The organism is Nocardia sp. FDAARGOS_372 (assembly GCF_002554515.1).
Taxonomy (GTDB): Bacteria; Actinomycetota; Actinomycetes; order Mycobacteriales; family Mycobacteriaceae; genus Nocardia; species Nocardia farcinica.
In genome coordinates, this window is the sequence record NZ_PDDW01000001.1 from 999,019 (window position 1) to 1,053,726 (window position 54,708).

A 54,708-nucleotide genomic window follows, 5' to 3' on the forward strand; every position below is an offset into this window, starting at 1 on the left:
CGCTCTCGCCGTCGGAGGACGGCAGGTCGATGATGACCACCTTGCCGCCGTTGCGGTGCAGTTCCTTCACCGTGGCCAGGCCGAGGCCCGAGGCACCGCCGGTGACCACCGCGACGGAGTTGCCGATCTGCATCTCGAATTCCCTTCTGCGTCGCCGGTCGCGTGGACCGGATCCGTCCCATGCCGCGCGCGACACCGGCGCGGTCGGCGTCCGTAGGATAGCCAGGCCGTCACCAGGAAGTAAACCGGCGTTCTCCCTCTTGTACGGAAGTGTGCTGTTCAAAGGGGGTGAACCGTCGGTTCACCCCTGCGCTGCGACGTGCGATTTCGGCCTGTGCCGACAGCAGGTGTTCCGGTGCCGAGACTCGATGTTGGTGGTTGTTCGCTGTTCTCCCCGCGCTTTCACAGCGGTGCGGTCGCCCACCAGTGGTCGTAGAGGTCCTGGCCGGTGTGGTGGTCCCAGGAGACGTCGAGGACGATCCAGGCGCGGGCGGGATCGTCGAAGGTGACCGTGAGCAGGCCAGTGTCACCGCCGGCGTAGTGCGTCCAGCGGACCCGGCCGGTCCCCGAATCGCGCTGCCACACTTCCTCGCGGGTGGTGTCGTCGGCGACGGCCGTGCGGAAGGTCTCGTCGCGGCGTGGGTCGCCCGGGCGGAAGGACCACGCGTAGAAGTGGATGCCGTTGTCCTGCACGCATTCCAGCGCGGGGGCGCGGCCGTTGTCGAGCACGTCCAACGGCGTGCAGCGGGCGCCCTGGTAGCCGGTGGCGGCCGGGGTGTCGGGGATCAGGCCGGGGAGGAGGGCGGCGAGTTCGCCGGTGCGGCCCCAGGCGGGGTTCGTCGCGACGGTGGTGGTGGCGGTGCCGGAGGTGACCGGCGGTGGGCTCGTCGTGGGCCCGGCGACGGCGCTGCCCGGGACCGTGGTGGCGGTGCGGCCGAACGCGAGCACCAGGGCGACCGCCAGGACACCGGCGACCGCGACCCCCGCACCCCACCACACGGCGGCGGGGCGACCGGGAGGATGTGCGGTCCGGTGGTTGTCGGGCGCGGCAGCGGAGCTGCCGTCCGGGAGCGGTCGGACCGTCGCGCGCGCGGCAGCCGGGGCGTGCGGCGCCGGACCCGCCCGGTGCGGACTGGGCTGGTGCGGACGGTCTGCTCGGCCGGAGTTCTGTTCCGGCCCCGCGGCTTCCGGCCCCGCGGCTTCCGGACCGGGCGGGTGGTCGGCGAGCGCGGCCGCGGCGGCGGCCGCCAGGGCGTGGCAGTCGGGATAACGCTCGGCGGGATCCTTGGCCAGGGCGGTGGCGAGGACGTCGTCGAGGGCGCGCGGAAGGTCCGGGGCGCGCCGGGTCACCGGGGGTGGTGGTTCCAGCAGGTGGGCGCGGAGGAGTTCGGCGGGGGTGGTGCCGGTGAACGGCAAAGCGCCGGTGAGCATCTGGTAGAGGGTGACACCGAGGGAGTAGAGGTCGCTGCGGTGATCGGGCTCGCGCCCGTCGATCTGCTCGGGGGCCACATAGCCGAGGGTGGCGGGCAGCGCGCCCGCGCCGGTGAGGCGGACGGCGTCGTCGCGGCTGCGGGCGATGCCGAAGTCGGCGACGAAGACGTGGTCGCCGCCGTCGTCGTCGGCGGCCACCAGCAGATTGGCGGGCTTCACGTCGCGGTGCAGCAGGCCGCGGCGGTGGGCGGCGTCCAATCCGGCGGCGGCCTGGGCGACAAGGTCGACCGCGCGCCGCGCGGGTAGGCGCCCGTGCTCCCGGATCAGCCGCGCCGCGTCCGGGCCCGCGACGTACCGCATGGAGATCCAGAGCCGCTCGTCCTCGGCGCCGCGGTCGTAGATCTCCACGACGTGCGGGTGGTCCAGCCGCACCGCGATATCGGCCTCGCGGGCGAACCGGGCGCGGAACTCGGGGTCGGCGCCCGCCGCCGCGTCCAGCACCTTCAGCGCCACCGAGCGCGGCAGCCGGGGATGCCGGGCGAGATACACCGTGCCCATCCCGCCCGAGCCGAGGGTGCGCTCGATGCGGAAACCGGCGAACACGGTCCCCGGCGGCATCGCCATGTCCGGCTCTCCTTCTCAGAGCGGCGCCGAGCGCCACCATCGGTCGTACACATCCTGCCCGCCGCTGCCGCCGCTGGCCGAGACCAGGCAGAAGTGGCGATCGGGGTCGTCGAACGCCACATCGAGCAGTCCGAACCCGGCGGTGTCGTCGGTCGCCCACCGGATCGTGCCGCTCCCGGAGGGCCGCGTCCAGGATTCCTCGTGGATGTCGGTGAGGCCGAGCGTGTCCGAGCGGTAGGTCACCGGCGCCCGCGACGGGTCGCATCGGATGTTGACGTTGATGCCGTCGTCGGTGGTGGCCGGGCAGTGCAGCCACGAACCCTCGTCGTCGTTGCGGGCGCAGCGCATGCCCTGGTAGCCGGTGCCCGTCGGCTCGGACGGCAGCAGATCGGGGAACGCGGCCACGATGTAGGCGGCGGGACCCCACGCGGAGGTGGTGGTCGGTGGCGGCGTGGTGGTCGCCGGTGGCGTCGTGGTGGTCGCCGGTGACGGGGTCGCGACCGGCGTGCCTGCGGTGCTGTTCCCGCGGACCAGGAGGGCCGCCACCGCCGCGGCCACGACGAGCGCCGCCACCGTGGTGGCGATCAGCAGCAGCCGAGCGGAACGGGGTGGTCCGGCCGGCCCGGCAATGCCCGGTTCCGACGGTGTTCGAGGTTGCGCCGAGGCGGTGGGGTGCGGGGCGGGGGAGAGGTCCGCCGGGGTGACACCGGGACCGCCGGCCGGTCCGGTCGTCCCCGACGGCGGGGGAGGCGCCATCCGGTGGGGTGCCGAACGGTGCGGGGTGCTCGCCGCCAGCGCCGCCGTCGCCGCCCGCGCGAGCTCGCCACAACTCCCGTACCGGTGCGCCGGTACCTTCGCCAGCGCCCGGGCGATCACCGGGTCGAACGCGGCGAGCGCCGGATGCGTGGCCGACGGGCGTGGCGGCGGCTCGTACAGGTGGGCCTGCATGGCGGCGGCGGGCGAGCGCCGCGCGAACGGCACAGCGCCGGTGAGCATTTCGTAGAGCGTACAACCGAGCGCGTAGACGTCGGTGCGGGCGTCCAGCGGGCCACCGGCGAACGTCTCCGGCGCCGCGTAGGCGAAGCTGGCCAGTACCGAGCCGGAGGTGGTCGCCGCGGCGTCGAGCGATCGGGCGATGCCGAAATCGGTGAGGCGCACGACGTCCGCGCCGTCGTCGTCGGTGGAGACGAGGATGTTCGCGGGTTTGACGTCACGGTGCAGCAACCCGCGCCGGTGCGCGGCGTCGAGCCCGCGTGCCGCCGCGGCGACGATCCCGACGGCCCGCTCGGCGGGCAACCCGGCCGGTTCGGCGGCGACCAGCTCGCCCGCATCCACCCCGTCGACATAACGCATGGCGATCCACAGGAACTCGCCCTCGCGCCCCCGGTCGTAGACGGCGACCACGTTGGGGTGCTCCAGCCGCGCCGCCAGCTCGGCCTCCCGCTCGAACCTCGCGCGATACCCGGGATCGGCCGCCAACTCCGGATCCAGCACCTTCACCGCGTCCCGCCGCGGCAGCCGAGGATGCTCGGCCAGATACACCGTCCCCATCCCGCCCGCCCCGAGCCGACGCACGATCCGATACCCGGCGAAGACATCCCCAGCACCCGGCAACCGCACGACGACCTCCTCCCACCCGCACAATACCGCCGACGCCACCGTCCGTCCGACGAGAATCACGCCGCCGTCCCGGCGCACCCCGGCCGGTGTAGTCGCGGGCTCGTCGGTGGACGGCGGGGCCGCGGCGGTGCGGTCACTACCGCTCGAGACGACCGGGGCGCCGCTGTGCCAACCGTGCCAGCAACTCTGTGAGCAGGGCCGTTTGGCGGGGCATGGTGTGCACCTGCACGTGTTCGTCGCGGGCGTGGGGGTAGCCGCCGATCGCGCCGAGGCCGTCGAGGGTGGGGACGCCGGCGGCGGCGCTGATGTTGCCGTCGGAGACGCCGCCCGCGGTGGCGGTGGCGAGCGGGCCGAGCCCGAGTTCGTCGGCGGCCGCCTCGGCGTGGGCGAGGAGGCCCGCGGCCGCGCGTTCCTCGAACGGGAGCCGGTCGATGCCGCCGGTGACGACGACCTCGGCGCCGGGCAGGTGGGGGCGCAGGCCGGTGAGGGCGCGGTCGACGTCTGCCATGGCGGCGGTCGTCCAGGACCGCACGTCGACGTGGCAGTGCGCGCGTTCGGGTACGGTGTTGCCGGTGGTGCCCGCCGACAGCACGGTGGGGGTCACGGTGGTGTCCCGGTCCGACAGTGCCGTGAGCGCCAGGATCTGGTGTGCCAGTTCGACTCCGGCGTTGATGCCGCGTTCGGGTTCCAGGCCCGCGTGGGCGGCGCGGCCGCGGATCTCGATGTCGTAGTTGGCGATTCCCTTGCGGCCGACCTTCACGGCCCCACCGTCGGCGGCGGGTTCGCAGACCAGGACCGCCCCGGCGCGCCGGGACTGCTCCTCGATGAGCGTCCACGCGCTGCGGGAGCCGATCTCCTCGTCGCCGGTGAGCAGCACGCTCACCCGGCCGGGGTCGCCGTGCAGGGCGAGTGCGGTGACCAGCTGGACGATGCCCGCCTTCATGTCGAAAACGCCCGGCCCGCTCGCGATTCCGTCGCGCACCGTGAACGGCCAGTCGGTGAGGGTGCCCAGCGGCCACACGGTGTCGAAATGGCCGAGCAGCAGCACGGTCGGGTGCGCGGCGGCGGCGAGGACGTGCGGCAGGCCGTCGCGTTCGAGCACCTCGACGCGGTGCGGGAGCAACGGCGCGAGCCAGGACACCAGGAGGTCGGCGCACCGGCGCAGGTCGGCGGGGGAGTCCGAGGGGGATTCGCAGCCCACGAGGTCGGCCAGGCGCGCCACCATGTCCGGCAGGGCTTCGCCCGCCCGCACGAGGGTGTCGTGCTCGCCGTCCACCCTCCGGATCATCCCACGTCCGGGGGAGTTCCACCGGGAGGTGTCCGAAAGGTCCGTATCCCTTCTACACTGGCGCAGTGCGTCCTCGCCGGCTGATCGCCCTGTCCCTGTTCGCCCTGCTCGTCCCGCTCGGTGCCGCCTGCACCGCCGAGGGACCGGGCTCCACCGCCGACTGCAATGTCGGCGGCTGCACCATCACCTTCACCCGCGGGGTCGACGCCCAGGTGAGTGTCCTGGGCGTCGACGCGCAACTGGTGGCCGTCGACGGCAACCTGGTCACGTTGCAGATCGCCGGTCAGCAGGTGACCGTGCCGATGGGCGAGACCCGCCCCGCCGAAGGTCTCGACGTCGCGGTGCAGGAGGTGACCGCCGACCAGGTCGTCGTGAAGGTCAACACCGGCCTGACCGGAGGCTGACACCGCCGACGAGTTCGGCGGCGGTGCGCCGTTCCGGGGACCACCCGCCCGCCCGGGCCGGCGTGTCGACGGCATCCTGTCGACACCATCCTCTGGCTGTCCGCGGCCTCGGACCAGCAGCACCGGAGCTGCCGCCGCCGTCGCCGCCGCGGTGCCTGCGCCGGCAAGGACCAATGCCCCACCCGCACCGACGCCGGCGACCGCCGGCGCGCCGAGCAGCGTGCCGAACATCGTCGCCGCGTTGTTGACCGAGCCCATCGCGGCGAACGCGCGGCCTTTCACCGCGGGCGGCACGTGCGTCGCGATGAGCACCGTGATGGCCGAGACCTGGAGCGAGTTCGCCACGCCCGCGGCGGCGAACCCGATCGCCGCGCCGAGGAGCGATCCGGACAGGCCGGCGCCGGCCAGGCCCGCGCCCATGACCAGTCCGGCCGCGACCAGAGTGCGGCGTTGGTGCTGCGGCGCGATCTTCGGCGCAGGCCACACCGACGTCAGCAGCCGTCCGGCGACGAACGCGGTCGTCACCAGCCCGTATTCCAGCGGTGTCGCGGACAGGGTTGCGCGCACGTAGAAGACTTCCGCCACGGTGAAGACGGCGGTGAACACGATCGCCGCGGCCAGGGCGCCCATCGCCGCCCGAACGACCCGATTCGCGGCCAGCAGGGCGGGCGCCTCCACGACTTGCCGCCACCAACCGGGTCGACCCGTGGCCGGATGCTCGGGCGGAAAAGGCAACACAAGCGCTACTCGCGAGACGGCGCTCCCGGCAGCCGAAACCGCCACGGCCACCGCCCACATGAGCGACCGGATCATGTTCTCGATTCCCCCGAACTGGCCTGCTCGGCCAACCTACCGTGCGCCGCCCCTGCGACCAGGGCCGACAACGGTACACCCGACAATCGGGCATCGGTGCGGGTGGTGATCCGCTACAGCGGTCACCCCGGCGTCCGGGGGTGCGCGGCACGGTCGGGCAGACTGGGAACCTGCACGCGGATCGCCCGGTGGACCGCCGGGCGATCGGAGAGGTTCGGCGGAACGGCGAGGAGCAGGCATGGTCGAGGGCGTCCGCACGCTCGACCGTGCCGCGCCCGCCGCGGCTGCCCCCACGCCGCGCCGCCGGTCCCTGCGCCGGGCGGTGCTGCTGACGGCGCTGGCGTTGATCCTGGCGCAACTGGCGCTGCGCGGCTGGATCGCCGCGCGCGGCTACTTCTACTGGGACGACCTGATCCTGGTCGGCCGCGCGGGCCGCTACGACCTGTTCTCGGCGGACCTGCTGCTGCACGACCACGACGGTCACTTCATGCCGCTGGCGTTCGCCACCGCCTGGGTGCTCACCCGTGCCGCGCCGCTGGTCTGGGCGGGCCCGGTGCTGACGATGGTGGTGCTGCAACTGGCGGCTTCGCTGGCCGTGCTGCGCATGCTGCTGGTGTTGCTCGGCCGACGGCCGGTGGTGTTGATCCCGTTGGCGTTCTACCTGTTCTGCCCGCTCACGCTGCCCGCGTTCGTGTGGTGGGCGGCCGCGCTCAACGCGTTGCCGCTGCAGATCGCGCTGGCCTGGCTGATCGCCGACGCGGTCCGGCTGGTGCGCACCGGGCGGATCCGCTTCGCCTGGTCGGGGATCGCGGTGCTCGTCGTGGCCCTGTCGTTCTTCGAGAAGTCGGTGGTGGTGCCGTTCACCGCGTTCGCGGCGGCGGCGCTGGCGCTGCACGTGCGGGGGATCCCGCGGCCGGTGCGCACGGTGGCGCGCCGTGGTCGGGTGCTGTGGCTGGGGTCGGCGGTGGTGCTGGCCGGCTGGGCGGCGGTGTATCTGAGCGTCGTCGACCTGACGAGCGAACCCCACGACCGGCACGACGTCGGCGAATTGGTGCGCAGCGCCACCGGTCGCGGCGTGGTGCCCGCGCTGTTCGGCGGGCCGTGGCGGTGGGAGCGCTGGGTGCCCGCGACCCCGTGGGCGGCGCCGCCCGGCTGGGTGGTCGCGGCCTGCTGGGTGCTCACCGGTCTCGCGGTGGCGCTCGTGCTCGCCCGGCGCAGGCACGTGCTGCCGGTGCTGGCGGCGGCGATCGGTTACGTGGTGCTGGCACAGTTGCCGCTGGCCCTGCTGCGCAGCGGCCCGCACACCGCCACCGAGATCATGCAGTCGCTGCGCTACCTCGCCGATGTCGCCGTGGTGCTCACCGTCGCCGCGGCCCTGGTGTGCCGTGCCCCCGCCCGTCGTGGCGGCCCGGTCCCGTTCCGCCGTCCGGCCTTCGCGCTGACCGCGGCATTCGTGGCCGGCAGCCTGGTCTCGACGCTGACCTACGCGGACTCGTGGTGGACCAACCGCACCCGGACCTACCTGCCGACCGTGGCCGCCGAACTACCGCGGCAGGACGCGCCGCTGCTCGAGCAGGAGGTGCCCTGGGAGGTGCTGGCGCCGGTCGCCTATCCGCAGAATCTCACCGGTCAGGTCTTCGCGCCGATCGCAGGCGAGGACGCCTTCGCCGACTCGACACCGCGGCTGCGCATGATCACCGACGACGGGCACATCGTCGACGCGGTGGTCTGGTGGAACCGGCACATCCTGCCCGGCCCCGAACCGGGCTGCGATCACCGCGTGACCGGGCCGACCCCGGTGGATCTGCCGCTGGACGGTCCGATGATCGAGAACAAGTGGACCGCCCAGCTCAACTACCTCGCCGACCGCGACGGCCGCATCACCGTCGCCCTCGGCGACGGCGAGCCGGTCGTGGTCCCGGTGCGCGCCGGGGTGCACACCGTCTACGTGCGGGTGATCGGCGGCGGCACCGCGTTGCGGGTCGGCGCCTTCACGCCGGGGCTCGGCCTGTGCATCGGGGTCGGTCCGGTCGGGGTCGCCTCGTTCGATCGCTGAGCGCCCGGTGCCGATCGCCCGGTCATACGCCGATGCCGCGGGCCAGCTCCGCCAGCACCGTGTCGAACAGCGCTTCGGGGTCGCGTACCGGCAGCGGGTAGTTGCCGAACACCTCGAGGGTGACGTGCCCGTACAGCCGCGCCCATAGCGTGATCATCAGGTAGGTCACGCCCAGATCCAGCTTCTCGGCCGGGAACTTCTGGCCGGCTTCGGCGAGCATGGCCAGCAGGTCGTTCTGGTAGCCGATCAGGTCCGCGCGCAACGCGGGCGGAATGGTGTCGGTGGGCGGCAGCGCCAGCTCGTAGGTGGTCAGCAGGCGTCCCGCCGCGGCGAGGAACACCCGGCCGAACGGTTCCTCGAACCGGCGCAGGCCCGCGGTGTGCACCCGGTTCGGCGAGGCGAACACCAGGGTGAACTCGTGCGCGTGCGCCAGTGCCCAGCGCCGGAAACCGCGGCAGATCGCGATCAGTTGCAGCAGGCCGTCCTCGGTCGCCGCCGCCGCCTCGACGGCCAGCTCGTCGGCGAGGTCGAGGCAGATGTCTGCGCGCAGCGCGTCGGCGAGCTCCTCGTGCGAGGCGTAGTGCCGGTAGAGGGCGGGGGCGGTGACGCCGAGGTCGCGGGCGATCGCCCGCAGCGTCATCGCCTCCGGCCCCTGCGCCACCAGCAGCGCCCTGGCCGCGCGCCGGATGTCGGCGGCGGCCACCGCGGGCACCCGGCCGCGCCGCCCGGTCACGATCGGCTCACTGGTAGGCGACCTGCCAGCTCTTGATGCCGTTGAGCCACCCCGAGCGCAGCCGCACCGGTTCGCTCACCTGGCGCAGGTTCGGCATCACGTCGGCGATCGCGTTGAAGATCAGGTCCAGCTGCAACCGGGCCAGATTCGCGCCGACGCAGTAGTGCGTGCCGGTGCCGCCGAAACCGACGTGCGGGTTCGGGTTGCGGGTGATGTCGAAGGTGTACGGGTCGGTGAAGTGGTCTTCGTCGAAGTTGGCCGACGCGTAGAACAAGCCGACCCGCTGGCCCTTCTTGATCGCCTGTCCGCCGAGTTCGGTGTCCTGCAGGGCGGTGCGCTGGAAGGCGACGACCGGCGTGGCCCAGCGCACGATCTCGTCGGGCGCGGTGCGCGGGCGCTCGGCCTTGTACAGCTCCCACTGCTCGGGGAAGTCGACGAAGGCCTTCATGCCGTGCGTGGTGGCGTTGCGGGTGGTCTCGTTGCCCGCCACGGCCAGCAGGATGACGAACCAGGCGAACTCGTCCGACCCCAGCGACTCGCCCTCGATGTCGGCGGTGACCAGCTGGCTGACGATGTCGTCGGCCGGGCACTTGCGCCGCTCCTCGGCCAGGTTCCAGGAGTACCCCATGATCTCGGCGGTGGCGACCTTGTGGTTGCCGTCGAAATCGGGATCGTCGTAGCCCATCATCTGGTTCGACCAGTCGAAGAGCTTGCCGCGGTCGGCCTGCGGCACGCCGAGCAGTTCGGCGATCGCCTGCAACGGCAGCTCACAGGCCACCTGCTGCACGAAGTCACCGCCGCCGGTCTTCTTGGCCTCGTGCACGATCCGCTCGGCTCGCTCGTGCAGGGCGTCGCGCAGCGACTGCACCGCGCGCGGGGTGAAGCCGCGGGAGATGATGCGGCGCAGCTTGTCGTGCGCGGGCGGATCGGTGTTCACCAGCATGGCGCGCTGGATGTCGATCTCTTCGCGGGTGATGTCGGCGTTGAAGCGGATGACCGCGGTGTTCTCGTGGTTCGACCAGATCTCGGGTGTCTTGGAGATCTCCTTGATGTCGGAGAGCTTGCTCACCACCCAGTACCCGCCGTCGTCGAACCCGCTGGTGCCGTCGGGCTGGTCGACCCACCACACCGGAGCGGTGCGGCGCAGCTCGGCCCATTCCGCCACGGGCAACCGGGTGGCGAGCAGGTCGGGGTCGGTGAAGTCGAAGTCGTGCGAAAGGGACGGCGCGGACACGGCTACCTCCTCGTAGGGCTGGTTCACGGGAGAGTGAACCACACCACACACCAATTTGTGAACACTATTTAGTAAATGATGTTCATCCGATGCGTCGAGGGGTCTGGACGGCGCGCGCGTCCGCGCCTGTTTCGGTTTCGACACGAAGCGGCCCCGGCGGCTCCGAATCGGTGTGCCGGGCCCGCCGCGCGTGATAGGACGGTGATCGGCGGGCCGTCTTCAGTCGGTAGGACGACCCGCTCGGCCCGAGTGCCCGGAGCACTCGCATCGGATCGGGAGCGCCATGGATTCCGCACTCGAATCTCGTCTCGCCCAGGCCGCACACCGGCTCCCCGCCCCCGAGGGTGCCACCACCGCGAATCGCAGGCTGTTCAGCAGGCTGCGCCGCCGCGGACCGGCTCTGGTGCTGTCCCCGCGCGGGGCCGCCGACGCCTACACCCTCGACCTGTGGCGGTGCGCCGTGCGCGAGGCGGTCGACACGGCGGCCGCGTCGGCCTGCGCGCTGATCGTCGACACGAGCAGGATCGACTTCCTGTCCTGTCGAGCGCTGGTGGTGCTCGCCGAAGAGGCCGGACGCGCCGCCGAGCGCGGCGTGCCGGTGAGCCTGGTGACGCCGAACCGGACCATCGCCCGCATCGCCGCGGTGGATCCGGCCACCGTCGCCCTGCCCATCCACTCGACGGTCGTCAGCGCCCTGACCGCCCTGCGGTTGCGGGATTCGCAGGACACCTCCGGTCGCTCCGGCACACCGCTCGCCCTGGGCAACTGACCGATACACATACGCGAACTTGAAAGTTAGGGCGTCCGAAAATTACAATCCGGACGTATGAAGCTCGTTGCGTCTCGTGCGTTCTCCGTGCCGTGGCGGTCGGTGACGGCCGCGCTGGCGGCCTGTCTGATGGTCTCGGTCGTGGCGGCGTGCGGCGGTGCGCGCGGTGACGACGACCGGCCGACCGTGCTGACCACCTTCACCGTGCTCGCCGACATCGCGGGCACGGTGGCGGGCGAGCACCTGCGCGTCGAATCGATCACCAAGGCGGGCGCGGAGATCCACGGGTACGAGCCGACCCCTGGGGACATCAGGAAGGCGGCCACCGCCGACCTGATCCTGGACAACGGGCTGAACCTGGAGGCGTGGTTCGAGCAGTTCGTCGCCGAGGTCGACGTGCCGCACGCCGTCGTCAGCGAGGGCGTCGAACCGATCGACATCGCCGGCGACGCCTACCGGGGCAAGCCCAACCCGCACGCCTGGATGTCGCCGCTGAACGTACGGATCTACGTCGACAACATGGTGCGCGCCTTCGCCGAACTCGACCCCGACCACGCCGCCGACTTCCGCGCCAACGGCGAGCGCTACAAGGCCGAACTGGACGCGGTGCACGCGGAGCTGACCGGTGCGCTGAGCGCGCTGCCCGAATCGCAGCGGGCGCTGGTGACCTGTGAGGGCGCGTTCTCCTACCTGGCCAGGGACGCCGGGCTCACCGAGAAGTACATCTGGCCGGTCAACGCCGAGCAGCAGGCCACCCCGCAGCAGATCACCTCCGCGATCGATTTCGTCCGCGAGCGCGCCGTGCCCGCGGTGTTCTGCGAATCCACCGTCTCCGACGCGCCCATGCGGCGCGTGGTGGAGGCGACCGGCGCCGCCTTCGGCGGCGTGCTGTACGTGGACTCGCTGTCCGAACCGGACGGGCCGGTGCCCACCTACCTGGCACTGATCCGGCACGACGCGCGCACCATCGCCGATGCGCTGACAGGACGGGCGTGATGGGTGAACTCGCGGTGGACGTCGCCGACGTCACGGTCCGCTACGGCGAGGTGCTCGCCCTCGACGGTGTCTCGCTGACGCTGGCCCCCGGCCGGATCTGCGGCCTGGTCGGCATGAACGGCTCGGGCAAGTCGACACTGTTCAAGACCATTGTGGGACTGGTCAAGCCGACCTCGGGCACGGTCACCCTCTACGGGGACACCCCGCGCGCGGCGCGGCGCGCCGGTCTGCTCGGCTATGTGCCGCAGAGCGAGGACGTGGACTGGAGCTTCCCGCTCACGGTCCGCGACGTGGTGCTCACCGGCCGCCACGGCCGAATGGGCTTCCCGCGCCGTCCGCGCCGCGCCGACCGGGAGGCCGTGGACCGCGCGCTCGCGCGGGTCGAGCTGACCGAGCTGGCCGACCGGCAGATCGGCAGGCTCTCCGGCGGCCAGCGCAAGCGCGCGTTCGTGGCCCGGGCGCTGGCCCAGGAGGCGACCCTGCTGCTGCTGGACGAGCCGTTCGCCGGGGTGGACAAGCGCTCGGAAGCGGCGATCACCACGCTGCTGCGCGAGCTGGCCGCCGAGGGCGCGGCGATCGTGGTGTCCACCCACGACCTGCACGCCCTGCCCGAGCTGGCCGACGAGGCCGTGCTGTTGATGCGCAGCGTGCTGGCGCGCGGCACGCCGGAGGAGGTGCTGCGGCCGGAGAACCTGGCCGCCGCCTTCGGCCTTGACGTGCTCGGCCGGTCCTGACCGGCCCCTTCGACGACGGGAAGCGATGATGAATCCGATCGAGTTCTTCCTCGAGCCGCTGCGCTACGAGTTCATGGTGCGCGCGCTGACCACCACGGTCGCCGCGGCGCTGGTCTGTGCCGTGCTGTCGTGCTGGCTGGTGCTGATCGGCTGGTCGCTGATGGGGGATGCGGTCTCGCACGCGGTGCTGCCCGGCGTGGTGCTCGCCTATATCGCGGGGCTGCCGTTCGCGGTGGGCGCGGTGGTGTTCGGTTTCGCGGCGGTCGGCCTGATCGGGCTGGTGCGTGAGACCAGCCGGGTCAAGGAGGACGCCGCCATCGGCATCGTGTTCACCACGTTCTTCGCCGCGGGCCTGGTGCTGGTCTCGGTGACGCCGAGCCAGACCGACCTCAATCACATCGTGTTCGGCAACCTGCTCGGTGTCGGCCGCGGCGAACTGGTCCAGGTGGTCGTGCTCGCCGCGATCACCCTGCTGGCGCTGGTGCTGCTGCGCCGCGATTTCACCCTGTTCGCCTTCGACCCCACCCACGCCCACGCCATCGGCCTGAATCCGCGCGTGCTCGGCAGCTGCCTGCTCGGGCTGCTCGCGCTGACGGCCGTGGTGGCACTACAGGCGGTGGGCGTGGTGCTGGTGGTGGCGATGTTGATCATCCCCGGCGCGACGGCCTATCTGCTCACCGACCGCTTCCAGCGGATGCTGCTCATCGCGCCCGCGGTCTCCGTCGCCGCCGCGGTCACCGGCCTGTATCTGAGCTACCACCTGGACACCGCGTCGGGCGCGATGATCGTGGTGGTGCAGGGCGCGGTGTTCGTGCTGGTCTACCTGTTCGCCCCGCGCCACGGCATCCTCGGGCGCAGGCTGGCCGCGCGCGCCCTGGCCCGCCGTGATCAGGTCACGGCGTCCAGGTGATGCGGCCGCCCTCGAAGTCCTGCGCCTTGCCGTTCTCGTAGTCGTACTCGTCGCTGGTCGGGTAGCCGTACTGGCCGTTCTCCGCGCCCGCGGCGATCCAGCGATCGCGGATCACGCCCCACACCGCGTGCGCGCCGGTGCGCGGCGAGTAGTAGATCGCGCCGCCGTTGAACAGGTTGTAGCGGCCGTTGTCGGCGCTGGTGGACTCGTCGGTGACCGGGAAGCCGAGCGGTCCGGACTCCCAGCCGAGCCGGCCCCATTTGTCGCGGATCGCGCCGCCGACCTGGTGGGCGGCGGTGCCGATCGACCAGTAGATGCTGCCGCCCTGGAAGTGGTTGAAGCGGCCGGTGTCGCCGGGGGTGGCGGTCTCGCGGGTGACGGGGTAGCCGAGTGCGCCGCGCTCGTAGCCGAGCTGGCCCCATTTGTCGCGGATCGGGCCGCCGACCTGGTGGGCGCCGACATCGCCTCGCCAGTAGATGGCGGCGTTGTTGGCGAAGGTCTGGAATCGTCCCCCCGACGCCGCGTCGAGTTCGGGGCCGGTGGGGTCGCCGAGCACGGCCGGGCCGCCCGCCTGGTCGTACTCGACCTCGATCGCGCCGCCGACGTCGAACGCGCCGACCGGTCGCGCGCCTGCGACGCCGAGTGCGGAGGTGAACAGCACCGCCAACGAGGCGGTGGCGGCGGCGGTGCGGCGTGCCGCGCGCGATCCTGGACGCTGTGCCATGAAGAACTCCCTGCTCAGGTCGATGCTGCCTCGGTACCAACGTGACGACATGGTGCTACGACATCGCCTTCATCGGCCCGGCCCCGAGCAGCGTTAGCGCGACGGTGGCGCGGCTCACGCCACGGAATACCGCGACGGCGCAGATGTGGCTGCCGCCCACCGCGTCACCGCGCCGACCCCGGCCGAGATCCTGGTGTGGGAGGCGTGCACCACCGGCTCACCGGGCGAACACGCTGCCACCGATCGTGAGGTAGGCGAGCAGCAGGAAGAACAGGAACCACCCGGTGCCCTGCCAGATCGGCCACACCCGGCCCTGCCGCCAGCGCAGGTAGGTGATGACGAACGCGCCGATCCAGCCGGCCGCCAGTACCACCGCCGGGCCGACCACCATGGCGACCCGGGACGCGGTGTCGCACAGCATCGGTCCGGTCTCGCAGGCGTCGCGGCTCGCCGCCCAGATCCCGATGATCACCGCCACGAGCGCGGCCAGCGCGACCACGCCCAGCCCGAAGCGGACGGCCTTGCGAAAGCCCTCCGGATCCGACCACCGCTTCTCGACATCGTCGACCACCGTTGCCTCACCTCCGTCTCGTCACCGGAGTTGCCTGAGGCGCGCGCGCCAAACCCGCCGAGCGATCGCCAACCGTTCAGCGCATGGCCGGCAGGTCCGGCGGCTCGGTGTGGTTGTGGCGCATTTCGAACCAGTAGGTCGCGACGACGGTGCCGTAAGCGGCGACGACGACCAACGCGGTGACAGCGAACAACAGCAACAGCAACAAGATCACCAGAGCCATGAGCCCTCCCCCGAAATCGGGTGTGTCGGCATCGAAGCAAGCCGGCGCGGCATTGCGCCCAAGTTCGAGCTCCCTTCGAATCCTAGAACTCGGACCGGGCGGACGCATGTTCCCGCGCTGTGAGACGAGTCATGTCGCCGGGCCGGTGTAGGCCGGCTCACCGGGGGTATCCGTCGCTGTCGCGACGGACCTTCCGCGCATTCCGCCCACGTTCCCGCGGTGTTTCGCCCCTGTCGCACAACGCCGCCGGGCCGTAGCGTTGCGGGTATGCGGATCGACGACGCGAACCTCACCGACCACGCGAAGCTGGCGGAGTTCTACCTCGACAAGGCGATGCAGATCCTGCGCCCCCTCCTCGAGGACGACTTGGCCAGCCTGCCCAGCGACGAGGCGTGGGTGCGCGCCCGCACGCTGCAGGGCCAGGCGCAGGTACACGCCACTCTGGCCCTGCGCGAACAGCTTTCCCGGTTGCCCGGCGGCGCGGCCTGACCGCCGCGCCGCCGGGCTCGTCACGCGGTGACGGCGCGGCGGGCGTAGGCGCGCACGTCGGCGTCGCTGTCGGTGGTCGCACCGGTCAATCCGTCGTGCGCGCCGGGATGTTCGGGCCAGCGCGCCAGCGAGAGCACCGCGGCCTTGCGCACATCCAGGTGCGGGTCGCGCAGCGCCTCGACCAACAGCGGCACCGCCGCGTCGGCGGGCGCCCCGGCCAACCCCTTGGCCGCGCCGACCCGCACCTGCCACGCGGAATCACCCAGTGCCGCGGCCAGTTCGGCGCGGTCCGGTTCGGTGGCGCCGAGCGCGGCGTAGGCGGCCAGCGCCGCCGCGCGCACCAGGGGATCGCGATCGCCGGTCAGCGCGCGGATCACCGGGTGCCCGCCCGCGCCGATGGCGGCCAGCCCGTTGGCGACCGCCACGCGGACCTCGCGGTTGCCGTCCGTGGCCGCCGCCGAAACGCCCTCGACGTCGTCGAGGGCGACCAGCCCGCGCACGGCCTCGATGCGCACCCGGTGGTCCGGGTCGGCCAGTGCGGCGGTGAACTGCGCGGCCGTGCCCGCACGCCGTGCCCGCACCAGATCCAGCACCGTCGCACGGACCAGCGGATCGGGGGAGTCCAGCCGCTCGGCCAGCCCGGTCGCCCCCGGCAGCACCTCCACCAGTTCCCGCAGGCTCTCCGCGGCGGTGCGGCGCACGGCGGCGGCCGGATCGTCGAGCGCGCGCACCAGCGGCTCGGCGAAGCCGTCCGGGGTGTGCTCGGTGAGCACCGACAGTGCCGCCGCCCGCACGCCCGCGTCGGTGTCGGCGAGATACGGCGAAAGGTCCTCGACGGTGGGCGAATCCAGCGCGAGCAGGGTCACGATCCGTGGTGAGGGCGGTGCCGCGGGCGCGTCGGTGCGCGGCGCGGCGGGCGTGGCGTCCCGGTCGGGTGCCCGCCCGACCCGCACCCGCGGCTGTTCGACCGGCAGGTCCGGTCCCACCGACGGGATGTCGTCGAGCCCGGGCACCGGCACCAGGTAGGGTGCCACCGGCCGCTTGCGGAACTCCATCTCCCCGGCGGCGTTCTTGCGCAGGTTCAGGTGATAACGCCAGGCGCCGTCGTCGCGGGCGGGTAGGTCGGCGCGCTCGTGGTACAGCCCCCACCGGGACTCGGTGCGGGTCAGTGAACTGCGCGCGGCCATCTCGGCGCAGTCCCGGATGAAGGAGACCTCCGCCGCGCGCATCAACTCGTGCGGAGTGCGCGCGCCGATCCCGGCCACCTCCGCCCGCATCCGCTCGAAGGTCTCCACCGCCAGGGCCAGTTTGGTGGCGGTCTTGGGCGGGGCCACATAGTCGTTGACGAACCGGCGCAGCTTGTATTCCACCTGGGGCTGGGGCGGGCCGTCCGGCTGCCGCAGCGGCCGGTAGATCAGCTCGTGCGCGGCCGCCAGCTGATCCTCCGGGAGTTCCCCCGGCGCGGGCACCTCCGCGAGCGTGCCCGCGGCGTGCGCGCCCGCCAGGTCGCCGAAGACGAAGGCGCCGATCATGTAGTTGTGCGGCACGCAGGCCAGGTCACCGGCCGCGTACAGTCCGGGCACGGTGGTGCGGGCGTGCTCGTCCACCCACACCCCGGAGGCGGAATGCCCACTGCACAAACCGATCTCGGAGATGTGCATTTCGATGTCGTGGGTGCGGTAGTCGTGGCCGCGGTTGGCGTGGAAGGTGCCGCGCGTCGGGCGCTCGGTGGTGTGCAGGATGGATTCGAGGGTGCCGATGGTCTCCTCGGGCAGGTGGGAGACCTTGAGATAGATCGGGCCTTTCGCCGATTCGATCTCCCGCTTGACCTCGGCCATCATCTGGCCCGACCAGTAGTCGGAGTCCACGAACCGCTCGCCCGCCGCGTTGACCTGGTAGCCGCCGAACGGGTTGGCGACGTAGGCGCACGCCGGACCGTTGTAGTCCTTGATGAGCGGGTTGATCTGGAAGCACTCGATCCCGGACAGTTCCGCGCCCGCGTGATACGCCATCGCGTATCCGTCCCCGGCGTTGGTGGGGTTCTCGTAGGTGCCGTAGAGGTAGCCGCTGGCGGGCAGGCCGAGCCGTCCGCACGGGCCGGTCGCCAGGATCACCGCCTTGGCGGCGACGGCGACGAATTCGCCGGTGCGCGTGTGCAGGGCCGCCGCCCCGACGGCCCGCCCGCCCGCGGTGAGCACCCGCACCGGCATCAGCCGGTTCTCGATGCGGATGCGCTCGCGGTTCTCCCGCTTGCGCAACACGCGGTAGAGCGCCTTCTTGACGTCCTTGCCCTCCGGCATGGGCAGCACGTACGAGCCGGACCGGTGCACCCGCCGCACCGCGTACTCGCCGTACTCGTCCTTCTCGAACTTCACGCCGTAGCGTTCCAGGCGCTGCACCATCGCGAAACCACGGGTCGCCGTCTGATAGATCGTGCGCTGGTCGACGATGCCGTCGTTGGCGCGGGTGATCTCGGCGACGTAGTCCTCCGGGCTGGCCTTACCGGGGATGACGGCGTTGTTGACCCCGTCCATGCCCATCGCCAGCGCGCCGGAGTGCCGCACGTGCGCCTTCTCCAGCAGCACGTTCGCGCCGTGCTCGGCGGCGGTGAGCGCGGCCATCGTGCCCGCGGTGCCGCCGCCGATCACCAGGACGTCGCAGTCGAAGCGCAGGCGATCGGTCAACTCGGGGATCTTCACAGGTGCTCCAGGATCTCGGCCCGGACCGCGGGGCGGTCGCCGGGGGTACGCGGATCGGGCACCTCGACGAGGGCGCGCAGCACGCCTGCGCCGGTGGCGCCGCGGCCGAGCACGGCGATCCGGTCACCGAGGCGCAGCGCCTCGTCGAGGTCGTGGGTGACGAAGACGACGGTGGTGGGATGGGCCCGCCAGGTGTCGACGAGCAGTCGCTGCATGCCCGCCCTGGTCTGGGTGTCCAGCGCGCCGAACGGCTCGTCCATCAGCAGGGCGCGCGGCGCGGCGGCCAGCGCGCGGGCCAGCTGGACCCGCTGCCGCATGCCGCCGGACAGATCGCGCGGCAGGTAGTCGGCGTAGCCGGTGAGGCCGACCTCGTCGAGCCTGCGCAAGGCGAGTTCGCGCCGTTCGGGTCGGGGGACGCCGCGCAGCCGCAGCGCCAGTTCGATGTTGCGCCGTGCCGTGCGCCAGGGCAGCAGCGCGTCGTCCTGGAACACCAGCGCCCGGTCGGCCGACGGCCCGGTGACGAGCTCGCCGTCGGCGCGCACCGCCCCGGCCTCCGGCGGCCGCAGCCCGGCCAGCGCGCGCAGCAGGCTGGACTTGCCGCAGCCGGATTTGCCGACCACGACCAGGATCTCGCCCGGCGCGACGGTGAGGTCGAGCCGCTCCAGCACGGTCCGTTCGCGGTAACCGAGCCGCACGCCGTCGAGGGTGAGGCCCGCGGGCTCGCGGATCGCGGCGGTCGTCATCGCACCTCCCGCGGCAGCCAGCGGGTCAGGCGCCGCCCGGCCAGCTCCACCAGGCCGGAGGTGGCGAACCCGAGCACGCCGATGGTGATCATGCCGACGAACACCGCCGGATAGTCGACGATCGTGTACGACTGCCAGGTGCGATAGCCGAGGCCGAGGCGGCCGGAGATCATCTCCGCCGAGATCAGGCAGATCCAGGCCACGCCCATGCCCACCGACAGGCCGCTGAACACCCCGGGCAGGATGCCGGGGAACACCACCCGCACCAGCACGTCGGTGCGGGTGGCGCCGAGGGTGCGCACGGCGTCCTCCCAGATGGTCGGCAGCGCCCGTACCGCGTGCCGGGTGCTGACCAGCACCGGGAACAGCGAGGCGGTGAAGGTGATGAACACGATGCCGGACTCGTCGCTGGGGAACAGCAGGATCGCCACCGGCACCAGCGCGATCGCGGGGATCGGCCGCACCAGTTCGGTGAGCGGGCCGAACACGTCGCCGAGCAGACCGGAGCGGCCGAGGCCGATCCCGGCCAGCACACCGACGACGGCGGCCAGCCCGAAGCCGGTGACGATGCGGATCAGCGACTGCCCGATGTCGAGGTAGTACTCCTGCCTGCCCAGGTGCTCGCCGAACTCGGCGACGATCTCGGTCACCGTCGGCAGCGCGTCGAACCGCAACCCGGCGCGCACGTCGTTGACGGTGAGCAGCTGCCACAGCGCGATGGCCGCGGCCACCGAGACCACCCGGATCAGCCGGGAGCGCCACCGCGAGGCGCCCGCCGGGGTGTCCCGCGCCGGCTCGGCGACGGTGTCGGCGGGGGCGGCGGTGAGGGCGACGGTGCTCACGGCCGCACCTCCCGCACCGCCTGCTCGTAGGACACCGGCGCCGCGCCCGGATGCGCCTGCCGGTACCGCTCGGCCGCGGCCGCGGTGGTGAACGGCAGGTACCGGTCGCCGTCGCGCACCCAGACCGACTTGTCGGCGAACCAGCGGGTGCCCAGTTCGGCGTCGGGGACGTAGGCGGCCCGGATCACCGCACCGTTCGCCTGGGCGGCCCGGACGGCGCGCAGCAGGCAGGTGGGGTCGGCGGCGGGTTGCGGTGCGGGCGCGCCGTCCACCCACACCTCGCCGGCGGTGGCCGGGTCGGTGACCTCGGTGCCGCACACCGGGTCGGTGCCGCGGACCCGGTTCGGGTTGCCGGTGGCGGCCAGCGCGGTGTCGTAGTCGCCGAACGCCGCGAACGCCTCCCGCAGCGGGGCGGGGTCGACGAAGCGGTCGATGTCCAGGTCGGCGAAATCGCCGATCGACTTCAGGTACGGCACATCGCCTTTCAGCGCCTCGATCAGGCTGGGCTTCACGGTGGGGTCGAAGCTCGTACCGCCGGGACCGTTGTAGAGGTACACCACCTCGGGCGGTAGCCCGGAACCCTCGGCGACGAGCCGGGCCGCCTCGAACGGCTGCTCGTTGAGAAACCGCGTCGCGTCCAGCTGTGCGGCGAGGAAGGCCTGCAACACCTCCGGATGCTCGGCCGAGTACGCCCGCCGGGCGACCACGCCGTGGAAGGTCGGCACGTTCAGTTCGGCGCCGTCGTAGAGCAGCTTCGCCTTGTTCTGGAACACCAGCAGTCCGGGCCAGGCCACGAACTGCGACAGGCCGCTCACCTGGTGCGACTCCAGCGCGCTCGCCCCCACCTGCGGCTGCTGGTTGACCACTTCGACGCCGGTGGCCGGGTCGATGCCCGCCCGCGAGAGTGCCTGCACGAGCGTGCCGTGTCCGGCCGAACCGACACTGGCCGAGACCTTCTGCCTGGCCAGGTCGGCCAGCCGGGTGGCCGGCGAGTCGGTGGGCACCACCACCATGTTCAGCGCGCCCTTGGGGTTGTAGCCGGTCACCGAGACCAGCGCGGTGGCCGAGCGTTCGTTGGCCTGGGTGCGGGAACCGTTGATCAGCAGCGGGTAGTCGCCCATCGAGCCGATGTCGATCTTCTCCGCCACCATCTGCGCGGTGATCGGTGCGCCGGTGTCGTAGTCCTGCCACTCCACCTGGTAGCGCGCGCCACCGGCCGCGGTGATCGCGGCCAGCCGTTGTTCGAGGAAACCTTTGGCGCGCAACAAGGTTCCGGCGGTGACGGTGTTGATGGTCTTGGACTGGTAGCCGACGACGACCTGCACCGTGCCCGCCGGTGCGTCGTCGGAGGGTGCCAGGGAGCAGCCCGCCGCGGCGAGCGCGGCGGCGAGCAGGAGCGGGACGAGACGAGCTTTCATCGGGGACTTCCAGTTCAGCGGAGCAGGTAGGGCATGTTGACGGTGACGGCGCCGGTGGGGCAGCGGGCCGCGCACGGGCCGCAGTACCAACACTCGTCGACGTGCATGTAGGCCTTGCCGTTGTCGGGATTGATCGCCAGTGAGTCGAGCGGGCAGATCTCCACGCACAGCGTGCAGCCTTCGATGCACAGCGATTCGTCGATCGTGACGGGGATGTCGGCGCGCTGGTTCACCAGTGTCACTGGCGGACCCTCCATTCCGGATTGCTGCGGGACAAGCTGCCGCGCATGGTGATTCGGTCTCCGCGCATGCGGATGTACTCCAGGTCGACGGGTCGGCCGTCGTCGAGGCGGGTCAGCCGCTCCAGCATGAGCAGGGGCGCGCCCGCGGGGATGTCGAGGGTGGTGGCGGTGTGCGGGTCGGCCGCGACCGACTCGAGCGCCAGGTCCGCCGAACCGAGCGAGCACCCGGCGATCTGCTCGATGAGCACGAAGATGTCGGTGTTCTCCAGGTCGTGCGTGAGCACCTCGGCGCCGATGTCGGGGGAGAGGTAGGTCAGATCCAGGCTCAGCGGCAGGTCGGCGAGGTAACGCAGGCGCTCCACGTGCACGACACGTTCGCCGGGTGCCAGCGCGAGTCTGCGCGCCACCGCGGGCGGCGGGGTGCGGTGGGTGGCGACCCTGACCTCGTTGCGGACGGTGCCGTGGTCCTTGAGCGTCTCCTGCAGGCCCAGCAGCTCGTCGAGCCCGTGGTCGACTTTGCGCCGCGCCACCCGGGTGCCGATCTTGGGCGCGCGCTCGATCAGGCCCTCGTCTCGGAGCAGCGCCAGCGCCTCCCGCACGGTGTTGCGGGAGGCGGCGTATTCGGCGGCCAGCGCCTGCTCGCTCGGCAGCGCCCGCTCGAACGCCCCGGCGTGGATCTGATGGCGCAGCAGATCGGCGACCTGGCGCGCATGATCCGCGCGCAGCCGCCGCACCGGTGCGGGCTGTGCTCCCATCTCGTCCGCCTCTCCCTCGCTGACCTGCACGAACAGCGACGATAGACGGCGTCGAAGGCCCTGATTCCGGCGCGAAATCCGCGCCGTCGGCCGAGGCGTGGATTGCGCCGGTCGCACCGGCGATCCACCTGCGCAAACGCCCGGCTCCGGCGGCATTGCGCCACCCGGGGCCGGGCGTCTCGAGTTCGGATCAGGCCGAGCGAAATTCAGAACCAGGCGTCGCGCATCTCCAGCGTGGTGCGGTCGAGGGCGGCGAGCAGGTCCAGCTGCGGCCCGGTCCTGGGCAGTTCGAAGCGGAAGAAGTAGCGGGCGGCGGCGCGTTTGCCCGCGTAGAAGTCACCGTCGTGCCCGGCCGCGGCGACCGCCTGCTCGAGCCAGATCCAGGCCAGCACGATGTGCCCGAAGGCCTCCAGGTAGATCGTGGAGTTGGCCATGGTGGCCGCCGGGTCGCCGGCCGACAGCATGGCGGTGGTGACGGTGACCAGTCGTTGCCAGGACGCGTCGAGGGCCTCGGCCAGTTCGGCGGGCTCGCCGCCCAGCGCGCGGGCCGCCGCCACGCTCGCCGCGATCCGCTGGGCGAGCAACCGCAGCGAGGCGCCCTCGTGCTGGATCACCTTGCGGCCCAGCAGATCCATGCCCTGGATGCCGTGGGTGCCCTCGTGGATGGGGTTGAGCCGGTTGTCGCGGTAGTGCTGCTCCACGTCGTACTCACGGGTGTAGCCGTAGCCGCCGTGCACCTGGATGGCGAGATTGTTGGCCTCCAGGCACCACTGCGACGGCCAGCTCTTGGCGACGCCGGTGAGGATCTCCAGCAGCAGCGTGTGCTCGCGCGCCGACGCCGGATCGGTGCGGGCCAGGTCCACCAGGCGGTTGCAGTAGAGCAACAGCGCCAGCGCGCCCTCCACATAGGACTTCTGCGCCAGCAGCATCCGCTTCACGTCGGCGTGCTCGATGATCGGGATCTGCGGCGTGGCCGGGTCTTTGGCGGTGACCGCCCGGCCCTGCTGCCGCTCGCGGGCATAGCGCAGCGACTTCAGGTACCCGGTGTAGCCCAACGCGGTCGCCCCGAGCCCGACGCCGAGGCGGGCCTCGTTCATCATGTGGAACATGTAGGACAGGCCACGGTGCGGTTCGCCGACCAGGTAGCCGACCGCCCCGGCCGCGCCGCCCGGCGTGTGCCTGCCCTCGCCGAAGTTGAGCACCGTGTTGACGGTGCCGCGGTAGCCCATCTTGTGATTGAGTCCGGCGAGGGTCACGTCGTTGCGCGCACCGAGCGAACCGTCCGCATCCACCAGGTATTTCGGCACCACGAACAGCGAGATGCCCTTCGTGCCCGCCGGGCCGCCCGGAATCTTGGCCAGCACCAGGTGCACGATGTTCTCGGTCAGCTCGTGATCGCCGCCGGAGATCCACATCTTCGACCCGAACAGCCGGTAGGTGCCGTCCTCCTGCGGTTCGGCACGGGTCACGATGTCGGCCAGCGAGGAGCCCGCCTGCGGCTCCGACAGGCACATCGTGCCGGTGAACCGGCCCTCCACCATGGGCTTGACGAACCGGTCCACCTGCTCGGGGCTGCCGTGCGCGGCAAGCAGATTCGCATTGCCGATGGTGAGGAACACATAGCCCGCGGTGCCCACGTTCGCGGCCTGGAACCAGGCGAACCCGGCCGCCTCCACCACCGACGGCAACTGCATGCCGCCGACCTCGGCGTCCATCGCCGCGCCGACGAGGTTCGCCTTGCCGAACGCCTGCACCGCGTCCTTCACCTCGGGGATGATCGTCACCCGCTCGCCGTCGAAGCGCGGCTCCTGCGCGTCGTTGGCTTTGTTGTGCGGGGCGAAGTAGCGGGTGGCCAGGTCCTCGCACAGGTCGAGGAAGCCGTCGAAGGTCTCCCGGGAATGGTCGGCGAACCGCGCCCGCCCGGTCAGCTCCTCCACCCGCAACCACTCGTACAGCAGGAACTCCAGATCACGGCGGGAGATCAGGTCGGAACGCACGGGTCCATCCTCTCGTGGATTCTCGGGGCCGGGTCGGCCGTCGGCGATTGATACATTACCCGGCCTGTGTCGCGAAAAGGGTGGGGTTACCGATCCGGATTCTCGGCGTCGTAGCGCTCCCGGTTCGCCACCACCTCGTCCATGTGCGCTTCGGCCCAGAGCTTGATGCCGCGCATGACCCCGTGCAGGGACAGGCCGAGGTCGGTGAGTTCATAGGTGACCGTGACCGGCACGGTCGGGGTCACCGTGCGGGTGAGCATGCCGTCGCGTTCGAGCGAGCGCAGCGTCTGGGTGAGCATCTTCTGGCTGACGCCGGCCAGCCGCTGGGACAACTCGGAGTAGCGCATCGCGCGCGGCCGACCCGCCGGTGTGCCGGGCGGGTGCGGGCCGTCGCTGCCGAGGGCTGCCAGCACCAACGCCACCCATTTGCCGGAGATGCGCTCGAGCAACTGACGGCTGGGGCAGCCCGCGAGGAACGCGTCGTAGCCTGCCTGTGCCTCGGCGCGCTGTTGCGCGGCGGTCATGGTCGGCATGGCCGATCTCCTTTCGTGCTCCTCGGTGCCATACGCACTTTCAGGTGCCTACTTCCCGAGGGAGAGTTACCGCTCCATTGTGGAGTGGACAGCCGTTGCACACCAGAGGAGACCCGATGTCCCCCACCTTCCGCGCCGCCGTTGTCCGCACTCCGGGCGGACCCGACGCCATCGAGCTCATCGAGCTGCCCGTCAGCGCACCCGGACCCGGTGAGGTGCGGGTCGCCGTCGCCGCCGCCACGGTCAATCCGGTGGATCTGAGCACCGTCGGTGGGCTCTTCCACCAACTCGGCCTCATCCACCAGCCCGATCATGTCGGGATCGGCTGGGATTTCGCCGGGACCGTCGCCGCCGCCGGCGCGGGTGTCGACCTGCCGGTCGGCACCAGGGTCGCCGGTGTGCTCACCGGCTTCGACCGCGACCTGGGCGCCTACGCCGAACAGCTCGTCGTCCCGGCCGCCGCCGTCGCCCCCGTGCCCGATGCGCTCGACCTGCCGACCGCCGCCACCGTCGGCATCAACGGCCTGGCCGCGTCGCAGCTGGCCGAGTTGCTCGGCGACGGGCCGGGCCGGTTGCTGATCACCGGCGCGGCGGGCACCGTCGGCGCCTATCTGGTGCCGCTCGCCCGGGACCGCGGTTGGCAGGTCACCGGCCTGGCCCGCGCCGAGGACGAACCCTTCCTCCGCGGCCTCGGCGCCGAGTTCACCACCGCACCCGCGCCGGGCTTCGACGCCGTGGCCGACGCCGCCGCGCTGGGCGGACCCGCCCTCGCCCTGATCCGGGACGGCGGCACCTATCTGGGCGTGCGCCCCGGCATGGCGCCCGCCGCCGAACGCGACATCACCGTCGATGTGGTGGAGACGCGCCCCGACACCGCACGGCTCGCCGAACTTCTCGACGCCGCGGCGCGCGGCGTCCTGCCCACCCGCGTGCACGCCGTGGTCCCGCTGAGCGAGGCTGCCGCCGCGCACCGCGCCGTCGCCAAAGGTGGGGTCCGGGGGAAGTACGTGCTGGCGCCGTGAAGGGTCGCCGGCGGGTCGGAGGATTCGCGCCGGTTTGCCGATTGATTCGACATCGATCAATATCGATGCATGTCTAATCCGTCGCTTCCGGTGGCCCCCGTCGACGCCTGCCCGGCGGCTCCGCTGGTGCGGGAGCCGCTGAGCGAGCAGGCCGCGGCCGAGCTGGCCGTGGTGTTCAAGGCGTTGTCGGATCCGGTGCGGTTGCGGCTGCTCAGCTCGATCGCCTCCCGCGCGGACCAGCAGGCGTGCGTCTGTGATCTCTCGGCGGGGATCGAGCTGACCCAGCCGACCATCTCCCACCACCTGAAGGTGCTGCGCGAGGCGGGCCTGCTGACCAGCGAGCGGCGCGCGTCCTGGGTGTACTACCGGGTGGTGCCCGGTGCCTTCGCGCGGTTGTCGCAGGTGCTGCCGGTGCCGGCGCGCCGCGGTGACGAGGTGCCCGCGTGACCACCGCGCCGGACGCGGTGGTGGGCAAGCTGTCGACACCGGACCGGTTGCTGCCGGTGTGGATCGGCGCCGCCATGGCGGCGGGATTGTTGCTCGGGCGGCTGGTGCCGGGACTCGGCGATGTGCTGAGCGCGATCGAGATCGACGGCATCTCGCTGCCCATCGCGGCGGGACTGCTGATCATGATGTACCCGGTGCTGGCGAAGGTGCGCTACGACCGCCTCGACACCGTCATCGGTGATCGTCGCCTGCTGGCCGGATCGCTGCTGCTGAACTGGGTCGTGGGGCCCGCGCTGATGTTCGCACTGGCCTGGATCTTCCTGCCGGACCTGCCCGAGTACCGCACCGGGTTGATCATCGTCGGGCTCGCGCGCTGCATCGCGATGGTGATCATCTGGAACGATCTGGCCTGCGGTGACCGTGAGGCCGCCGCCGTGCTCGTCGCGTTGAACTCGGTGTTCCAGGTCCTCATGTTCGCTGTGCTCGGCTGGTTCTATCTGTCGGTCCTGCCCGGCAGGCTCGGCCTCGAGCAGGCCGCCATCGACGCCTCGCCGTGGCAGATCGCCCGCTCGGTGCTGATCTTCCTCGGCGTCCCGGTGGCGGCGGGCTACCTGACCCGGCGACTCGGGGAGCGGGCGAAGGGGCGCGACTGGTACGAGGGCCGGCTGCTGCCCGCGCTCGCTCCGTGGGCGCGCTACGGCCTGCTGTTCACCATCGTCATCCTGTTCGCTCTCCAAGGCGAACGGATCACCGCCCAGCCGCTGGACGTGGCCCGGGTCGCGCTACCGCTGCTGGTCTACTTCGCCCTCATGTGGGGTGGCGGCTATCTGCTCGGCGCCACGCTCGGAGTCGGTTACGCGCGCACCACCACGCTGGCGTTCACCGCCGCGGGCAACAATTTCGAACTCGCGATCGCCGTCGCCGTCGCCACCTACGGCGCCACGTCCGGCCAGGCTCTCGCCGGTGTCGTCGGACCCCTCATCGAAGTCCCCGTCCTGGTCGCCCTGGTCTACGTCTCGCTGGCCCTGCGCCCCCGCTTCCGCACCGGCGGGGGATCCCGGCCGACCCCGGCCACCGTCGACATGCCCACCAGCTGAAAGGCCCGTCCGCGATGCGCAACCACAAGCCTCGCGTCCTGTTCGTGTGTGTCCACAACGCCGGACGCTCGCAGATGGCCGCCGCATTCCTGGCCCACCTCGCCGGTGCTGCCGTCGAGGTGGATTCGGTCGGCAGCGATCCCGCCGACCACATCAACCCGGTCGCCGTCGAGGCCATGCGGGAGGTCGGCCTCGACCTGGCCGCCCGCCGCCCGCAGCGGCTCACCTACGCGGCGGTCGACGCCGCCGATGTGGTCATCACCATGGGCTGCGGCGACGCCTGCCCGGTGCTGCCCGGCACCACCTACCGCGACTGGAAACTGGACGACCCGGCGGGCAAGGGGATCGACGCGGTCCGGCCCATCCGCGACGAAATCCGTGCCAGGATCGAAGAACTCGTCGCCGAACTGGTGCCGGACCGCGCCTGATCGGCATGGCGTGGGCGGGCAGGCGCGGTCCGCCGCCGCAGCGGCCGGAGTGCTCGCGGCGGAATGCGGGGTGCGCCGGCGGTCGCGGCCGTCAGCCCACGGCGGACGGCGTGCAGCACGACACGGTCGGCTCGGTCCCGCCGTCTCCCTCGGCGGACGCGCCGGAACCGCAGCACGCCCGCACGGCCTGCCGATCATCCCGCTCGGTCGATTCCGGTGCGGCGCCGAAGTGTTCGGTATCGGACAGCACCGTGTACACCTCCCATCGCTCCGCGTCCGGACCGGTCACCCACACCTTGTCCTGGGTGGCGAAGCAACACGTCGTGGCCATCTGCTCCTCGGTGAACAGGCCGGCCTGCGACAGGCGCGCGATCTCGGCGTGCACCTGCTCGGAGGAGTCCACCTCCACGCCGAGGTGGTTCACGCTGCCGCCCCGGCCGGGATTCTCGATGAGCACCAGTTTGAGCGGGGGCTCGTCGATCGCGAAGTTCGCGTATCCGGGCTTGCGCTTGGCCGGTTCGGCGCCGAACAGCGTCGAATAGAAGCCGACCGCCTGCTCGAGATCGTCGACGTTGAGCGCGAGTTGGACTCGGGACATCGGAATCACCACCTGTATTACATATGTCGAAAAGCTGGACAGGCATGAGTCTGCCACCTTTTCGACATATGTCAATACAGTGCGTAGGATGGGGTCATGCCGAAAGCACTGCCCGTCATCGACATGACCGCCCCGGTCTGCTGCCCGCCGGTCGCCGCCGGACCGGTCGACGACGAGGCGGCCCTGCACGTCGCGCTGCGGTTGAAGGCGCTGGCCGACCCGGTCCGGGTCAAGCTCGTGTCACTGCTGCTGGCCGGGGCCGACACCGGACGCAACGGGGGAGAACTGGCCGCGGCCGTCGGCCTCGCCGAGTCCACGGTCAGCCACCACCTGGGTCAGCTCCGCAAGGCCGGGCTGGTCACCTCCGAACGCCAGGGCATGACGGTCGTGCACCGCGTCCACCGCGACGCACTCGCCGCCCTCTGCGTCGTCCTCGACCCGAACTGCTGCCGGTAGCAGTCAGCCCGTCACGCCAGGTCCTCCAGCAACGTCAGGATCGCCCGCGCCATCGCGGCCGGGTCGCCGTCCTCGGGACGCAACACCAGCGCCGGGGACTCCGGCGCCTCGTAGGGGTCATCGATGCCGGTGAACCCCGAGATCTCCCCGGCGCGTGCCTTGGCGTACATCCCCTTCGGATCCCGCGACTCGCAGATCTCCAGCGGCGTGTCCACGAACACCTCGACGAACGGCAGGCCCGCCGCCTCGTGCACGGCGCGCGCCCGCTCGCGATCGGCGCGGTAGGGGCTGATCAGGGAGACCACCGCGATGACGCCCGCGTCGGCGAACAGGCGGGCGACCTCGCCGACCCGGCGCACGTTCTCGGCGCGGTCGGCCGCGGAGAAGCCGAGATCGGCGTTGAGTCCGTGCCGCAGGTTGTCGCCGTCGAGGAGGAAGGCCGGACGGCCCTCCGCGACCAGCCTGCGCTCCAATTCCACCGCCACCGTGGACTTTCCGGAGCCGGACAGGCCGGTCAGCCACACCGTGGCCCCGCGGGTGGGTCGCTCCTGCCTGCCGACGGCGGTGGAATGCCACACCACCTGGGTGGTGGGCAGGGTGGGGCCGCTGATCATGCCTGCGGCGACGGTGTTGCCGGTGGCGTCGTCGACGAGGATGAAACTGCCGGTGGTGCGGTTGCGCCGGTAGGGGTCGAACAGCAGGGGCTGGCGGGTGTGCAGCTGGATGCGCCCGATCTCGTTGAGCGACAACGACGGCGCCGAATCGTCGCGGTGCAGGGTGTTGATGTCGAGCCGGTAGTCCAGGCGGCGGATCTCGGCGGTCACCGAGCGGGTGGTGTGTTGGAGGGTGTAGCGGGCGCCGGGGGTGAGCTGGGTGTCCTCGGCGAACCAGCACACCATCGCGTCGATGTCGCGGCCCACCTGCGGGCGGTTGGCGGGCCGGCAGATCAGGTCGCCGCGGGAGACGTCGAGCTGATCGCTCAGCTGCACGGTGACCGCCTGCGGCGGAAACGCCTCCGTGACCGGCTTGCCGCCCGGCCCCCAGATCGCGGCCACCGTGGTGGACAGTCCCGAGGGCAGCACCGTCACCTCGTCGCCGGGCTTGAACACCCCGCCCGCGACGGTGCCCGCGTAGCCGCGGAAGTCCTTGGCGTGGCTGCGGGTCACGTACTGCACGGGGAAGCGGGCGTCGATGAGGTTGCGGTCGGAGGCGATGTGCACCTCCTCGAGGTGGTGCAGCAGGGGAGTGCCCTCGTACCACGGCATGTTCGCGCCGCGGTGCACGATGTTGTCGCCCTGCAGGGCCGACACCGGGATGAAGCTGAGGTCGGTGACGTCGAGTTTGGTGGCGAAACCGGCGAATTCGTCGCGGATCTCGCCGAACCGCGCGCCGGACCAGTCGACCAGATCCATCTTGTTCACGCACAGCACCAGGTGCCCGATGCCGAGCAGGCTCGCCAGGAACGCGTGCCTGCGCGTCTGCTCCACCACGCCCTTGCGGGCGTCCACCAGGATCAGCGCGACGTCGGCGGTGGAGGCCCCGGTGACCATGTTGCGGGTGTACTGGATGTGGCCGGGGGTGTCGGCGATGATGAATTTGCGCCGCGGCGTGGCGAAGTAGCGGTGCGCGACGTCGATGGTGATGCCCTGTTCGCGTTCGGCGCGCAGGCCGTCGGTGAGCAGCGCGAGGTCGGGGTAGGCGTCGCCGCGGTCGCGGCTGGTGCGCTCCACGGCGGCGAGCTGATCGGTGAACAGGCTCTTGGAGTCGTAGAGCAGCCTGCCGATGAGGGTGGATTTGCCGTCGTCGACGCTGCCCGCGGTGGCCAGGCGCAACAGGGTGGTGGCGGCCATCAGAAGTACCCTTCTCGTTTGCGATCTTCCATGCCCGCCTCGGAGATGCGGTCGTCGGCGCGGGTGGCGCCCCGTTCGGTGATCCGCGCGGCGGCGACCTCGGCCACCACCTCCGCGGGGGTGGCGGCGGCCGACTCGACGCAGCCGGTGCAGGTGGCGTCACCGACGGTGCGGAACCGCACGGTGGCCTCGTAGGGCTGCTCGCCGTCGAGCAGGTGCAGGAACCTGGTGTGCGCCAACAGCATTCCGTCGCGCTGCACGACCGGCCTGCGATGCGCGTAGTACAGCGGGGGCAGGTCGATGCCCTCGGCGGCGATGTAGCTCCAGATGTCGAGTTCGGTCCAGTTCGACAACGGGAACACCCGGATGTGTTCGCCGCGGCGATGCCTGCCGTTGTAGAGGTTCCACAGTTCGGGGCGCTGGTTGCGCGGTTCCCATTGGCCGTAGGCGTCGCGGAAGCTGAACACGCGCTCCTTGGCGCGGGCCTTCTCCTCGTCGCGGCGCGCGCCACCGAACACCGCGTCGAATCCGCCCTCGCGGATCGTGCGCAGCAGGGTGGCGGTCTGCAACCGGTTGCGGGATGCGCGCGGCCCGGTCTCCTCGACCACCCGGCCCGCGTCGATGTCGTCCTGCACCCGCCCGACCAACAGCCGCAGGCCCAGGCGCTCGACGGTGCGATCGCGGAACTCGATCACCTCGTCGAAGTTGTGCCCGGTGTCGATGTGCAGCACCGGGAACGGCAGCGGCGCCGGCCAGAAGGCCTTGGCCGCCAGGTGCAGCATCACCACCGAATCCTTGCCGCCGGAGAACAGCAGCACCGGCCGTTCGAAGGTTGCCGCGACTTCCCGGAATATGTGTGCCGACTCGGCCTCGAGCGTGTCCAGATGGGGCAGCTCGTAGGTGTTCGCCGTCGACTTCGCGTACTGGCTCACGCTTGAAAACTAGAACACGTTTCTGTGTTAGGTCAATGGGTGCGCGCGGGCTTGCGTCCGCCCGAGGCGGCGGTCACCGCGTCGGCCGCGGCCACCAGCGCGCTGCCGCGGCGGTGGATCTCCGCGCCGGTGATCGAGGCGCCCACGTACATCGTCAGCACCATGTTCTGCCTGCCGTCCCCGCCGTAGGTCGGGGCGGCCAGCAGGCTCACCGGATGTTCCTTGCGCGGGCGAAGATCCGCGCCGAGGTAGACCCGTTCGCCCAGGCTGGTGACCAGTTCACCGACGATCTCGCGCAGCTCGGCGGGCAGGTCTCGGTCGGCGACACCGGCCAGTAGCGCGTAGAGCCGCCGCCCGGCCGTGGTGAGGCTCTCCACCAGGTAGCCGCGCTCCCGGCACTCGGCCACCACCTGGCGCAACCGTGTCTCGTCCTGTTCCAGCGGGACCGCAGGCGGCAGGGCGAGCCAGGCGTCGAGTGCCGCGTCGTGGTCCCAGAGCACGTACATCAGGCCCACCGGCGGGGCGAAGTGATAGGACGCGCCCACCTTCACCATGCCCGGGCCGGTGCTCTCCAGCACCGAGATCCGGTCGCCGACCACCGCCGAGGCGGTGCAGGTGGTGCGGTAGGTCTCGCTGAGTTTCGCCAGCTCGGCGCGGGCGATGGCGGAGATGGCAAAGCTGTCCTGGGCCACCCGGCCCGCGGCGATGAGGGCGGGGCCGAGGCCGTAGGTGTGCAGGTGCGGGTCGCGCACCAGGTAGCCGGCGGCGGTGAGCTCGTTGAGGATGCCCAGGCAGGTGGGCTTGGCCAGGTCGAGCGCCCGCGCCAGCTCCGAGAGGCCGAAGCGCTTGCCGCGCTGCTCGACGAGGAAGTCCAGCACCTGGATCACCCGGGCGGTCGGTGCGGATCTGCGCGCGGTCATGGACAACTCCTAGAACAGGTTCTAATCTTGCTTCCATCGAAATGTACCAGAGCGGTACATATCTGGAACACCGGAGAGAGCCTCTTGCTGACCCAACCGTTCGCGGACGCCATGGCCGCCGCCGAGCAGATCATCACCGAAGCGCCGCATATCCGGACCGAGCAGGATCTCGTCGAGGGCTACGACTACCTCGCGGGCAGTATCCGCGCCTGCATGCAGCTCGCGTGGGCCTACGACCGGGATTTCCCGTTCTTCGCCCGCTCCACGGCGCAGTACACCAAGATGGGTCTGGACAATCCGGACACCCTCTACTTCCACACGTTCCTGCGCCCGGACGCCGAATACGTCGTCACCGGGCGCCGGGGCACCACCCGCGATCTGAGCTTCCAGGTGCTCAACGGCAACTACTCGCCGGTCGACGTGCCCGACAGCGAGACGGCCTTCGACGACCGCGAACTCGACATCGCCCCGGACGGCAGCTACGAACTGCGCCTCGGGCCCGGGCCCGGCCGTCGCGGTTACGTGCACCTGGCCGAGGATTCGGCCATGCTCGTGGTCCGCGAGGTGTTCGGGGACTGGTCCGAGCAGCCGGGCAGCCTGCGCATCCAGCGCGTCGACACCATCGGTGTGGCGCCGCCCGCGCCCAGCCGCGATCTGCTCGCCAAGCGGTACGAGATCGCGGGCAAGATGCTGGTCTCCCGGCTGCGGACCTTCCTGGCCTTCCCCGAGTGGTTCTACCTGAACCTGCCGGTGAACACGATGACCGAACCGCGCCCCACCCCCGGTGGCCTGGCCACCCAGTTCTCCTCGGTCGGCCACTACGACCTCACCGACGACCAGGCGATGATCATCACCGTCCCGAAGTCGGACGCGCCCTACCAGGGCTTCCAGCTGGGCAGCATGTGGTACATCTCGCTGGACTACATCAATCACCAGACCAGCCTCAACGCCGACCAGGCCCGGGTGGACCCGGACGGCATGATCCGGCTGGTCGTCGCCGAACGCGACCCCGGCCTGGTCAACTGGATCGAACGCACCGGGCACGCCCGCGGCTACCTCCAGTTCCGCTGGCAGCGGCTCTCCCGGGAACTGAAACCCGAGGACGGCCCGACCGTGGAGATCGTGCCGATGGACGAGCTGCCCGCGCGGCTGCCCTACTACGAGGACGCCCGGGTCACCCCCGAGGAGTGGAAGGCGCGGATCGCCGCGCGTCAGGTCGCGGTCGCGGAGAGGATGCTGGGCTGATGTTGTTGCAGGACAAGGTGGTCGTCGTCTCCGGCGTGGGTCCGGGACTGGGCCGGGCGATCGCGGTGCAGAGCGCCAAGGCCGGCGCAGACGTGGTGCTGGCCTCGCGGACCGAATCGCGGCTCACCGAGGTGGCGAAGGAGATCGGCGAGCTGGGCAGGCGGGCCCTGGCGGTGCCCACCGACATCAGGAACGAGGACGCGGTGCGCGCCCTGGTGGAGACCACCCGCGCGGAGTTCGGTCGGGTGGACACCGTGGTGAACAACGCGTTCGCCATCCCGCCGCTGGCCGACCTGGCCGAGGTCGACCTCGACCAGGTGCGCGCGGGCTTCGAGACCAACGTGTTGGCGGCGCTGCGGCTGACCCGCGCCTTCATCCCCGACCTCGCCGCGTCCACCGGCTCGGTGGTGATGATCAATTCGGCCGTGCTGCACCACTCCCGGCGCACCTTCGGCCCCTACAAGATGGCCAAGTCGAGCCTGCTCGCACTCGCCCAGAGCCTGGCCACCGAGCTGGGCCCGCAGGGCATCCGCGTCAATTCCGTGGCGCCGGGCTATATCTGGGCCGACAACCTGAAGTGGTACTTCAACTACCTGGCCGAGCAGCGCGGCATCACCGCCGAGGAGGTCTACGCCGAGACCGCGAGCACCATCGACCTGCGCAAGCTGCCCGAACCCGACGAGATCGCCGACGCGGTCGTGTTCTTCGCCTCGTCGCTGGCGCGGGCGATCACCGGCGCGTGCCTGGACGTCAACGCGGGCGAGTACCACCACTGATGAGGAGAACACAGGACATGATCGGCAGGGACGACGTCGGCACCGTCGAGGATCTGCACGCCTCGGCGAGCAAGGTGGTCGGGCTCGACGACTTCGGCACCGACGACTACCGCGAGGGGCTGGGCGTGCTGCTCGACTCCTACCACCGCGACGCGGAGCTGACCCCCTTCGGCAACAAGGTCAACCGCGCCTTCCTGCGCGGCGCGCTGATCGCCCGGCTGCTCAGCGAGAACGCCTGGCAACGGCACCCCGAGCACGCCGAGGTCGCCGTCGAGCGACCGGTCTTCGTCACCGGCCTGCCGCGGTCGGGCACCACGGCGGTGCACCGGTTGCTCGAGGCCGACCTGGCGCATCAGGGCCTGGAGATGTGGCTGACCGAGATGCCGCAGCCGCGCCCACCGCGGGAGACCTGGGCCGAGAACCCGGTGTATCAGCGGATCGAAGCGGCCTTCGCCAAACACCACGTCGAACACCCGGAATTCATGGGTGTCCACCACATCTCCGCCGACCAGGTGGAGGAGTGCTGGCAGTTGCTGCGCCAGTCGGCGATGTCGGTGTCCTACGAATGCCTGGCCTACCTGCCCACCTACTCGGCGTGGTTGCGCGAGCAGGACTGGACGCCCGCCTATCGCAGGCACAAGCGCAACCTGCAACTGATCGGGCTGCCCGACGCCGAGAAGCGCTGGGTGCTGAAGAATCCCAGCCACCTGTTCGCCCTCGACGCGCTCATGGCCGTCTACCCGGACGCACTCGTCGTGCAGATGCACCGCGATCCGCGCACCATCATCGCCTCGGTGTGCAGCCTCAACGAGAAGGCCACCGAGGGCTGGTCGGAGAAGTTCCGCGGGCCGGTCGTCGGCGAGACCCAGCTGGACCTGTGGGCGCGCGGGGCCCACCGATTCCAGGAGGACCGCAAGCGCTACGACCAGGCGCAGTTCGCCGACGTCTACTACGACGACTTCGTCGCCGACCCGATCGGCGCCATCGGCGGCATCTACGACCGGTTCGGGATGACCTTCACCGCCGAGGCCGAGTCGGCCATGCGGGCACTGCACGGCGAATCCACCTCGGGAGCGGCGCGGCCCGCCCACCAGTACACCCTCGCCGAGTTCGGCCTCACCGCCGATCAGGTCGACGAGCGATTCGCCGACTACCGGGCGGTGTACTTTCCCGACCGGTGATCAGGCCTGACCGGGCCGCAGCACGATGAACAGCCCGTGCGCCTCGGCGCACAGGCGTTCGCCGTCGTGCAGGGTGGCGCGCACCCACACCTTGCGGCCTTCCTGGTTCTCCACCCACGACCGCAGCGTGAGCTCCTTGTCGAGCGGGGTGATGGAGCGGTAGTCGATGGTCAGCGAGGCGGTGCGGGTGACCGAACCGGCGTGGATGGCCGCGGCCATGCCGCACAGCTCGTCGAAGCCGACGGCCATCTGGCCGCCGTGCGCGGCCGCGTTGCCGCCGAGGTGGAAGGTGCGGAAGGTGATGGCGGTTTCCACGCCCTTGCGGCTGGCCCGCTGCACCCGGAAGGGCGGCAGCGTGACGTTGCCGCGGGCGGGCAGATCGTGGCGGGTCCAGGTCGGGGTCGACCACTCGTCCACCACCGCGTCGGCCAGCTTGGCGTTGAGTTCCTTGAGCTGGCCGATCAGTTCCAGCGCCAGGTCGTCGGAGGGGGCGGCGACCCGGGCCTGGTCCATGAGGATGCGCACCTGCTCGACGAACTCGCCGAAGTAGGGTCCGCCCCGGCTGAAATCGGAGTCGCGCACCATCTGCTCCCACATCGGCCGGAAGCCGCCCTCGTGGTGCTCGGCGGTGGGCAGCGGGTCGGCGGTGTGGTCCTCGGTCATGAGGACAACGGTATCCGGTTGGTTGCCGGGCGCCGACCGGTGGGTCGCGCCCGCCACGGCCTCTACGCTGGGCGTCGAGCACCGTGGTTGGTGTCCCGACGGCGAAGGGGTGTGGCAGGGCGATGCAGATCACAGCGGTCGTGTTCGACATGGACGGCGTCCTCATCGATTCCGAACCGGTGTGGGAGCGGGTGCGCCGCGCCTACATCGCCGACCACGGCGGCACCTGGCAACCGGACACCCAGCGCAGGCTGATGGGCATGAGCACGGGGGAGTGGTCGGCCTACCTCAGCCGGGAGCTCGGTGTCGACGCGCCACCCGACCGGGTCGCCGCCGACGTGATCGCGCTGATGTCGCAGCACTACGACCGCGCGGTGCCGCTGCTGCCCGGCGCCGTCGAGGCGGTGCGGCGGATGAGCGAGAACTTTCCGCTCGGCCTGGCCAGTTCCTCCCCGCGCGCGCTGATCGACACCGTCCTCGGCCGCACCGGGCTGATCGAGCACTTCACGGTGACGTTGTCCACCGAGGAGGTCGCGCGCGGCAAGCCCGCACCCGATGTGTACCTCGCCGTCGCCGACAAGCTCGGTGTCGCGCCGCAAGCCTGTGCGGCGGTGGAGGATTCGAGCAACGGCCTGCGCTCCGCGCACGCGGCGGGCATGCGGGTGATCGCCGTGCCCCGGCCCGAGTACCCGCTGGACCCGGACGCGCGGGCACTGGCGAGCGCGCTGGTGACGGATCCGACCGCGCTCACCCCCGCGCTGGTGGCCGGCGGGTGAGGTGCGGCCGCGCCGGTTCAGCCCGCGTAGGCGCGTAGCGGTTCGGCGTGCGCGCGGGCGCTCCAGCGGCCGCGGTCGTAGCCGACCTCGACGGGGTGGTCGAAGGCCGCGGTGACGGTCGCGGTGGTGATGGTGTCGGCGGCGGGACCGGCGGCGACGGTACGGCCGTCGGCGATGAGCAGGGCGTGGGTGGTGGTGGTCGGCAGTTCTTCGAGATGGTGGGTGACCAGGATCGAGGCGACGTCGGGGTGGGTGTCGTCCAGGTGGGCGATCGTCTCCAGGAGTTGTTCGCGGGCGGCCACGTCCAGGCCGGTGGTCGGCTCGTCGAACAGCAGCAGGCGGGGTTCGGCGACGAGGGCGCGGGCGATCAGGGCCCGGCCACGTTCGCCCTGGGAGAGGGTGGGCCACCCGTTGTCGGCCTTGCCGGACAGGCCGACCGTGTCGATCATCTCCTCCGCCCGCCGCAGGTCGTCGGCGCCGGGGGTCCAGCGCATCGGCAGATCCACGGTCGCGGTGAGCCCGGTGAGCACGACCTCGCGAATGCTCAGCGGGGAGCGCAGCGGATGACGCGGGTTCACGTGGCCGATGTCGTGGCGCAGCCGCGCCAGTTCCACCCGGCCCAGTTGCTGCCCGAGCACGCGCACGGTGCCGGTGGTCGGGAAGGTGTTCGCGGCACAGAAACCGAGCAGCGTGGATTTGCCCGCGCCGTTGGGGCCGAGCAGCGCCCAGCGCTCGCCGGGGCGCACGGTGAGCGAGATGCCGTGCAGGATGGTGCGGCCCTCGCGCCGGAAGGTCACATCGATCAGTTCGAGCACCGGGTCGGTCATGCGAAGGCCGCCTTCAGCTGGGTGAGGTGGGCGCGGCTGAATTCCGCTGCCGCGGTGGGATCGCCGGCCGCGATCGCCTCGACCAGGCGGGCGTGCGCGGCGTGGTCGGCCTGTTCGGAGGGGACCGGGCGGATGGCGAGCATGTCGATCATGGCCGGGCGCAGCCGGGGGAGGAAGGTGTCGAACAGTTGCGTGAGCACGTCGTTGTGCGCGGCGACGACCACGGTGCGATGAAAGGCCATGTCGGCGTCGACGTGGTCGGGGATCGGCTCCCCGTGCGGTTCGCGCGCGGCCAGGCTGCGCCGCAACGCGCGCAGGTCGGCGGGGGTGCGCCGCCGGGCGGCGAGCGCGGCGGCCTCGGCCTCGATGGCGATGCGTGCCTCGATCACGGCGGCGATGTCGGCCCGGCGCAGCATCGCGTCCCAGTCCTCGGTCACGTCCAGGGCGGTGACGAACACCCCGGCGCCCTGCCTGCTGTCGAGCACGCCCTTGCCCGCGAGTTCGCGGATCGCTTCGCGCACCGTCGAGCGGCCGACGCCGAGCTGGGCCGCCAGTGTCGTCTCGCCGGGCAACCGGTGCCCGAGCGCCCATTCGCCGGCACGGATCCGTTCGAGCAACAGCTCGGCCGTCTGCGCGGCCAGCGGATGCCGTCTCACCTGCGGGACCATCACCCTGCCTCTCTGCTTGTCTGAGGAGTTGCCTCCATCGAAGCACATCCGGCGGCCGGTGGGTCGGGCAGGGCCTCAGTCGCCGGTGCGCCCGTCGATGCGTTCGCGCAGCAGGTCGGCGTGGCCGTTGTGGCGGGCGTACTCCTCGATCATGTGCAGGTAGACCCAGCGGACGGTGTAGCGGGTGCCGGTTCCGCCGCGGGGGAAGACGAAGGTGTGGTCGAGGGGCAGGGGCGCCATCGCGGCGTCGGCCGCGGCCACCTCGGCGTGGTAGGTGGCGAAGGCCGTGCGCGGGTCGGCGTCGTCGATGTCCTCGAAATCGCCGCTGGGATTCGCCTCGCTGCAGTAGAGGTAGTCGAGGTCGGTCTCGGCGGCGGCGAGGCGGAACCAGCCGCGTTCGACCTCGCTCATGTGCCGGACGAGGCCGAGCAGCGACATCCGTGACGGCGGCACGGCGCGGCGGCGCAGGGCGGCGGCGTCCAGTCCCGCGCACTTCCACAGCAGTGTGCGCCGATGCCGATCGAGCCAGCCCTGCAACAACTCTCGCTCGCCGCCGTCGGTCGGGGCGCTGGTGCGGGTCACTTCGGGCGCGGTCCACGTCACGCTCCGAGGGTAACCGGGGCGCCGGCCGCCGCGGTGCCGCCCGGCGCGGAATCGGGCAGACTGACCCGATGCGTCCCGAATCCCGCGCACCGGACCCCGGCGAGGGCCGTCCCCACCTGGAACTCGCGCGGGCCGAGGACGATTGGATCCGGGCGGAGTACCTTCCCGAGGCGCTCTACCACCTGCGATACCGGCGCGCGGGCGGTGACCGGTACGAGCTGTACACCGCCGATCACCGCTGGGTGCGCGACATCCTGGTCGCCTGGCTCGTTCGGGACGACCGCTGGGACGAGTCCCCGGCGTGGTCGCGCATCGACCCCGCGATCGCCGAACTCGAGACCGTCCGCGGCGAGATGAGCGAATTGCTCGACGGCTTCGGACTTCTCGACGCGCTCGGCGAGTTCGAGGACGGACTCGACGACGCGCTCCGCCGGGCCGACGAACTGTTGGGCGACGACGACGCTCCGGCCGACCCGCCGCCCGGCTAGCGGCGCGCGGAGCGTCGGCTCACCCGCTCAGCGCGGCGGTCAACGCCCGGGCGGCCGCCAGGGTGATGGCGATGTACCGGTCCCGATCCGCCCTGGTGGTCGTCGCACGCAGCGGTCCGAGCTGCACCTCGTAGGCGGCCGTGCCCGCGCCGTCGAACACCGGCGCGGCCAGGTAGCTCAGCGGCAGCTGCTCGTCACCGTCGAGCTCGTGCCGGGTGAAGGGACGCGCGGTGAGGGCGGTGAGCTGGCGCAGGGCCCGGGTGCGCAGGTGCGGGTGCAGCAGTTCGGTGCCCACGGCCGCGAGCAGATCGGCGAGCAGGTCCACGGTGCCTGCGTCGTCGGAGCGGGGACGGAACACGGCGACGCCGCGGTCCTTCACCAGGGTGAGCAGCGCGCCCGCGGTCCGTCGGTCGGCGTCGGCGGTGGTGGCCAGCCAGGTGTTCTGCTCGGCGGCGGGCCGCCACGGCATCACCGCCGCCCCGGCCGGGAACCGCAGTGGAATCCGGTGGCCGACCGGGATTCCCGGCACCATCCGGTCCGGGCCGTGCCGGACGTCGAGCACCGTCAGCGCGTCGGGTTCGATGCGGCTCAGCGTCGCGCCGCAGCCCGCCTCGGTGGCCAGTTCCTGGAGTATTTCCCCGACCTCGGGCGGCAGCAGCGGGCCCGTGAGGGTGAGCAGGCCGGGTCCGAGCCGGTACCCGCGGTCGGGCACCCGCACGGCCCAGCCCGCGAGATCGAGTTCGGCCAGCACGGCCGTGGCGGTGGCGCGGGCGATGCCGAGGCGTTCGGCGATGGCGGCCACGGGAAGCGGCTCGGCCGCACCGGCGAGCAACGTCAGGATCTCGACCACCCGCCGCGTCGGCGGGGAGGGCGAGCGCACCGCGCCCGTCTGCGTATCCGTCATCGGCGAACCCCTTGTGTCCGTTCCTGGCACCGACCTACGATGACGAATATAGAACATTACCTGTCGAATATTCGACATCAGTATTCGACGTCGTCTACCGCCGCCGCATGCGGCGCCGATCGGAGCACACATGATTCTCGACCGATTCCGGATAGACGGGCAGGTCGCCGTCGTCACCGGCGCGGGCCGCGGCCTGGGCCGCGCCATCGCCGTGGCCTTCGCCGAGGCGGGCGCCGACGTGCTGATCGCGGCGCGCACCAAGCAACAACTCGACGAGGTGGCCGAGCAGATCACGGCCGCGGGCAGGCAGGCGCACGTCGTTGCCGCCGACCTGAGCGACCCCGAGGCCGCCGCCGGGCTCGCCGAGGCGGCCGTGCAGCGGTTCGGCAGGCTCGACATCGTGGTCAACAATGTCGGCGGCGCCATGCCCTCGCCGCTGCTGGACACCACCCCGCAGGCGATGATCGAGGCGTTCACCTTCAACGTCGCCAACGCGCACGCGCTGATCCGCGCCGCCGTGCCGCACATGCTGGCCACCGCGGACGGCGGCTCGATCGTCAACATCACCTCGACCATGGGCCGCCTGCCCGGTCGCGCCTTCGCCGCCTACGGCACCGCCAAGGCCGCGCTGGCGCACTACACGAAACTGGCCGCCCTGGACCTGAACCCGCGCATCCGGGTGAACGCGATCGCCCCCGGCTCGATCCTCACCTCCTCGCTCGAGGTGGTCGCGGGCAACGAGCAACTGCGCACCGAACTCGAGACGAAGACCCCGCTGCACACCATCGGCGAGCCCGCCGACATCGCCGCGGCCGCCCTGTATCTGGTCTCGCCCGCCGGGAAGTACCTCACCGGCAAGGTGCTCGAACCCGACGGCGGCCTGATCCAGCCCAATCTCGCCATCCCGATCCCGGACCTGTGACCATGAGCGTACGAGTCGTGCAGTGGGGCACCGGCAATGTCGGCAGGCATGCGCTGGCCGGCATCGTCGCCGCCCCCGACCTGGACCTGGTCGGCGTCCACGTCTCCGGACCCGACAAGGCGGGCAAGGACGCCGCCGCCCTCGCGGGCCTGGACACCCCGACCGGCGTGACCGCCACCGCCGACGTCGCCGAGATCCTGGCCCTGCGCCCGGACTGCGTCGTCTACTGCGCCATGACCGACAACCGGCTGCTGGAGGCCGTCGAGGACCTGCGCACCCTGCTCGCCGCCGGGGTGAACGTGGTGGCCTGCGCCCCGGTGTTCTTCCAATACCCCTACGACGTGCTCCCCGACGACCTGCTGCAGCCGGTGCTGCGCGCCGCCGCCGACGGTGGTGCCTCGTTGTGGGTCAACGGGATCGACCCCGGTTTCGCCAACGATCTGCTGCCGCTGGCGCTGGCGGGCACCTGCCTGCGCATCGACCAGCTGCGCTGCCTGGAGATCGTCGACTACGCCAGCTACGACAACCGCGCGGTGATGGTCGACATCATGGGCTTCGGCAAGCCGATGGACGAGACCCCGATGCTGTTGCAGCCCGGCGTGCTGTCGCTGGCATGGGGCAGTGTGGTGCGTCAGCTCGCCGCGGGTATCGGGGTGCGGCTGGACGCGGTGACCGAGACCTACGAGCGGGTGCCCGCACCGGAGTCTTTCGACATCGCCACCGGCCACATCGCCGAAGGCACCGCCGCCGCACTGCGATTCGAGGTGCGCGGCATGGTGGGGGACCGGGCGGTGACGGTGCTCGAACACGTCACCCGGCTGCGACCCGATCTGTGCCCGGACTGGCCGCAGCCGCCGCATCCGCAGGGCTGCTATCGGGTCGAGCTCACCGGCGACCCGAGCTACGTGCTGGACCTGGTGACGTCGAGCCCGCGCGGCGACCACAACTTCGCCACCCTGCTGGCCACCGCGATGCGCATCGTCAACGCCGTGCCCGCGGTCGTCGCCGCACCACCGGGCCTGCTGACCGCGCTCGACCTGCCGTTGATCACGCGGCCCGCCGTACCACCCTCCTGATCGGAGAGCCCGGCGCTCTCCGATGCGTTCCGGCGGTCACCTCATCGGCCGCCGGAACGCGGGGGGTCGGTCCGGAACGCGGTGTCGCTCCGGCTCGTTCAGTCGAGGAAGGCGCCGGAGGCGGGGCCGGAACCGGTGGGGATGGGGGCGCCCGCCGGTTGCCATGTGGCGGTGTGGAAGGGCACCAGCGCGCCCGCGTGCGGGTCGGTCCGCAGATAGGTGTGCAGCAGGGTGGTGGCGTCGAGCGCGGCCGCGGGCACCGTGAACGGCGCGGCGACGTGCGTGCCGAGGCTGCCGACGTACATCTTGGCGCCGTCGGCGGTGAAGCCCACCGACAGCGGCGCGTCCACGGGCACGGTGCCGGTGACCCGGTCGGCGGCGAGATCGATGACCTGGACCGCGTCCGCGCCGAGGGTCGCCACCATCAGCCGCGTCCCGTCCGGGCTGATCGCGCCCGCCACCGGTGCGCTGCCGGGCGCGAAGGCGATGGCGCCCAACCGGGTCCAGCTCTGGGTGTCGATCACCGAGACGTTGTCGCCGAGCACGTTGAGCGTGTAGAGCTTGCGGCCGTCGGGGGAGACCGCCGCGGAGGCGGGTAGCGAGCCGTCGATCTGGATCCGCTCACCCACCTGGAAGCCGGTCTCCGGATCGAACACGGCGGCGGTCGAGTCGGCGAAGACGGTGTACAGCTTGCCGCCGTCGGGGGAGATGGCGGCGGCGAAGGGGATGGCGGGCAACGGCATCGAGCGCATCAGGGTGTTGCTCACCGTGTCCAGCACGTCGATCGACGGACGCGCGGTGAAGACGTAGACGCGGTCGCGCACCGGGTCGGCGATCGGCTCGGTCATGCCGTCGGTGCCGCTGATCGGGATGCGGGCGGTGACGGTGTTGCTGGTCCGGTCCACCACGGCGATGTCGTCCGGCCCGGTGAACGGCGGATTGGCCGACTGCACGTACAGCTGCCTGCCGTCGCGGGCGGCGGCGACGGCCGCGGCCTGCGCCCCGACACCGTCGATGCGGGCCCGTACCTGGTCGGCGGCGGTGTCGACGACGAGCACCGCGCCCTCGCCCATGACCGGAACGTAGGCGATGTCGGCACCCTCGTCGGCGCCCGCGGCAGGCGCGAGCAGCGACAGGACGACCGCGGCGAGCGCGAACGCGCGCCCGGATCGACGCCGGAACCGGATTGCCATCCTCGGACCTTTCGTGTGGGTATCCGAACGGACTATTCCCCGGAAACGCCGCCGCCGCAAGCGTTACCGTCGACCGGTCACCTTACCCAGCAACCCACACGGTCGCGCATCGCAGGCAGGTTACTGCCCGGTCGGGGTGGCCCACATGTTCGACAGCAACGCGAAACTCGGTGTGTCGGCCAGCGACTGGCTGGACTCGTAGATGCGCCGGTACCCGGTTTCCACGATGCGCCAGTTGCCGTCGGCGTCGCGGCGGTAGCGGTCGCTGTAGTAGCCCGCGCCGCGGATCAGCGCGCCGAATTCGGTGGCGATCACGGTGTCTTCGAAGGCCCACGAACCGGTGGCGGTGTCGCCGTCGACGGTGATCTCGGGATGGTGGGCGATGTGTACCGTGACGATGGCGGGGCCCAGGTTCGCGCGCATGAATTCGGTGATGGCCGCGCGGCCCTCGAACGCCAGCGGCTCGCCGAGGGCGTGCGTGCCGTAGCGGCCGACGGCGTCCTCGGCCAGGGTGTCGGCGAACTCGTCCCAGAGTTTGAGGTCGAGCGTGCGGAAGTAGCGGTACTTGAGCCTGCGCACGTCTTCGATTGCTGCCAGATCCATCCGCTCAGCCTGGCACGCCCTGCGCCACTCGACAAGAACGTGTTCTAATTTGTGGCGCGAAGCGAGGCCGGGGATAGCGCGGCGTCCCGCGGGGTACCCGAGGAACGGCCGCCTGCGCCGGAACCGGCGCCGTGGCCACCGGGGACCGATCCGACACACACGCGGAGGAGCACACCAGTGACCGCACCCAGCCTCGATCACGACCTGGCCCTGAAGATGGCCGCCGACCGGCTCGAGCGCGAGTTCGGCGGTGCCGTCCCGGACGCGGAGATCGAACAGTTCCTACAGGACACCTACGAGCACATCGCCGACCACGCCACCCTCGACAACTTCCTGCCGCTGCTCGCCGAGCGCTACACCCGGGAGTGGCTGCGCGAGCGCACGAGCTGAGCGGCGGCGGAAACGGCCCGAACCCCGCCCGCCCCGGCGCATTCCTCTTATGCTGGCCCCGCGGTACGAAGAGAGGTGCGTCATGTCGGTCGAGATGGTGAGCCATCCCGAATCCGGGTGGGCGGGGGCGGGCCGGGCGGCGCCGCCGGTATCCATGATCGAGCGGATGACGGCGATCCTGGACGCCTTCGACGCCGACACCCCGACCGTCACCCTGCTCGGCGTCGCCGAGCGCACCGGGCTACCGCGGTCGACCGTGCACCGCATCCTCGACCAGATGGTGCGGTTGCGCTGGCTCGCGCACGCGCCCGGCGGCTACCGGCTCGGTCTGCGCGCCTTCGAGCTCGGCGGCCTCGCCGCCGACCACAACGAGATCCGCGAGGCGGTGAGCCCGCTGTTGCAGGATCTGTGCCAGCGCACCGGGATGGCCGGACACCTGGCCGTCCTCGACGGTCGCGACGTGCTGTGCCTGGACAAGGCGGGCGGACGGCAGGCCGCCGCGATCCCGACCCGGCTCGGCGCCCGCCTGCCCGCGCACAGCACCGCGCTCGGCAAGGCGCTGCTGGCCACGTTGGAGCCCAGCATCGTCGAGGCCGCGCTGCGCGAGAAGCTGCCCCAGCTGACCGCGCGCACCATCGGCGACCGCGCGGAACTGCATCGCGAGCTGGCCCGGGTGCGGGTGCGCCAGGGCGGCGTCGCCGTGGACAACGAGGAATCGGTGGACGGCGTGTGCTGTGTCGCGGTGCCGGTGCGCGGCCGCGGCGCGGCGGCCGCGGCGCTGTCGCTGTCCGGTCAGGTCGGTGGGGAACGCGGCGCCCTGGACACCGCGCGGCTGGCGCGGATGCTGTCGGAGGCGGCGCAGGAGGCCGGGCGAGCGCTGTTCCCCCGGCACGAACGCCTGCGCTAGCGGATCAGGAGGGCCGGCGCACCGGGAACTCCGCGGCCAGTTCGGCGAAGACCGCGGCGTTGAACTCGAAAGCGCGCTTGCCCTCGTCGAGCACCCGGCGGCGCTCGAGTTCGTCGACCGGCAACCGGTCGAGCAGCGCGCGGTACTCCCGCTTGAAGGCCGCCGGGTTGGGGATGTCGTCGAAGACGTAGAAGCGCACCCCGTCCCCGCGGCGCGGCAGATCCCACAACTTCTCGGCGGTGCCGCGAATGACCTGCCCGCCGGACAGATCACCGAGGTAGCGGGTGTAGTGGTGGGCGACGTACCCGGCGGGCCACTCGCGGGCGCACTCCTCGATGCGCGCGGCGTAGGCGGCGGTCGCGGGCAGCGGGGTCAGGTCCGCGCGCCACTCGGGGCCGATCAGCGCGGTGAGGTCGCGCTCGAGTTCGGCCGTCCTGGCCAGCTCGGGCCGGATGAACGGCCCGGCGACCGGATCGGCGGCCAGCTCGTCCATGCGTGCTTCGAGCGCCCGGTAGACGAACCACAGCTGGCCGGTGTAGCGGTGATAGGAATCGATGCCGAGATGCCCGCCGAGCATGTCGGTGATGAACGTGGAGTTCTCCGCCTCGGCGTGCTGGCGCTCGGTCGCGGTGCGGATACGCGTCGAAAAAGGTACGGCTTCCGACATCTTCGATGGCACCTCGCAATCACCCGCGGGCTGCCGGGGTCTCCGGCAGCCCTGACCCGACCGGCCCGACGATACCGGCTCGGCACGATTGTCGCACCGGTCCGCCGCGGGTGGGGACGCCACGGTCGGCGCCGGGCGCACCGCTCAGCGCTTGCCCTGCAGCACCGGTGCGAGGAACAGCAGCGCGATCGCCGCGACGACGGCGAACACGAAACCCCAGAAATTGAGTTCGGTGATCGAACCCTTGCCGATCAGGCTGGCGACGATGCCGCCGATCAGCGCGCCCGCCATGCCGAGCAGCGCGGTCATCTTGAAATCGAGTTTGTCGGCACCGGGTTTCAGTGCGCGGGCGAGGAATCCGATGATGACACCGATGATCAGGAAGCCGACGATTTGGACGATTGCGTTCCACATGTGCGCAACTCTCCAACCAGTCACCCCGGTTGTCCAGCGACATGCCGGTGAATTCTTCCGGTCGGACCCGGCCGAATTCAGCCGGGCGAGGCGGTACGGCGCTTGCGGCGCACCACCGGTTTCCGCAGCGACCCGAACCGGCTGAGAATCCGTGGGCGGCGCAGGGTTCGGTCGCACCATTCACCGAGGGTGACGCCCGCGGCGAGCGCGCAGCCCACACCGAACGCGGCGAAGAGCTGGTTGAAACCGAGCAGCAGTTCGTCGTTGAGCACCGCGTACAGCCCGCGGTAGACCTTCAGGCCGGGCAGCAGCGGGGTGATGCCTGCGACCGCGACCACCAGCGGCGGCGTCATCGCCCGGCGCGCCATCAGGCCACCGGCCATGCCGACCAGCGTCGCGGCGACACCGGAGGAGATGACCGGGCCGAATCCCAGGTACTGCACGAGCAGGAAGCAGATCGTGCCCGCCGCACCGCCGAACGCGGCGGCGGCCAGCGCGCGCCGCTCGGCGTAGCAGGCCAGCGCGAACGCCAGGGCGGCCACGGCACCGGCGACGAGTTTCACCGGCAGATCGGTGATGTCGCGGCCGGACACCAGGTCGATGCTGGGCACCGTCGTGCCCGCCACCTCGCCCAGGCGCAGCGCCAGCGCGATTCCGGCGACGATGCCGCCGGTCATCATCACCACCTCGAGCATGCGGGCGGCGGCGGTGATGGGTGCGCCGGTGATGGCGTCCTGCACCGAGCCGACCAATTGCAGCCCACTGAGCAGCACCGTGATGCCTGCGGCCACGATGAGCGTGGCGTCGACGCGGATGCCCAGCGGCTCGGCGAGACTGGACAGCAGGATCGCCGGTGTCGCCGCGATCAGGCCGCCCGCCATGTGCTGGAAGAAGAACGGCAGGCCGTAGCGGTTGAGCGCGCGGTTGGTGCGGTCGATGGCGGCGGTCGTGAGAAAACTGAGCACCGTCACCAGCAGGTCGGCGCCGAGCAGCGCCGCGATCGCGGCGGCCATCAGCGACCAGCCGAAGGTCGCCACCCAGCGGGCGTAGGGATGCGGTGCGGTGGTGATGGCGTCGAGGGCGGCGCGCGCCTCGGCGGGCGGTACGACCTGGTGCCGGATCCGGCGGGTCAACCGGTCGACCGCGGCCAGCCGGGTGAAGTCCAGCGAGCGGTAGCGCACCACGCGCATGGTGCTGGCCGGGGGGAGCAGGGGGCCGCGGTCGGCCCAGATGCGGATCGAGTCGTAGGTGACGTCGACGTCGCAGCGCGACAGGCCGTAGGTGGCGGCGATGAACCGCACCTGGGTGGTGGTGTCCATCACGCCGGTGCCCGACGCGAGCACCACCTCCCCGACCCGGACCGCGAGATCGAGCACCTCGGCGACCTTGGCGTCGTCGGTGAGGTCGATCGGCTGCAGCGGGGCGGGCGCGGCGATGATGGTGTCGGCGGTGGCCTGCCGGTCCGCGACCAGCACACCGACGGCCTGTTCCAGCAGGCGAGGGGCCCGGCGCGGCCACAGCCGCGGTCGTCGCGCGGCACGCTGCCGCTGCCGATCGATGTAGTCGTCTCCTCCCGAGATCGCGTCCAGACCCATGTTCTTCGACGGTAGTCGAGCCATCCGGGTGCGGCATCGGCCCAGGTACGGCCCGCGCGGCCGGGCCCACACCGGTCACGGCGCGGGCCCGGACCCCATCACCGCAGGTCGCGGCGTCGATACCCGAGCAATCCGGCGCCGGTCAGCACGGCCGCGACGGCCAGCAACCACAGCAGCGGGGTGATGTGAAATTCGGCACCCGGAAGTTTGGGCGGGTGCACGAAGGGCACGAGGTCGACCAGCCACTGCGGCAGCCCGTCGAGCGAGCCGACGAAGAACAGCACGATCGTCGTGCTCAACACGCCCCATGCCACCGGGGCGAAGCGCGGCGCCAGCCCGAACAGCGCGATCGCGACACCGGTCAGCACCCAGACCGCGGGCACCTGCACCAGCGCGGCCGCGACGGTCCGGGGCAGCTTCGCACCGAGGTCGCCGGTGGCCGCGCCGTAGACGATTCCGATCGCCGCACCCGCGACGATGAGCGCCAGGACCGGGCCGAGCAGGGCGATGCCGAGATGGCCCGCGGCGTAGCGAACCCGGCCGACGGCCGCGGCCAGCGTCGTCTCGGCGCGGCCGCTGGTCTCCTCGTCGTGCAGGCGCAGCACCGCCGAGATCGAATAGGCCGACGCGGCCGCGGCGAGCATGGCCACCGCATAGGCGATGAACGACTGTTCCAGGCTCTCCGAACCGCCCATCCGCACCACCAGGTCGGTGATCGCGCCGCTGTCGCCGATCATGTCGCCGATGCTGTTCACGGCGCCGCCGATCATCAGCCCGTAGAGGCCGAAGCCGATCGTCCACGCCAGCAGCGAACCGCGCTGCAACCGCCAGGCCAGCCCGCCCGGACCGGCCAGATCCGCCCCCGCGGCCGCGGGCCCCGGCCGCTGCGCGATCAGCCCCGAGCCGGTGTCGCGGGTGCCGAGCAGTCCGTAGGCGACCAGGGTCGCCAGCACCGCGACGGTGGCCAGCGGCAGCAGCACCCACCAGCGCTCCTGCGCGTAGGGCCGGATCTGCAGGCACCAGCCCAGCGGGGAGAACCAGGACAGCACCCCGTTGCCCGCATCGCCCGCGGCGCGCAGCGCGAACGCGGTGCCGAGCACGGCGAAGGCGAGCCCGCGCGCCACCCGGGCCGACGTGCTCAGCTGGGCGGTCACCGCGGCGACGGCCGCCCAGACGATGCCCGAGGCGGCCAGGGCGGCACCGAAGGCGACCGAGCCGGCCAGTGCCACATCGGTCGCGGCCAGCGACAGGGCACACAGGACGCCGGCGAGCGCCGACCCGCCGAACGCCACCAGCAACGCGGCGGTGAGCCCGGCGAAACGGCCGATGCTGGTCGCGCCGACCAGTTCGGCGCGGCCGGATTCCTCCTCGGCCCTGGTGTGCCGGACGACGGTGAGCACGGTGGCGATGGCGATCATGCTGTACATCGCCCCCGCCTTCCACGTCCCGATCGAGCCGAGCGTGTTCTCGAACACCGGTCCGTACATCGCCAGCAGCGCCGGGCTGGCGGCGGTGGTGCGGGCGAAGCTGTCCAGCTGTTCCTGGGTGGTGTACAGGTCGCGCACACTGATCAACTGGAATGCGGGCATCAGGCCGAGCACCAGGGTCCACAGCGGCAGCACCACCCGGTCGCGGCGCAGCACCAGGCGCAGCAGTTGCCCGGTGCCGGCGAAGTCCGCGGGGTGCCCGAACAGCGGTGCGCTGAACGGCCTTTCGGCGGTGATCGCGGTCATGCCCGCACCACCTGTCCGGCCTCGTCGGCGCCGTCGACGTGGTAGTGCCGCAGGAACAGCTCCTCGAGCGTCGGCGGAGCGCTGGTGAGGCTGCGCACGCCGGTGTCGCCGAGCACCCGGATCAGCTCGCCGAGGTGTTCGCTGTCGACCTGGCAGCGCAGCGTGTCGCCGTCGCGCTCGATGTCGTCGACCCCGGCGATGCGGCTCAGATCGCCAGGGTCACCGAGCAATTCGGCGGTGATCGAGGTGCGTGAGAGGTGGCGCAGGTCGGCGAGCGAGCCGCTCTCCACCGTGCGGCCGGCCCGGATGATGGTCACCCGGTCGCACAGCGCCTCCACCTCGGACAGGATGTGGCTGGACAGCAGCACGGTGGTGCCGCGCGCGGCCGCCTCGCGCACGCAGTCGCGGAACAGCTGCTCCATCAACGGGTCCAGGCCCGAGGTCGGCTCGTCGAGCAGCAGCAGGCGCACGTCGGAGGCGAACGCGGAGACGAGCGCGACCTTCTGGCGGTTGCCCTTGGAGTAGGTGCGGGCCTTCTTGCGCGGGTCCAGATCGAACCGTTCGATCAGTTCGTCCCGGCGGGCACGGTCGATCCCGCCGCGCATGCGGGCCAGCAGGTCGATGGTCTCGCCGCCGCTGAGCGAAGGCCACAACGTGACATCGCCGGGCACATAGGCCAGTTCGCGGTGCAGCTCCACCGCGTCGGTCCACGGGTCGCGTCCCAGCAGTTCGGCCTGCCCCGCGGTGGCCCGCAGGATGCCGAGCAGAATGCGGATGGTGGTGGACTTGCCCGCGCCGTTGGGCCCGAGGAAGCCGTGGATCTCGCCTTCGGCGACCTCCAGGTCCAGGCCGTCGAGGGCGGTGACATGGCCGAACGTCTTGCGCAGGTCCCGGATTCGGATGACCTCGGACATCAGCGCTCCTTGGTGATTTCGTCGAGAAGTGTGGGGTCGGTGAGCAGGCCCTGGGTGTAGAGCTCCAGGGCGGGGCCGGTGAGTTCTTCGGTGATGCGGCGGATGGCGGCGCGGAAATCGATCGTCTCGCCGTCACGCTGGTGCAGGCGCACCCACAGCAGCGTGGCGCCGACGTTGGCCAGCATCAGGTGCCTGGCCCGGGCCTTGGGATCACGGCTGGGCTTGATCACGCCCGCCTCGACGCCGCGGCGCATGTAGTCCTCGGCGTCGGCGACCATGTGCTCGAACAGCGACTCCGCCATCGGTCCGCCTGCTTCCAGACTGCGCACCATGTAGGCGACCAGCGGACCGTAGGCCTCCACCTCGGCCATCGCGGCCAACAGGCCCGCACCCGTGTCCGGTGCGAGAAGCGCCTTGGTCTTCTCGTCGTGGATGAGTTGCAGCACCCGCTCGTCGCAGGCGGCACGCAGGCCGTCCTTGGAGCCGAAGTGGTGGTTGACCAGCCCGGGGGATACGCCTGCCGCCGCCGCGATCACGCGTACGCCGACATCGAATCCGCGGTCGCCGAAGACCTCGATCGCGGCGTCGCGAATGCGCGCCGCCGTGGTCAGTTCCGTGGGGGATCCTTGCGATACGGGCTGTTGGTTGAACACATGTTCAGTATATTAAACAGTCGTTCAACGCGCGCGCAAGGGTTTGACCACCCCGCTTGACGGTTATCGTCGGAGGCATGGCAACCGGCAGCCCGACGACGGCAGATCACCTCCGCGCAGCACTCGACGGACCCTGGCGTGACATCCGGCAGCAAGCCCGCCGCGAACTCGCCGACGAGCGCTTTCTCGGGGACCCGAACCTCGACTACAAGGCCGCGCGGGCGCGGGTGCTCGACCAGATGCGCCTGCTCGCCGCGATGGATTACGCCAAGCGCGGTTTCCGTCTGGAGAACGGCGGCGTCGGCGACCCCGGCGGCGCGGTGACGGCACTGGAGATGGTCGCCTACGCCGACCTGTCGCTGTGGGTGAAATCCGGCGTGCAGTGGGGCCTGTTCGGCGGGGCGGTGGAGAACCTGGGCACCGAGCGCCATCGCGAGTACATCAAGCAGCTGATCTCGCTGGACCTGCTCGGCTGCTTCGCGATGACCGAGTCGGGCCACGGCAGCGACGTCGCCAGCCTGGAGACCACCGCCACCTACGATCCGGCGACCCAGGAGTTCGTGATCCACTCGCCGACGCCCTCGGCCCGCAAGGACTACATCGGCGGCGCGGCCGAGCACGCCCGGATGGCGGCGGTGTTCGCGCAGCTGATCACGCAGGGTGAAGGCCGCGGTGTGCACTGCTTCCTGGTGCCCATCCGGGACGAGCAGGGCGCCGACCTGCCCGGCGTCACCACCTCCGACGACGGCCTCAAGGGCGGGCTGCTCGGCGTCGACAACGGCCGCATCGTCTTCGACCACGTCCGGATTCCGCGGGAGAACCTGCTCAACCGCTACGCCGACGTCGAGCCCGACGGCACCTACAGCTCACCCATCGAGAACCCGAGCAGGCGCTTCTTCACCACGCTCGGCACGCTGGTGCGCGGCCGGATCAGTGTGGGCGGCGCGGCCGCCGCGGGCGCGCGGGTCGCGCTCAGCATCGCCGTCCGCTACGCGCTGCAGCGCCGCCAGTTCGCCGACCCCGACAGCGGGACGGAGACGGTGCTCATGGACTACCGGATGCACCAGCGCAGGCTGCTGCCGCTGGTCGCCAAGTCCTTCGCCTACGCCTTCGCGCAGAACGACCTGGTGCGCCGGATGCACGTCATCCAGACCGGCCAGAACCTCGACCCCGGCGCCCAGCGGGCCTTGGAGAAGCGGGCCGCGGGTCTCAAGGTCGCCCAGACCCGGCACGCCACCCGCGCCATCCAGGAATGCCGGGAGGCGTGCGGCGGCGCCGGCTACCTCACCGAGAACCGGCTGGTCACGCTCAAGGCCGACACCGACGTGTTCACCACCTTCGAGGGCGACAACGTCGTGCTCACCCAGCTGGTCGCCAAGGAACTGCTCACCGCCTACGCCGACGAGGTCCAGGATCTCGACGCGCTGGGCTGGGTGCGTTTCGCGGCCACCATGGCCGGTGACGTGGTGCGCAAGCGCTCGGGCGTGCGCCAGCTGATCCAGACCCTGCGCGATCGCAGCGACGAGTCGGTCGACGAGGGCGACCTGTCGCGCCGCTCCACCCAGTTGCAGCTGTTCGCCGACCGCGAGGACTATCTCGTCCGCACCGCCGCCCACCGGCTGCGCGCCCGGGCCGAGGACACCACGCCGTTCGAGGGCTTCAACAACGCCCAGGACCACATCCTGGCGGCCGGGTCCGCGCACATCGACCGGCTGGTGCTGGAAGCCTTCATCGAGGGCATCGGCGAGATCGAGGACCCCGAGGCCAGGGCGCTGGCCGAGACCGTGTGCGACCTGTTCGTCTACACGCTGCTCGAGGAGAACTCGGCCTGGTACATCATGCACCGCTTCATGTCCGTCGAGCGGGCGAAGGCGGTGCGGCGCGGGGTCAACGAGCTGGTCGACCGGCTGCGCCCGCACGCACTCACCCTCGTCGAGGCGATGGGCGTGCCGGAGGAGATGCTGCACGCGGCGATGCTGCACGACGCCAGCGTGTACCAGCGGAGCTGACGCCGGATCGGGGGCGGCTCCTTCGGTGGCGCTGCCCCCGACCCGTTCAGGGGACCGAGTCGTCGTGCCCCGGTCCGCGGGCGGGTCGACGCGAACCCGCGAGCCGTTCGGCCGCGGCGCATCCGGCGATGCCGAGGGCCAGTGCCGCCGCGGCTCCGCCGACCACATCGGTCGCGTAGTGGTAGTCCATGCCCACCTGTCCCACCACCACGGCGCCGCAGGCGACCACCCCGGCGACCGCGACGGCCAGGCGGACGCGGGCCGAATCGCACAGCAGCACAACGGTCGTCACCACGGCGACCAGGTGCACGGTGTGCCCGCTCGGATAGGCGAGGTAGTCGTGCAGCGGCCGGTCGAACAGCGGCTTGAGCACCCAGGTGTTGAGCGCGATCGCCGCCTCGGGCACCACGAGCATCGTCGCCGCCCGCCACCACTGCCGTCGCCACCCGAACCACGCGATCGCCGCCAGCAGCAGGGTCACCACCAGCCAACCGTCGCTCGGCGCGACCAGCACCCGGTGGATCGGGGCGGGTGGGCCGGTGCGCACCATGTCCGCGAGCGCGCGGTCCACCCCCGTCGGGCCGCCGCCGGGCGGAAAGGTGAGCGGGAGGGTCAGCGTGACGAGCGCGGCGAGCGTCGCGACGACGGCCCGGCCGGTGAGCTTCTGATCGAGCACCCGACGACGATAACCAGGGCCGCGCTCAGCCCGGCCCGTAGGTGAGGAACGCCGACACCAGGAACCACAGCACCCACGCCGCGGCGATCACCATCCCGATGGCCAGCGTGGTGCGCATGAACGCGCGCCCCATGTCGATGTCGCCCGCCTCGAACGGATACAGCTTCCACGGGCTGTACCACGGCGCGCGCACCAGCGGTGGCCGCGCGTCGCGTTCGAGCTGCGCG

Annotated in this window: 58 protein-coding genes (2 of these 58 cut by a window edge); 21 read left to right on the forward strand and 37 right to left on the reverse strand. The window is 71.5% G+C overall.

Going from position 1 to position 54,708, the window contains the following annotated elements; genetic code table 11:
- The 5 genes from CRM89_RS05105 to CRM89_RS30775 form a co-directional block, all read right to left on the reverse strand.
- A protein-coding gene (locus CRM89_RS05105) for a 3-hydroxyacyl-CoA dehydrogenase (RefSeq protein WP_060591733.1) crosses the window boundary here: on the reverse strand, positions 1–133 show its 5' end (the start). The gene continues 629 nt to the left of window position 1, outside the view; only the first 133 of its 762 coding nucleotides appear in the window; it begins with the start codon at positions 131–133; its stop codon lies beyond the left edge, outside the window.
- A 269-nt stretch (positions 134–402) separates the two neighbouring features.
- Positions 403–2,055, reverse strand: coding sequence for a serine/threonine-protein kinase (locus CRM89_RS05110; protein WP_098083353.1), 1,653 nt, complete (start codon positions 2,053–2,055; stop codon positions 403–405).
- A gap of 15 nt (positions 2,056–2,070) precedes the next feature.
- The gene (locus CRM89_RS05115; protein WP_098086879.1) at positions 2,071–3,675 is read right to left on the reverse strand and encodes a serine/threonine-protein kinase; all 1,605 of its coding nucleotides are present in this window, start codon (positions 3,673–3,675) and stop codon (positions 2,071–2,073) included.
- A 136-nt stretch (positions 3,676–3,811) separates the two neighbouring features.
- Positions 3,812–4,951, reverse strand: coding sequence for a M20 family metallopeptidase (locus tag CRM89_RS05120; protein ID WP_216641960.1), 1,140 nt, complete (start codon positions 4,949–4,951; stop codon positions 3,812–3,814).
- Positions 4,952–4,959: 8 nt separating this feature from the next.
- Positions 4,960–6,045, reverse strand: coding sequence for an MFS transporter (locus CRM89_RS30775; RefSeq protein ID WP_172964445.1), 1,086 nt, complete (start codon positions 6,043–6,045; stop codon positions 4,960–4,962).
- A 373-nt stretch (positions 6,046–6,418) separates the two neighbouring features.
- On the opposite strand from CRM89_RS30775, the gene CRM89_RS05135 reads away from it, so the two are divergent.
- Positions 6,419–8,236: a hypothetical protein gene (locus CRM89_RS05135; RefSeq protein WP_098083356.1), complete on the forward strand. Its 1,818-nt coding sequence runs from the start codon at positions 6,419–6,421 to the stop codon at positions 8,234–8,236.
- A 22-nt stretch (positions 8,237–8,258) separates the two neighbouring features.
- Here the strand turns inward: CRM89_RS05135 and CRM89_RS05140 are convergent, their stop codons facing one another.
- Positions 8,259–8,969 carry a TetR/AcrR family transcriptional regulator gene (locus CRM89_RS05140; protein ID WP_060591727.1) on the reverse strand — a complete coding sequence of 237 codons (711 nt, stop codon included), beginning with the start codon at positions 8,967–8,969 and terminating at the stop codon, positions 8,259–8,261.
- A gap of 7 nt (positions 8,970–8,976) precedes the next feature.
- A complete protein-coding gene (locus CRM89_RS05145; protein WP_011208964.1) occupies positions 8,977–10,203 on the reverse strand; it encodes a cytochrome P450 in 1,227 nt (408 codons plus the stop codon).
- Positions 10,204–10,486: 283 nt separating this feature from the next.
- Here CRM89_RS05145 and CRM89_RS05150 point away from each other — a divergent pair, with 283 nt between their 5' ends.
- Genes CRM89_RS05150 through CRM89_RS05165 form a run of 4 tightly spaced genes read left to right on the forward strand, consistent with a single transcriptional unit; the run spans position 10,487 to position 13,612 of the window.
- The gene (locus CRM89_RS05150; protein ID WP_086852391.1) at positions 10,487–10,972 is read left to right on the forward strand and encodes an STAS domain-containing protein; all 486 of its coding nucleotides are present in this window, start codon (positions 10,487–10,489) and stop codon (positions 10,970–10,972) included.
- A 57-nt stretch (positions 10,973–11,029) separates the two neighbouring features.
- The gene (locus tag CRM89_RS05155; protein WP_011208966.1) at positions 11,030–11,968 is read left to right on the forward strand and encodes a metal ABC transporter substrate-binding protein; all 939 of its coding nucleotides are present in this window, start codon (positions 11,030–11,032) and stop codon (positions 11,966–11,968) included.
- Positions 11,968–12,702 carry a metal ABC transporter ATP-binding protein gene (locus tag CRM89_RS05160; protein ID WP_060591723.1) on the forward strand — a complete coding sequence of 245 codons (735 nt, stop codon included), beginning with the start codon at positions 11,968–11,970 and terminating at the stop codon, positions 12,700–12,702. Before CRM89_RS05155 ends, CRM89_RS05160 begins: the two co-directional genes overlap by 1 nt.
- Positions 12,703–12,730: 28 nt before the next feature.
- Positions 12,731–13,612: a metal ABC transporter permease gene (locus CRM89_RS05165; protein WP_060591721.1), complete on the forward strand. Its 882-nt coding sequence runs from the start codon at positions 12,731–12,733 to the stop codon at positions 13,610–13,612.
- Here the strand turns inward: CRM89_RS05165 and CRM89_RS05170 are convergent.
- The 3 genes from CRM89_RS05170 to CRM89_RS30780 form a co-directional block, all read right to left on the reverse strand.
- Positions 13,596–14,336 carry an LGFP repeat-containing protein gene (locus tag CRM89_RS05170; protein ID WP_098083357.1) on the reverse strand — a complete coding sequence of 247 codons (741 nt, stop codon included), beginning with the start codon at positions 14,334–14,336 and terminating at the stop codon, positions 13,596–13,598. The two genes, CRM89_RS05165 and CRM89_RS05170, sit on opposite strands and share 17 nt — an antisense overlap.
- 217 nt (positions 14,337–14,553) lie before the next feature.
- On the reverse strand, positions 14,554–14,907 hold the full coding sequence (locus tag CRM89_RS05175) for a hypothetical protein (protein ID WP_011208970.1): 354 nt from the start codon (positions 14,905–14,907) through the stop codon (positions 14,554–14,556).
- A gap of 76 nt (positions 14,908–14,983) precedes the next feature.
- Positions 14,984–15,130, reverse strand: a complete 147-nt coding sequence (locus CRM89_RS30780) for a hypothetical protein (protein ID WP_011208971.1) — start codon at positions 15,128–15,130, stop codon at positions 14,984–14,986.
- Positions 15,131–15,397: 267 nt separating this feature from the next.
- On the opposite strand from CRM89_RS30780, the gene CRM89_RS05180 reads away from it, so the two are divergent.
- Positions 15,398–15,619: a hypothetical protein gene (locus CRM89_RS05180; RefSeq protein ID WP_041560093.1), complete on the forward strand. Its 222-nt coding sequence runs from the start codon at positions 15,398–15,400 to the stop codon at positions 15,617–15,619.
- Positions 15,620–15,639: 20 nt separating this feature from the next.
- On the opposite strand, the gene CRM89_RS05185 is transcribed toward CRM89_RS05180, so the two are convergent.
- The 8 genes from CRM89_RS05185 to CRM89_RS05220 all read right to left on the reverse strand — a co-directional run bounded on the left by CRM89_RS05185 (position 15,640) and on the right by CRM89_RS05220 (position 24,848).
- Positions 15,640–18,318: a fumarate reductase/succinate dehydrogenase flavoprotein subunit gene (locus tag CRM89_RS05185; RefSeq protein ID WP_098083358.1), complete on the reverse strand. Its 2,679-nt coding sequence runs from the start codon at positions 18,316–18,318 to the stop codon at positions 15,640–15,642.
- Positions 18,315–19,061 (reverse strand): ABC transporter ATP-binding protein, encoded by a 747-nt coding sequence (locus tag CRM89_RS05190; RefSeq protein ID WP_011208974.1) that lies wholly within the window; start codon positions 19,059–19,061, stop codon positions 18,315–18,317. Before CRM89_RS05190 ends, CRM89_RS05185 begins: the two co-directional genes overlap by 4 nt.
- Positions 19,058–19,903, reverse strand: a complete 846-nt coding sequence (locus CRM89_RS05195; RefSeq protein ID WP_060591715.1) for an ABC transporter permease — start codon at positions 19,901–19,903, stop codon at positions 19,058–19,060. The genes CRM89_RS05190 and CRM89_RS05195 overlap by 4 nt, the downstream gene beginning before the upstream one ends.
- Positions 19,900–21,321, reverse strand: a complete 1,422-nt coding sequence (locus CRM89_RS05200) for an ABC transporter substrate-binding protein (RefSeq protein ID WP_098083359.1) — start codon at positions 21,319–21,321, stop codon at positions 19,900–19,902. Before CRM89_RS05200 ends, CRM89_RS05195 begins: the two co-directional genes overlap by 4 nt.
- A 14-nt stretch (positions 21,322–21,335) precedes the next feature.
- The gene (locus CRM89_RS05205) at positions 21,336–21,563 is read right to left on the reverse strand and encodes a ferredoxin family protein (protein WP_011208977.1); all 228 of its coding nucleotides are present in this window, start codon (positions 21,561–21,563) and stop codon (positions 21,336–21,338) included.
- A complete protein-coding gene (locus CRM89_RS05210) occupies positions 21,560–22,318 on the reverse strand; it encodes a GntR family transcriptional regulator (RefSeq protein ID WP_060593372.1) in 759 nt (252 codons plus the stop codon). Before CRM89_RS05210 ends, CRM89_RS05205 begins: the two co-directional genes overlap by 4 nt.
- Positions 22,319–22,524: 206 nt before the next feature.
- A complete protein-coding gene (locus tag CRM89_RS05215; RefSeq protein WP_098083360.1) occupies positions 22,525–24,315 on the reverse strand; it encodes an acyl-CoA dehydrogenase in 1,791 nt (596 codons plus the stop codon).
- A gap of 86 nt (positions 24,316–24,401) precedes the next feature.
- Positions 24,402–24,848: a helix-turn-helix domain-containing protein gene (locus CRM89_RS05220; protein WP_060591708.1), complete on the reverse strand. Its 447-nt coding sequence runs from the start codon at positions 24,846–24,848 to the stop codon at positions 24,402–24,404.
- A 116-nt stretch (positions 24,849–24,964) separates the two neighbouring features.
- Here CRM89_RS05220 and CRM89_RS05225 point away from each other — a divergent pair, with 116 nt between their 5' ends.
- The 4 genes from CRM89_RS05225 to CRM89_RS05240 all read left to right on the forward strand — a co-directional run bounded on the left by CRM89_RS05225 (position 24,965) and on the right by CRM89_RS05240 (position 27,842).
- A complete protein-coding gene (locus CRM89_RS05225) occupies positions 24,965–25,870 on the forward strand; it encodes an alcohol dehydrogenase catalytic domain-containing protein (protein WP_098083361.1) in 906 nt (301 codons plus the stop codon).
- A gap of 69 nt (positions 25,871–25,939) precedes the next feature.
- Positions 25,940–26,317, forward strand: coding sequence for a helix-turn-helix transcriptional regulator (locus tag CRM89_RS05230; RefSeq protein WP_098083362.1), 378 nt, complete (start codon positions 25,940–25,942; stop codon positions 26,315–26,317).
- Positions 26,314–27,414, forward strand: a complete 1,101-nt coding sequence (gene arsB / locus CRM89_RS05235) for an ACR3 family arsenite efflux transporter (RefSeq protein ID WP_098083363.1) — start codon at positions 26,314–26,316, stop codon at positions 27,412–27,414. The genes CRM89_RS05230 and arsB overlap by 4 nt, the downstream gene beginning before the upstream one ends.
- A gap of 14 nt (positions 27,415–27,428) precedes the next feature.
- Complete coding sequence (locus tag CRM89_RS05240; RefSeq protein ID WP_098083364.1) at positions 27,429–27,842, forward strand: arsenate reductase ArsC; 414 nt, start codon at positions 27,429–27,431, stop codon at positions 27,840–27,842.
- 91 nt (positions 27,843–27,933) lie between these two features.
- Here the strand turns inward: CRM89_RS05240 and CRM89_RS05245 are convergent, their stop codons facing one another.
- Entirely contained in the window at positions 27,934–28,440 is a 507-nt protein-coding gene (locus tag CRM89_RS05245) for an ArsI/CadI family heavy metal resistance metalloenzyme (protein ID WP_060593371.1), read from the reverse strand.
- Positions 28,441–28,536: 96 nt separating this feature from the next.
- On the opposite strand from CRM89_RS05245, the gene CRM89_RS05250 reads away from it, so the two are divergent.
- A complete protein-coding gene (locus tag CRM89_RS05250) occupies positions 28,537–28,896 on the forward strand; it encodes an Rv2640c family ArsR-like transcriptional regulator (RefSeq protein ID WP_011208985.1) in 360 nt (119 codons plus the stop codon).
- An 11-nt stretch (positions 28,897–28,907) separates the two neighbouring features.
- Here the strand turns inward: CRM89_RS05250 and cysC are convergent, their stop codons facing one another.
- From cysC to CRM89_RS05265, 3 genes are read right to left on the reverse strand one after another with little or no spacing between them, the layout of a single operon-like run.
- Positions 28,908–30,746: an adenylyl-sulfate kinase gene (cysC, locus tag CRM89_RS05255; RefSeq protein WP_098083365.1), complete on the reverse strand. Its 1,839-nt coding sequence runs from the start codon at positions 30,744–30,746 to the stop codon at positions 28,908–28,910.
- Complete coding sequence (gene cysD / locus CRM89_RS05260) at positions 30,746–31,678, reverse strand: sulfate adenylyltransferase subunit CysD (protein ID WP_011208987.1); 933 nt, start codon at positions 31,676–31,678, stop codon at positions 30,746–30,748. The genes cysC and cysD overlap by 1 nt, the downstream gene beginning before the upstream one ends.
- Positions 31,679–31,710: 32 nt before the next feature.
- Positions 31,711–32,598: a helix-turn-helix domain-containing protein gene (locus CRM89_RS05265; protein ID WP_086847843.1), complete on the reverse strand. Its 888-nt coding sequence runs from the start codon at positions 32,596–32,598 to the stop codon at positions 31,711–31,713.
- An 84-nt stretch (positions 32,599–32,682) separates the two neighbouring features.
- Here CRM89_RS05265 and CRM89_RS05270 point away from each other — a divergent pair, with 84 nt between their 5' ends.
- From CRM89_RS05270 to CRM89_RS05280, 3 genes are read left to right on the forward strand one after another with little or no spacing between them, the layout of a single operon-like run.
- Positions 32,683–33,843 (forward strand): hypothetical protein, encoded by a 1,161-nt coding sequence (locus CRM89_RS05270; protein ID WP_098083366.1) that lies wholly within the window; start codon positions 32,683–32,685, stop codon positions 33,841–33,843.
- Positions 33,843–34,619 carry an SDR family oxidoreductase gene (locus CRM89_RS05275; RefSeq protein WP_011208990.1) on the forward strand — a complete coding sequence of 259 codons (777 nt, stop codon included), beginning with the start codon at positions 33,843–33,845 and terminating at the stop codon, positions 34,617–34,619. The genes CRM89_RS05270 and CRM89_RS05275 overlap by 1 nt, the downstream gene beginning before the upstream one ends.
- Positions 34,620–34,636: 17 nt before the next feature.
- On the forward strand, positions 34,637–35,800 hold the full coding sequence (locus tag CRM89_RS05280) for a sulfotransferase (RefSeq protein WP_098083367.1): 1,164 nt from the start codon (positions 34,637–34,639) through the stop codon (positions 35,798–35,800).
- Here CRM89_RS05280 and CRM89_RS05285 read toward each other — a convergent pair whose 3' ends face one another.
- A complete protein-coding gene (locus tag CRM89_RS05285; protein ID WP_041560095.1) occupies positions 35,801–36,463 on the reverse strand; it encodes a PaaI family thioesterase in 663 nt (220 codons plus the stop codon).
- A gap of 122 nt (positions 36,464–36,585) precedes the next feature.
- On the opposite strand from CRM89_RS05285, the gene CRM89_RS05290 reads away from it, so the two are divergent.
- A complete protein-coding gene (locus tag CRM89_RS05290) occupies positions 36,586–37,239 on the forward strand; it encodes an HAD family phosphatase (RefSeq protein ID WP_086847847.1) in 654 nt (217 codons plus the stop codon).
- A 17-nt stretch (positions 37,240–37,256) separates the two neighbouring features.
- Here the strand turns inward: CRM89_RS05290 and CRM89_RS05295 are convergent, their stop codons facing one another.
- The 3 genes from CRM89_RS05295 to CRM89_RS05305 all read right to left on the reverse strand — a co-directional run bounded on the left by CRM89_RS05295 (position 37,257) and on the right by CRM89_RS05305 (position 39,337).
- Positions 37,257–38,066 carry an ABC transporter ATP-binding protein gene (locus CRM89_RS05295; RefSeq protein ID WP_098083368.1) on the reverse strand — a complete coding sequence of 270 codons (810 nt, stop codon included), beginning with the start codon at positions 38,064–38,066 and terminating at the stop codon, positions 37,257–37,259.
- Positions 38,063–38,734, reverse strand: a complete 672-nt coding sequence (locus CRM89_RS05300; RefSeq protein ID WP_060591693.1) for a FadR/GntR family transcriptional regulator — start codon at positions 38,732–38,734, stop codon at positions 38,063–38,065. The genes CRM89_RS05295 and CRM89_RS05300 overlap by 4 nt, the downstream gene beginning before the upstream one ends.
- Positions 38,735–38,809: 75 nt before the next feature.
- Positions 38,810–39,337, reverse strand: coding sequence for a DinB family protein (locus CRM89_RS05305; protein ID WP_086847849.1), 528 nt, complete (start codon positions 39,335–39,337; stop codon positions 38,810–38,812).
- 68 nt (positions 39,338–39,405) lie between these two features.
- On the opposite strand from CRM89_RS05305, the gene CRM89_RS05310 reads away from it, so the two are divergent.
- A complete protein-coding gene (locus tag CRM89_RS05310; RefSeq protein ID WP_098083369.1) occupies positions 39,406–39,825 on the forward strand; it encodes a hypothetical protein in 420 nt (139 codons plus the stop codon).
- A 19-nt stretch (positions 39,826–39,844) separates the two neighbouring features.
- On the opposite strand, the gene CRM89_RS05315 is transcribed toward CRM89_RS05310, so the two are convergent.
- Entirely contained in the window at positions 39,845–40,729 is an 885-nt protein-coding gene (locus tag CRM89_RS05315; protein ID WP_098083370.1) for a helix-turn-helix domain-containing protein, read from the reverse strand.
- Between the two features lie 130 nt (positions 40,730–40,859).
- On the opposite strand from CRM89_RS05315, the gene CRM89_RS05320 reads away from it, so the two are divergent.
- Together CRM89_RS05320 and CRM89_RS05325 are read left to right on the forward strand one after the other, a co-directional pair.
- On the forward strand, positions 40,860–41,651 hold the full coding sequence (locus CRM89_RS05320) for an SDR family oxidoreductase (protein WP_098083371.1): 792 nt from the start codon (positions 40,860–40,862) through the stop codon (positions 41,649–41,651).
- A gap of 2 nt (positions 41,652–41,653) precedes the next feature.
- Positions 41,654–42,727: a diacylglycerol kinase gene (locus CRM89_RS05325; protein WP_098083372.1), complete on the forward strand. Its 1,074-nt coding sequence runs from the start codon at positions 41,654–41,656 to the stop codon at positions 42,725–42,727.
- A 98-nt stretch (positions 42,728–42,825) separates the two neighbouring features.
- On the opposite strand, the gene CRM89_RS05330 is transcribed toward CRM89_RS05325, so the two are convergent.
- Positions 42,826–43,920, reverse strand: coding sequence for a YncE family protein (locus tag CRM89_RS05330; RefSeq protein ID WP_098083373.1), 1,095 nt, complete (start codon positions 43,918–43,920; stop codon positions 42,826–42,828).
- 120 nt (positions 43,921–44,040) lie between these two features.
- The gene (locus CRM89_RS05335; RefSeq protein ID WP_011209002.1) at positions 44,041–44,523 is read right to left on the reverse strand and encodes a nuclear transport factor 2 family protein; all 483 of its coding nucleotides are present in this window, start codon (positions 44,521–44,523) and stop codon (positions 44,041–44,043) included.
- Positions 44,524–44,700: 177 nt separating this feature from the next.
- Between CRM89_RS05335 and CRM89_RS05340 the strand changes: the two genes are divergently transcribed.
- Positions 44,701–44,913, forward strand: a complete 213-nt coding sequence (locus CRM89_RS05340) for a three-helix bundle dimerization domain-containing protein (RefSeq protein WP_011209003.1) — start codon at positions 44,701–44,703, stop codon at positions 44,911–44,913.
- Between the two features lie 82 nt (positions 44,914–44,995).
- On the forward strand, positions 44,996–45,820 hold the full coding sequence (locus tag CRM89_RS05345; RefSeq protein WP_011209004.1) for an IclR family transcriptional regulator: 825 nt from the start codon (positions 44,996–44,998) through the stop codon (positions 45,818–45,820).
- A gap of 4 nt (positions 45,821–45,824) precedes the next feature.
- Here the strand turns inward: CRM89_RS05345 and CRM89_RS05350 are convergent, their stop codons facing one another.
- From CRM89_RS05350 to CRM89_RS05375, 6 genes are all read right to left on the reverse strand, one after another.
- The gene (locus tag CRM89_RS05350; protein ID WP_098083374.1) at positions 45,825–46,487 is read right to left on the reverse strand and encodes a heme oxygenase (biliverdin-producing); all 663 of its coding nucleotides are present in this window, start codon (positions 46,485–46,487) and stop codon (positions 45,825–45,827) included.
- Between the two features lie 144 nt (positions 46,488–46,631).
- Positions 46,632–46,901, reverse strand: coding sequence for a GlsB/YeaQ/YmgE family stress response membrane protein (locus CRM89_RS05355; RefSeq protein ID WP_098083375.1), 270 nt, complete (start codon positions 46,899–46,901; stop codon positions 46,632–46,634).
- Between the two features lie 77 nt (positions 46,902–46,978).
- Entirely contained in the window at positions 46,979–48,496 is a 1,518-nt protein-coding gene (locus CRM89_RS05360) for a threonine/serine exporter ThrE family protein (RefSeq protein ID WP_011209007.1), read from the reverse strand.
- Between the two features lie 98 nt (positions 48,497–48,594).
- On the reverse strand, positions 48,595–50,229 hold the full coding sequence (locus CRM89_RS05365; RefSeq protein WP_098083376.1) for an ABC transporter permease: 1,635 nt from the start codon (positions 50,227–50,229) through the stop codon (positions 48,595–48,597).
- Complete coding sequence (locus tag CRM89_RS05370; protein WP_011209009.1) at positions 50,226–51,143, reverse strand: ABC transporter ATP-binding protein; 918 nt, start codon at positions 51,141–51,143, stop codon at positions 50,226–50,228. Before CRM89_RS05370 ends, CRM89_RS05365 begins: the two co-directional genes overlap by 4 nt.
- Positions 51,143–51,796: a TetR/AcrR family transcriptional regulator gene (locus CRM89_RS05375; protein ID WP_060591673.1), complete on the reverse strand. Its 654-nt coding sequence runs from the start codon at positions 51,794–51,796 to the stop codon at positions 51,143–51,145. The genes CRM89_RS05370 and CRM89_RS05375 overlap by 1 nt, the downstream gene beginning before the upstream one ends.
- Before the next feature lie 77 nt (positions 51,797–51,873).
- On the opposite strand from CRM89_RS05375, the gene CRM89_RS05380 reads away from it, so the two are divergent.
- Entirely contained in the window at positions 51,874–53,805 is a 1,932-nt protein-coding gene (locus CRM89_RS05380) for an acyl-CoA dehydrogenase (RefSeq protein WP_060591672.1), read from the forward strand.
- A 46-nt stretch (positions 53,806–53,851) separates the two neighbouring features.
- On the opposite strand, the gene CRM89_RS05385 is transcribed toward CRM89_RS05380, so the two are convergent.
- Positions 53,852–54,481, reverse strand: a complete 630-nt coding sequence (locus CRM89_RS05385; RefSeq protein WP_098083377.1) for a phosphatase PAP2 family protein — start codon at positions 54,479–54,481, stop codon at positions 53,852–53,854.
- 25 nt (positions 54,482–54,506) lie between these two features.
- Positions 54,507–54,708, reverse strand: the end of a protein-coding gene (locus CRM89_RS05390) for a nuclease-related domain-containing protein (protein ID WP_098083378.1). It continues 689 nt past the right edge of the window; 202 of the gene's 891 nt are visible here — the last part of the coding sequence; its start codon lies beyond the right edge, outside the window — the gene reads right to left on this strand; it ends in the stop codon at positions 54,507–54,509.

What these genes read in the sequence shown, in the direction of transcription:
- CRM89_RS05110 (WP_098083353.1), bottom strand. Translation starts at nt 2,055, where the DNA reads ATGGCGATGCCGCCGGGGACCGTGTTCGCCGGTTTCCGCATCGAGCGC.
- CRM89_RS05135 (WP_098083356.1), top strand. Translation starts at nt 6,419, where the DNA reads ATGGTCGAGGGCGTCCGCACGCTCGACCGTGCCGCGCCCGCCGCGGCT.
- CRM89_RS05150 (WP_086852391.1), top strand. Translation starts at nt 10,487, where the DNA reads ATGGATTCCGCACTCGAATCTCGTCTCGCCCAGGCCGCACACCGGCTC.
- CRM89_RS05155 (WP_011208966.1), top strand. Translation starts at nt 11,030, where the DNA reads ATGAAGCTCGTTGCGTCTCGTGCGTTCTCCGTGCCGTGGCGGTCGGTG.
- CRM89_RS05160 (WP_060591723.1), top strand. Translation starts at nt 11,968, where the DNA reads ATGGGTGAACTCGCGGTGGACGTCGCCGACGTCACGGTCCGCTACGGC.
- CRM89_RS05165 (WP_060591721.1), top strand. Translation starts at nt 12,731, where the DNA reads ATGAATCCGATCGAGTTCTTCCTCGAGCCGCTGCGCTACGAGTTCATG.
- CRM89_RS05170 (WP_098083357.1), bottom strand. Translation starts at nt 14,336, where the DNA reads ATGGCACAGCGTCCAGGATCGCGCGCGGCACGCCGCACCGCCGCCGCC.
- CRM89_RS30780 (WP_011208971.1), bottom strand. Translation starts at nt 15,130, where the DNA reads ATGGCTCTGGTGATCTTGTTGCTGTTGCTGTTGTTCGCTGTCACCGCG.
- CRM89_RS05180 (WP_041560093.1), top strand. Translation starts at nt 15,398, where the DNA reads ATGCGGATCGACGACGCGAACCTCACCGACCACGCGAAGCTGGCGGAG.
- CRM89_RS05190 (WP_011208974.1), bottom strand. Translation starts at nt 19,061, where the DNA reads ATGACGACCGCCGCGATCCGCGAGCCCGCGGGCCTCACCCTCGACGGC.
- CRM89_RS05200 (WP_098083359.1), bottom strand. Translation starts at nt 21,321, where the DNA reads ATGAAAGCTCGTCTCGTCCCGCTCCTGCTCGCCGCCGCGCTCGCCGCG.
- CRM89_RS05210 (WP_060593372.1), bottom strand. Translation starts at nt 22,318, where the DNA reads ATGGGAGCACAGCCCGCACCGGTGCGGCGGCTGCGCGCGGATCATGCG.
- CRM89_RS05220 (WP_060591708.1), bottom strand. Translation starts at nt 24,848, where the DNA reads ATGCCGACCATGACCGCCGCGCAACAGCGCGCCGAGGCACAGGCAGGC.
- CRM89_RS05225 (WP_098083361.1), top strand. Translation starts at nt 24,965, where the DNA reads ATGTCCCCCACCTTCCGCGCCGCCGTTGTCCGCACTCCGGGCGGACCC.
- CRM89_RS05230 (WP_098083362.1), top strand. Translation starts at nt 25,940, where the DNA reads ATGTCTAATCCGTCGCTTCCGGTGGCCCCCGTCGACGCCTGCCCGGCG.
- CRM89_RS05240 (WP_098083364.1), top strand. Translation starts at nt 27,429, where the DNA reads ATGCGCAACCACAAGCCTCGCGTCCTGTTCGTGTGTGTCCACAACGCC.
- CRM89_RS05245 (WP_060593371.1), bottom strand. Translation starts at nt 28,440, where the DNA reads ATGTCCCGAGTCCAACTCGCGCTCAACGTCGACGATCTCGAGCAGGCG.
- CRM89_RS05250 (WP_011208985.1), top strand. Translation starts at nt 28,537, where the DNA reads ATGCCGAAAGCACTGCCCGTCATCGACATGACCGCCCCGGTCTGCTGC.
- cysC (WP_098083365.1), bottom strand. Translation starts at nt 30,746, where the DNA reads ATGGCCGCCACCACCCTGTTGCGCCTGGCCACCGCGGGCAGCGTCGAC.
- CRM89_RS05265 (WP_086847843.1), bottom strand. Translation starts at nt 32,598, where the DNA reads ATGACCGCGCGCAGATCCGCACCGACCGCCCGGGTGATCCAGGTGCTG.
- CRM89_RS05275 (WP_011208990.1), top strand. Translation starts at nt 33,843, where the DNA reads ATGTTGTTGCAGGACAAGGTGGTCGTCGTCTCCGGCGTGGGTCCGGGA.
- CRM89_RS05280 (WP_098083367.1), top strand. Translation starts at nt 34,637, where the DNA reads ATGATCGGCAGGGACGACGTCGGCACCGTCGAGGATCTGCACGCCTCG.
- CRM89_RS05285 (WP_041560095.1), bottom strand. Translation starts at nt 36,463, where the DNA reads ATGACCGAGGACCACACCGCCGACCCGCTGCCCACCGCCGAGCACCAC.
- CRM89_RS05290 (WP_086847847.1), top strand. Translation starts at nt 36,586, where the DNA reads ATGCAGATCACAGCGGTCGTGTTCGACATGGACGGCGTCCTCATCGAT.
- CRM89_RS05295 (WP_098083368.1), bottom strand. Translation starts at nt 38,066, where the DNA reads ATGACCGACCCGGTGCTCGAACTGATCGATGTGACCTTCCGGCGCGAG.
- CRM89_RS05300 (WP_060591693.1), bottom strand. Translation starts at nt 38,734, where the DNA reads ATGGTCCCGCAGGTGAGACGGCATCCGCTGGCCGCGCAGACGGCCGAG.
- CRM89_RS05310 (WP_098083369.1), top strand. Translation starts at nt 39,406, where the DNA reads ATGCGTCCCGAATCCCGCGCACCGGACCCCGGCGAGGGCCGTCCCCAC.
- CRM89_RS05315 (WP_098083370.1), bottom strand. Translation starts at nt 40,729, where the DNA reads ATGACGGATACGCAGACGGGCGCGGTGCGCTCGCCCTCCCCGCCGACG.
- CRM89_RS05320 (WP_098083371.1), top strand. Translation starts at nt 40,860, where the DNA reads ATGATTCTCGACCGATTCCGGATAGACGGGCAGGTCGCCGTCGTCACC.
- CRM89_RS05325 (WP_098083372.1), top strand. Translation starts at nt 41,654, where the DNA reads ATGAGCGTACGAGTCGTGCAGTGGGGCACCGGCAATGTCGGCAGGCAT.
- CRM89_RS05330 (WP_098083373.1), bottom strand. Translation starts at nt 43,920, where the DNA reads ATGGCAATCCGGTTCCGGCGTCGATCCGGGCGCGCGTTCGCGCTCGCC.
- CRM89_RS05335 (WP_011209002.1), bottom strand. Translation starts at nt 44,523, where the DNA reads ATGGATCTGGCAGCAATCGAAGACGTGCGCAGGCTCAAGTACCGCTAC.
- CRM89_RS05345 (WP_011209004.1), top strand. Translation starts at nt 44,996, where the DNA reads ATGTCGGTCGAGATGGTGAGCCATCCCGAATCCGGGTGGGCGGGGGCG.
- CRM89_RS05350 (WP_098083374.1), bottom strand. Translation starts at nt 46,487, where the DNA reads ATGTCGGAAGCCGTACCTTTTTCGACGCGTATCCGCACCGCGACCGAG.
- CRM89_RS05355 (WP_098083375.1), bottom strand. Translation starts at nt 46,901, where the DNA reads ATGTGGAACGCAATCGTCCAAATCGTCGGCTTCCTGATCATCGGTGTC.
- CRM89_RS05360 (WP_011209007.1), bottom strand. Translation starts at nt 48,496, where the DNA reads ATGGGTCTGGACGCGATCTCGGGAGGAGACGACTACATCGATCGGCAG.
- CRM89_RS05365 (WP_098083376.1), bottom strand. Translation starts at nt 50,229, where the DNA reads ATGACCGCGATCACCGCCGAAAGGCCGTTCAGCGCACCGCTGTTCGGG.
- CRM89_RS05370 (WP_011209009.1), bottom strand. Translation starts at nt 51,143, where the DNA reads ATGTCCGAGGTCATCCGAATCCGGGACCTGCGCAAGACGTTCGGCCAT.
- CRM89_RS05380 (WP_060591672.1), top strand. Translation starts at nt 51,874, where the DNA reads ATGGCAACCGGCAGCCCGACGACGGCAGATCACCTCCGCGCAGCACTC.